Source organism: Nitrosopumilus sp. S6, from assembly GCF_054515815.1.
This window is the reverse complement of sequence record NZ_JBTNRI010000007.1, coordinates 1-57,671: the sequence shown is the minus strand read 5'-3', so window position 1 is coordinate 57,671 and position 57,671 is coordinate 1. Positions and strand designations below refer to the sequence as shown.

At 33.4% G+C, this 57,671-nt stretch carries 58 protein-coding genes, 1 tRNA gene and 1 pseudogene (1 of these 60 running past the window's edge); 19 read left to right on the top strand and 41 right to left on the bottom strand.

Annotation, left to right across the window (positions count from 1 at the left end):
• The 5 genes from ACX12B_RS06335 to ACX12B_RS06315 form a co-directional block, all read right to left on the bottom strand.
• Positions 1-387, bottom strand: the start of a protein-coding gene (locus ACX12B_RS06335; protein WP_459353197.1) for a S8 family serine peptidase. 3,423 nt of this gene lie to the left of the window's left edge; 387 of the gene's 3,810 nt are visible here — the first part of the coding sequence; it begins with the start codon at positions 385-387; its stop codon lies beyond the left edge, outside the window.
• Positions 388-418: 31 nt separating this feature from the next.
• Positions 419-1,387 (bottom strand): methyl-accepting chemotaxis protein, encoded by a 969-nt coding sequence (locus ACX12B_RS06330; RefSeq protein ID WP_459353196.1) that lies wholly within the window; start codon positions 1,385-1,387, stop codon positions 419-421.
• A gap of 107 nt (positions 1,388-1,494) precedes the next feature.
• The gene (locus tag ACX12B_RS06325) at positions 1,495-6,642 is read right to left on the bottom strand and encodes a hypothetical protein (RefSeq protein ID WP_459353195.1); all 5,148 of its coding nucleotides are present in this window, start codon (positions 6,640-6,642) and stop codon (positions 1,495-1,497) included.
• Positions 6,643-6,858: 216 nt separating this feature from the next.
• Positions 6,859-8,190, bottom strand: a complete 1,332-nt coding sequence (locus tag ACX12B_RS06320; protein WP_459353194.1) for a ThiF family adenylyltransferase — start codon at positions 8,188-8,190, stop codon at positions 6,859-6,861.
• Complete coding sequence (locus ACX12B_RS06315; RefSeq protein WP_459353193.1) at positions 8,190-9,404, bottom strand: threonine synthase; 1,215 nt, start codon at positions 9,402-9,404, stop codon at positions 8,190-8,192. Before ACX12B_RS06315 ends, ACX12B_RS06320 begins: the two co-directional genes overlap by 1 nt.
• Positions 9,405-9,620: 216 nt before the next feature.
• Here ACX12B_RS06315 and ACX12B_RS06310 point away from each other — a divergent pair, with 216 nt between their 5' ends.
• Positions 9,621-10,193 carry a hypothetical protein gene (locus ACX12B_RS06310; protein ID WP_459353192.1) on the top strand — a complete coding sequence of 191 codons (573 nt, stop codon included), beginning with the start codon at positions 9,621-9,623 and terminating at the stop codon, positions 10,191-10,193.
• 1 nt (position 10,194) lies between these two features.
• Here ACX12B_RS06310 and hisI read toward each other — a convergent pair whose 3' ends face one another.
• From hisI to ACX12B_RS06255, 11 genes are read right to left on the bottom strand one after another with little or no spacing between them, the layout of a single operon-like run.
• Positions 10,195-10,518 (bottom strand): phosphoribosyl-AMP cyclohydrolase, encoded by a 324-nt coding sequence (gene hisI / locus ACX12B_RS06305; RefSeq protein ID WP_459353191.1) that lies wholly within the window; start codon positions 10,516-10,518, stop codon positions 10,195-10,197.
• Between the two features lie 22 nt (positions 10,519-10,540).
• Positions 10,541-11,341, bottom strand: coding sequence for an imidazole glycerol phosphate synthase subunit HisF (hisF, locus tag ACX12B_RS06300; RefSeq protein ID WP_459353190.1), 801 nt, complete (start codon positions 11,339-11,341; stop codon positions 10,541-10,543).
• A complete protein-coding gene (gene hisA, locus ACX12B_RS06295) occupies positions 11,331-12,041 on the bottom strand; it encodes a 1-(5-phosphoribosyl)-5-[(5-phosphoribosylamino)methylideneamino]imidazole-4-carboxamide isomerase (protein ID WP_459353189.1) in 711 nt (236 codons plus the stop codon). The genes hisF and hisA overlap by 11 nt, the downstream gene beginning before the upstream one ends.
• The gene (gene hisH, locus ACX12B_RS06290) at positions 12,038-12,640 is read right to left on the bottom strand and encodes an imidazole glycerol phosphate synthase subunit HisH (RefSeq protein ID WP_459353188.1); all 603 of its coding nucleotides are present in this window, start codon (positions 12,638-12,640) and stop codon (positions 12,038-12,040) included. The genes hisA and hisH overlap by 4 nt, the downstream gene beginning before the upstream one ends.
• Positions 12,640-13,227, bottom strand: coding sequence for an imidazoleglycerol-phosphate dehydratase (locus ACX12B_RS06285; RefSeq protein WP_459353187.1), 588 nt, complete (start codon positions 13,225-13,227; stop codon positions 12,640-12,642). The genes hisH and ACX12B_RS06285 overlap by 1 nt, the downstream gene beginning before the upstream one ends.
• Positions 13,228-13,252: 25 nt before the next feature.
• Entirely contained in the window at positions 13,253-14,176 is a 924-nt protein-coding gene (locus ACX12B_RS06280) for an HAD-IA family hydrolase (RefSeq protein ID WP_459353186.1), read from the bottom strand.
• A gap of 4 nt (positions 14,177-14,180) precedes the next feature.
• The gene (gene hisC, locus ACX12B_RS06275; RefSeq protein ID WP_459353185.1) at positions 14,181-15,251 is read right to left on the bottom strand and encodes a histidinol-phosphate transaminase; all 1,071 of its coding nucleotides are present in this window, start codon (positions 15,249-15,251) and stop codon (positions 14,181-14,183) included.
• Positions 15,248-16,510 (bottom strand): histidinol dehydrogenase, encoded by a 1,263-nt coding sequence (gene hisD / locus ACX12B_RS06270; protein ID WP_459353184.1) that lies wholly within the window; start codon positions 16,508-16,510, stop codon positions 15,248-15,250. Before hisD ends, hisC begins: the two co-directional genes overlap by 4 nt.
• The gene (hisG, locus tag ACX12B_RS06265; RefSeq protein ID WP_459353183.1) at positions 16,510-17,487 is read right to left on the bottom strand and encodes an ATP phosphoribosyltransferase; all 978 of its coding nucleotides are present in this window, start codon (positions 17,485-17,487) and stop codon (positions 16,510-16,512) included. The genes hisD and hisG overlap by 1 nt, the downstream gene beginning before the upstream one ends.
• A gap of 36 nt (positions 17,488-17,523) precedes the next feature.
• Positions 17,524-18,780 (bottom strand): hydroxymethylglutaryl-CoA reductase, degradative, encoded by a 1,257-nt coding sequence (locus ACX12B_RS06260; RefSeq protein ID WP_459353182.1) that lies wholly within the window; start codon positions 18,778-18,780, stop codon positions 17,524-17,526.
• A gap of 1 nt (position 18,781) precedes the next feature.
• Complete coding sequence (locus tag ACX12B_RS06255) at positions 18,782-19,873, bottom strand: PQQ-dependent sugar dehydrogenase (RefSeq protein ID WP_459353181.1); 1,092 nt, start codon at positions 19,871-19,873, stop codon at positions 18,782-18,784.
• An 83-nt stretch (positions 19,874-19,956) separates the two neighbouring features.
• Here ACX12B_RS06255 and ACX12B_RS06250 point away from each other — a divergent pair.
• A tRNA-Met gene (locus tag ACX12B_RS06250) sits at positions 19,957-20,031 on the top strand.
• Here the strand turns inward: ACX12B_RS06250 and ACX12B_RS06245 are convergent.
• The gene (locus ACX12B_RS06245) at positions 20,029-21,384 is read right to left on the bottom strand and encodes a TiaS agmantine-binding domain-containing protein (RefSeq protein WP_459353180.1); all 1,356 of its coding nucleotides are present in this window, start codon (positions 21,382-21,384) and stop codon (positions 20,029-20,031) included. The genes ACX12B_RS06250 and ACX12B_RS06245 overlap by 3 nt on opposite strands.
• A gap of 58 nt (positions 21,385-21,442) precedes the next feature.
• On the opposite strand from ACX12B_RS06245, the gene dph2 reads away from it, so the two are divergent.
• Positions 21,443-22,438 (top strand): diphthamide biosynthesis enzyme Dph2, encoded by a 996-nt coding sequence (gene dph2 / locus ACX12B_RS06240; RefSeq protein ID WP_459353179.1) that lies wholly within the window; start codon positions 21,443-21,445, stop codon positions 22,436-22,438.
• Here dph2 and ACX12B_RS06235 read toward each other — a convergent pair.
• Together ACX12B_RS06235 and ACX12B_RS06230 are read right to left on the bottom strand one after the other, a co-directional pair.
• The gene (locus ACX12B_RS06235) at positions 22,433-23,032 is read right to left on the bottom strand and encodes a tetratricopeptide repeat protein (RefSeq protein WP_459353178.1); all 600 of its coding nucleotides are present in this window, start codon (positions 23,030-23,032) and stop codon (positions 22,433-22,435) included. The two genes, dph2 and ACX12B_RS06235, sit on opposite strands and share 6 nt — an antisense overlap.
• Before the next feature lie 6 nt (positions 23,033-23,038).
• The gene (locus tag ACX12B_RS06230) at positions 23,039-24,112 is read right to left on the bottom strand and encodes a zinc-binding dehydrogenase (protein ID WP_459353177.1); all 1,074 of its coding nucleotides are present in this window, start codon (positions 24,110-24,112) and stop codon (positions 23,039-23,041) included.
• Positions 24,113-24,199: 87 nt separating this feature from the next.
• On the opposite strand from ACX12B_RS06230, the gene ACX12B_RS06225 reads away from it, so the two are divergent.
• Positions 24,200-24,751 carry an exosome complex RNA-binding protein Csl4 gene (locus ACX12B_RS06225; protein ID WP_459353176.1) on the top strand — a complete coding sequence of 184 codons (552 nt, stop codon included), beginning with the start codon at positions 24,200-24,202 and terminating at the stop codon, positions 24,749-24,751.
• 3 nt (positions 24,752-24,754) lie between these two features.
• The gene (gene pheA / locus ACX12B_RS06220) at positions 24,755-25,570 is read left to right on the top strand and encodes a prephenate dehydratase (RefSeq protein ID WP_459353175.1); all 816 of its coding nucleotides are present in this window, start codon (positions 24,755-24,757) and stop codon (positions 25,568-25,570) included.
• Here the strand turns inward: pheA and ACX12B_RS06215 are convergent.
• Positions 25,567-26,064: a hypothetical protein gene (locus tag ACX12B_RS06215; protein WP_459353174.1), complete on the bottom strand. Its 498-nt coding sequence runs from the start codon at positions 26,062-26,064 to the stop codon at positions 25,567-25,569. The genes pheA and ACX12B_RS06215 overlap by 4 nt on opposite strands.
• 105 nt (positions 26,065-26,169) lie before the next feature.
• On the opposite strand from ACX12B_RS06215, the gene ACX12B_RS06210 reads away from it, so the two are divergent.
• On the top strand, positions 26,170-27,255 hold the full coding sequence (locus tag ACX12B_RS06210; RefSeq protein ID WP_459353173.1) for a tyrosine-type recombinase/integrase: 1,086 nt from the start codon (positions 26,170-26,172) through the stop codon (positions 27,253-27,255).
• Here the strand turns inward: ACX12B_RS06210 and ACX12B_RS06205 are convergent.
• The 11 genes from ACX12B_RS06205 to folP all read right to left on the bottom strand — a co-directional run bounded on the left by ACX12B_RS06205 (position 27,239) and on the right by folP (position 40,764).
• Complete coding sequence (locus tag ACX12B_RS06205; protein ID WP_459353172.1) at positions 27,239-27,910, bottom strand: nuclease-related domain-containing protein; 672 nt, start codon at positions 27,908-27,910, stop codon at positions 27,239-27,241. The genes ACX12B_RS06210 and ACX12B_RS06205 overlap by 17 nt on opposite strands.
• Entirely contained in the window at positions 27,897-29,027 is a 1,131-nt protein-coding gene (locus ACX12B_RS06200; RefSeq protein WP_459353171.1) for a CFI-box-CTERM domain-containing protein, read from the bottom strand. Before ACX12B_RS06200 ends, ACX12B_RS06205 begins: the two co-directional genes overlap by 14 nt.
• A gap of 104 nt (positions 29,028-29,131) precedes the next feature.
• Complete coding sequence (locus tag ACX12B_RS06195) at positions 29,132-31,771, bottom strand: hypothetical protein (RefSeq protein WP_459353170.1); 2,640 nt, start codon at positions 31,769-31,771, stop codon at positions 29,132-29,134.
• Positions 31,772-33,727 carry a plastocyanin/azurin family copper-binding protein gene (locus ACX12B_RS06190; RefSeq protein WP_459353169.1) on the bottom strand — a complete coding sequence of 652 codons (1,956 nt, stop codon included), beginning with the start codon at positions 33,725-33,727 and terminating at the stop codon, positions 31,772-31,774. It abuts the gene before it with no gap.
• Positions 33,728-34,026: 299 nt separating this feature from the next.
• Positions 34,027-34,644, bottom strand: coding sequence for a hypothetical protein (locus tag ACX12B_RS06185; RefSeq protein ID WP_459353168.1), 618 nt, complete (start codon positions 34,642-34,644; stop codon positions 34,027-34,029).
• A gap of 48 nt (positions 34,645-34,692) precedes the next feature.
• Positions 34,693-34,893, bottom strand: coding sequence for a ribbon-helix-helix domain-containing protein (locus tag ACX12B_RS06180; RefSeq protein ID WP_459353167.1), 201 nt, complete (start codon positions 34,891-34,893; stop codon positions 34,693-34,695).
• A gap of 28 nt (positions 34,894-34,921) precedes the next feature.
• Positions 34,922-35,485: a hypothetical protein gene (locus ACX12B_RS06175; RefSeq protein ID WP_459353166.1), complete on the bottom strand. Its 564-nt coding sequence runs from the start codon at positions 35,483-35,485 to the stop codon at positions 34,922-34,924.
• A complete protein-coding gene (locus ACX12B_RS06170; RefSeq protein WP_459353165.1) occupies positions 35,482-35,688 on the bottom strand; it encodes a hypothetical protein in 207 nt (68 codons plus the stop codon). Before ACX12B_RS06170 ends, ACX12B_RS06175 begins: the two co-directional genes overlap by 4 nt.
• 217 nt (positions 35,689-35,905) lie before the next feature.
• Entirely contained in the window at positions 35,906-38,353 is a 2,448-nt protein-coding gene (locus tag ACX12B_RS06165; RefSeq protein WP_459353164.1) for a hypothetical protein, read from the bottom strand.
• Positions 38,354-38,439: 86 nt separating this feature from the next.
• A complete protein-coding gene (gene guaB, locus ACX12B_RS06160; protein WP_459353163.1) occupies positions 38,440-39,870 on the bottom strand; it encodes an IMP dehydrogenase in 1,431 nt (476 codons plus the stop codon).
• 45 nt (positions 39,871-39,915) lie between these two features.
• Positions 39,916-40,764 carry a dihydropteroate synthase gene (gene folP / locus ACX12B_RS06155; RefSeq protein WP_459353162.1) on the bottom strand — a complete coding sequence of 283 codons (849 nt, stop codon included), beginning with the start codon at positions 40,762-40,764 and terminating at the stop codon, positions 39,916-39,918.
• 34 nt (positions 40,765-40,798) lie between these two features.
• Between folP and ACX12B_RS06150 the strand changes: the two genes are divergently transcribed.
• From ACX12B_RS06150 to ACX12B_RS06130, 5 genes are read left to right on the top strand one after another with little or no spacing between them, the layout of a single operon-like run.
• Positions 40,799-41,533, top strand: a complete 735-nt coding sequence (locus ACX12B_RS06150; protein WP_459353161.1) for a 6-hydroxymethylpterin diphosphokinase MptE-like protein — start codon at positions 40,799-40,801, stop codon at positions 41,531-41,533.
• Positions 41,534-41,568: 35 nt separating this feature from the next.
• Positions 41,569-42,141 carry a hypothetical protein gene (locus tag ACX12B_RS06145; RefSeq protein ID WP_459353160.1) on the top strand — a complete coding sequence of 191 codons (573 nt, stop codon included), beginning with the start codon at positions 41,569-41,571 and terminating at the stop codon, positions 42,139-42,141.
• Between the two features lie 4 nt (positions 42,142-42,145).
• Positions 42,146-43,669, top strand: coding sequence for a glutamine-hydrolyzing GMP synthase (gene guaA, locus ACX12B_RS06140; protein ID WP_459353159.1), 1,524 nt, complete (start codon positions 42,146-42,148; stop codon positions 43,667-43,669).
• A gap of 11 nt (positions 43,670-43,680) precedes the next feature.
• Positions 43,681-44,034, top strand: coding sequence for a hypothetical protein (locus tag ACX12B_RS06135; RefSeq protein ID WP_459353158.1), 354 nt, complete (start codon positions 43,681-43,683; stop codon positions 44,032-44,034).
• 15 nt (positions 44,035-44,049) lie between these two features.
• The gene (locus ACX12B_RS06130) at positions 44,050-44,310 is read left to right on the top strand and encodes a DUF2024 family protein (protein WP_048071400.1); all 261 of its coding nucleotides are present in this window, start codon (positions 44,050-44,052) and stop codon (positions 44,308-44,310) included.
• Here the strand turns inward: ACX12B_RS06130 and ACX12B_RS06125 are convergent, their stop codons facing one another.
• From ACX12B_RS06125 to ACX12B_RS06115, 3 genes are read right to left on the bottom strand one after another with little or no spacing between them, the layout of a single operon-like run.
• Positions 44,311-45,180, bottom strand: coding sequence for an ROK family protein (locus tag ACX12B_RS06125; protein ID WP_459353157.1), 870 nt, complete (start codon positions 45,178-45,180; stop codon positions 44,311-44,313).
• A gap of 37 nt (positions 45,181-45,217) precedes the next feature.
• Entirely contained in the window at positions 45,218-46,840 is a 1,623-nt protein-coding gene (gene thsB, locus ACX12B_RS06120) for a thermosome subunit beta (RefSeq protein ID WP_459353156.1), read from the bottom strand.
• Between the two features lie 44 nt (positions 46,841-46,884).
• Positions 46,885-48,600 carry an adenine deaminase gene (locus tag ACX12B_RS06115; protein WP_459353214.1) on the bottom strand — a complete coding sequence of 572 codons (1,716 nt, stop codon included), beginning with the start codon at positions 48,598-48,600 and terminating at the stop codon, positions 46,885-46,887.
• Between the two features lie 118 nt (positions 48,601-48,718).
• Between ACX12B_RS06115 and ACX12B_RS06110 the strand changes: the two genes are divergently transcribed.
• Together ACX12B_RS06110 and ACX12B_RS06105 are read left to right on the top strand one after the other, a co-directional pair.
• On the top strand, positions 48,719-49,000 hold the full coding sequence (locus ACX12B_RS06110) for a 50S ribosomal protein L44e (RefSeq protein WP_012215962.1): 282 nt from the start codon (positions 48,719-48,721) through the stop codon (positions 48,998-49,000).
• A complete protein-coding gene (locus ACX12B_RS06105; RefSeq protein WP_012215963.1) occupies positions 48,997-49,194 on the top strand; it encodes a 30S ribosomal protein S27e in 198 nt (65 codons plus the stop codon). The genes ACX12B_RS06110 and ACX12B_RS06105 overlap by 4 nt, the downstream gene beginning before the upstream one ends.
• Here ACX12B_RS06105 and ACX12B_RS06100 read toward each other — a convergent pair.
• The 5 genes from ACX12B_RS06100 to cobD are packed head-to-tail and all read right to left on the bottom strand — an operon-like array spanning position 49,177 to position 53,359.
• The gene (locus ACX12B_RS06100; protein ID WP_459353155.1) at positions 49,177-49,761 is read right to left on the bottom strand and encodes an NTP transferase domain-containing protein; all 585 of its coding nucleotides are present in this window, start codon (positions 49,759-49,761) and stop codon (positions 49,177-49,179) included. The genes ACX12B_RS06105 and ACX12B_RS06100 overlap by 18 nt on opposite strands.
• A complete protein-coding gene (gene cobS / locus ACX12B_RS06095; protein WP_459353154.1) occupies positions 49,758-50,483 on the bottom strand; it encodes an adenosylcobinamide-GDP ribazoletransferase in 726 nt (241 codons plus the stop codon). The genes ACX12B_RS06100 and cobS overlap by 4 nt, the downstream gene beginning before the upstream one ends.
• Positions 50,476-51,447 (bottom strand): cobalamin biosynthesis protein, encoded by a 972-nt coding sequence (locus tag ACX12B_RS06090; RefSeq protein WP_459353153.1) that lies wholly within the window; start codon positions 51,445-51,447, stop codon positions 50,476-50,478. The genes cobS and ACX12B_RS06090 overlap by 8 nt, the downstream gene beginning before the upstream one ends.
• The gene (locus ACX12B_RS06085) at positions 51,444-52,283 is read right to left on the bottom strand and encodes a cobyric acid synthase (RefSeq protein ID WP_459353152.1); all 840 of its coding nucleotides are present in this window, start codon (positions 52,281-52,283) and stop codon (positions 51,444-51,446) included. Before ACX12B_RS06085 ends, ACX12B_RS06090 begins: the two co-directional genes overlap by 4 nt.
• Complete coding sequence (gene cobD / locus ACX12B_RS06080; protein WP_459353151.1) at positions 52,280-53,359, bottom strand: threonine-phosphate decarboxylase CobD; 1,080 nt, start codon at positions 53,357-53,359, stop codon at positions 52,280-52,282. Before cobD ends, ACX12B_RS06085 begins: the two co-directional genes overlap by 4 nt.
• Positions 53,360-53,442: 83 nt before the next feature.
• Here cobD and asd point away from each other — a divergent pair, with 83 nt between their 5' ends.
• The 4 genes and pseudogenes from asd to cyoE all read left to right on the top strand — a co-directional run bounded on the left by asd (position 53,443) and on the right by cyoE (position 55,989).
• Positions 53,443-54,519: an aspartate-semialdehyde dehydrogenase gene (gene asd, locus ACX12B_RS06075; RefSeq protein ID WP_459353150.1), complete on the top strand. Its 1,077-nt coding sequence runs from the start codon at positions 53,443-53,445 to the stop codon at positions 54,517-54,519.
• Between the two features lie 100 nt (positions 54,520-54,619).
• A pseudogene (locus ACX12B_RS06070) lies at positions 54,620-54,682 on the top strand (Lrp/AsnC family transcriptional regulator); the annotation flags it as partial.
• Positions 54,683-54,808: 126 nt separating this feature from the next.
• The gene (locus ACX12B_RS06065; protein ID WP_459353149.1) at positions 54,809-55,057 is read left to right on the top strand and encodes an Lrp/AsnC ligand binding domain-containing protein; all 249 of its coding nucleotides are present in this window, start codon (positions 54,809-54,811) and stop codon (positions 55,055-55,057) included.
• Positions 55,058-55,059: 2 nt separating this feature from the next.
• Entirely contained in the window at positions 55,060-55,989 is a 930-nt protein-coding gene (cyoE, locus tag ACX12B_RS06060; protein ID WP_459353148.1) for a heme o synthase, read from the top strand.
• Here the strand turns inward: cyoE and ACX12B_RS06055 are convergent.
• Entirely contained in the window at positions 55,984-56,193 is a 210-nt protein-coding gene (locus ACX12B_RS06055) for a hypothetical protein (protein WP_459353147.1), read from the bottom strand. The two genes, cyoE and ACX12B_RS06055, sit on opposite strands and share 6 nt — an antisense overlap.
• A gap of 91 nt (positions 56,194-56,284) precedes the next feature.
• On the opposite strand from ACX12B_RS06055, the gene ACX12B_RS06050 reads away from it, so the two are divergent.
• Positions 56,285-56,443, top strand: a complete 159-nt coding sequence (locus ACX12B_RS06050) for a hypothetical protein (protein WP_459353146.1) — start codon at positions 56,285-56,287, stop codon at positions 56,441-56,443.
• A gap of 64 nt (positions 56,444-56,507) precedes the next feature.
• The gene (locus ACX12B_RS06045; RefSeq protein WP_459353145.1) at positions 56,508-57,011 is read left to right on the top strand and encodes a hypothetical protein; all 504 of its coding nucleotides are present in this window, start codon (positions 56,508-56,510) and stop codon (positions 57,009-57,011) included.
• Positions 57,012-57,024: 13 nt separating this feature from the next.
• Here ACX12B_RS06045 and ACX12B_RS06040 read toward each other — a convergent pair whose 3' ends face one another.
• A complete protein-coding gene (locus tag ACX12B_RS06040) occupies positions 57,025-57,171 on the bottom strand; it encodes a DUF5679 domain-containing protein (protein ID WP_459353213.1) in 147 nt (48 codons plus the stop codon).
• Positions 57,172-57,671 lie beyond the last annotated feature (500 nt).

Below are 57,671 nucleotides of genomic sequence, written 5' to 3'. Positions count from 1 at the left end.
ACCAATTCTTGATGCATCTAATATGAGATTATTTGATGAGTGGAATTCAAGTTTGGAATCTTCAATCACATGAATGCCTTGTGTTGATAACAATGAAGCAATTTTTTCAGATAAAAGTGAAACATAAAAAAATCCATGATCAGATTGTACTCCATAGATTGAATTATTTTTTATGTAATCAGAATTTTGAGTGTTTGTTCCAAAAATCAAATAACGTTTAAAATTGTTTTCAGTAAAAAATTTTGAATCAACATCTATGATTTGAGAATTAAATTCAATTTCAAGGATATTATCCTGTAAAGATACATCATCACCAGTAAATGCATATGAATTTGTCAAAAAACTTGATAAAAGAAGAATTGAAAAGAAAATAGCCGCTTTGGGCATCAAAGAGTTTTTGTTTTTTGTATTATTATAACTATCTTCTTCGAGCTAGAATAGCAATTTGTAAAGCAACAATAATTCCAATGGATGCAATAATTGGAAATAATAATGAGTTTAGTTGAGAAGATGCTTCACTAATAAATTCTACAGAAGTAGAAATGGTTCCCGTACTTTCATCGATTTTATTACTTGCAGTTTCTAATGTATTATCAAATCCTTCAATTTCAGATTTTAAAACATCTAACTCTTTAGACGTGTCATCTAAAATTGTGTTTAAACGAATTATTTGTTGGGATATTCCACCCAAGTCTTGGCTTAAAACATTAGTTGCAGCAGAACCGTGAGATGTTGTTCCTTGACTAAATGCTACAACATGAAATACATGAGTGCCTTCTTCAATTGGAGTATAATCAACATAGTATAATCCTTGATGGAGTGTTTTGAAAGAATTAGTTAAAGTTACAGAAATTCCTGAGGGAAGATGAACATGTGTAGTTCCAAGTAATTTTTTTGGGTCATTTCCTATAAGTAATCCATCACTTGTTGTTTGTACAAATACTCTAATTGGTTGATTAATTGCTGCAGTTTCGGGTGCAAAGACTAGTGTATTAACAATTCTTTCAACTGGAACGTCAAGTAAATCAGTGGTTTCTGAAAATTTTACATCTATTTTTTTAGATATTCCATTTTGTTCAGTACTAATTACTTCAACAGTATACGTACCATAAGGAAAGTTTGTTGAGGGTTGTGGCCACGTCAATAAAGAATAATTAAATGAACCATCTTTGTTTGTGGTAAGTTGATCAAACTTTGCAATAGTTTCATCAGGTGCAAATAGTCTTAAAATTAAATTTTCTTCAGGCAAACCAGTTCCATAAACTTGAAGATTATGAGATGGTGCATAGACTTTACTGTTAGTAAACAAATCAAGTTCTGCATAAGAATTTGGAATTTGAATTATAAGCAATATGGAAAAAATCAGAAACAAAATATTAAATTTCATTTTAACTAATTGCAGATCTACTCCTAGATATTACTTCTGGAAAAATTGTCTATAACTTACGTTAAGAAGGATTCAAAAAAAGAAAAAAAGGATAATGTGAACTAGTTTTAGCTTACGTTGACAGTTGTACTAACTGGTGGTGATAATGCCGTAGGATTATCAACAGACTCCCAAACAAATGCAGTAGCAGTGTATGTTCCTGCGTTAGTTGGAATCCATGATAAAGCTGGGCTGAATGATTGACCAGCAGATAGTGAACCTGTAATCCATGCTAGTGAGACTGTAACACCGTTACCATCCTGAATCTGTACCAAGTATGCGAATGATTGCTCTCTATCCTGACCATTTGCTAAGTCAGCGCTGATTTGTACCTGTTGGTCAACGGAAACAGAATCTAAGCTGTTACCGAATGCATCAACGGTTCTCAAGTTAGCAGCTGGTGCTCTCTCGAGAGGTGGTACTACAGTGCCAATTAGTGAAGTGGCAGTAATATCAAGTTCATCTGCAGTTGTGTATGGATCAGGTAGTGTGTTGTCCTCATATTCTGCGGTGACTGTATCACCTTCTGAAACTCTGAGTCTGTGACCAGATGATTCATCAAGGGTTGTGAAGAACACAGTTCCCTCAAAGATTCCGGTTGCCTCATTAGTCTCAGTTACAGTTAGGTCAACACCTCCGGCATCGGAGTCAGACCACACATCGACATCGAAGTTGTCGACTGCTTCTGGATCTAAGTTCATGTCTGGATCAATTACTCTTACAACACCTGTTCCGCTTGCTGGATAGCTTGCTTCAAGCCACTGAACTTCACCAATGTTCCATCTAATTAATGCTGAACCGACTACGGTTTCATCCTCTGAGAATTCAAAGGAGACTGTAAGTCCGTCATCATCATCAGTTGGAAGTAAACCATCGGTTGGACCATTACCAGTGGCAGTACCAGTGGTAATGTCATTGTTACCATCACCATCAGCATCATGGCTAAATCCTGTGAGGATTACTTCACCAGTAAAGATGCCTGTGTCAGTACCAGTTTCAACGAGTTTATAGTTGTCAATATCGAATCCTCTAGTGGAGACCTTAATTGGGTCTTCATCAGTGTTTCCAATTTCGTCAACTAAGTCACTGTCGAAGTTGTGATCTGGTGCGACAATTGTGATGTAAACTTTGTCAGTCCATGTGTAAACTTTTTGGTCAAGCTCTACAGTTGCTCCGAAGTTAGAAGTGTAGATTGTCAAGTTGACATCTTCATCTTCTTCACCTACATAATCAGATCCAGATGGACCCCAGTCGGTATACTCGAGGACAATTTCTTCTCCTCTTTCTAACTTGTCATTATCGAGTTCTTCAGGAATTTCGACAACAATCTGGAAGATACCAGTGCTGTCACCTGTTTCTCTCAATTCTGTTGGTTCTGGGTCGAATTTACCTCCTTGGCCATCAGCATTTCCCATGGAAACGGTTGCGGCATCAGAGTCCCATTCGATTAAGTCCAAGTCATAAGTCTCAGCAGCATCATTGTCCAGATCAAAGTCTGGTTCAATGAGTGTTAAGATCATGTCGGAACCAATAATGTAAACTGATTTGTCGGATTGCAATACACCGTTTCTTAGGTCAAAGGTAGCAGAGTCAGTGACAGTGTTGACATCACCAGATGCATCTTCTGGGTCAGTGTATTCTACTTGGAGAATATCTCCTTGTAGGATACAATAATCACCAGTAGATGCGGCGGTATCAAATCTATCATCTTCGTTGCTAGTAGCATCACCATTGATTGCAGTCCATGAATTTGTGGTACTTGGACAGCTGGTTGATGCTGGACCATCAGTGTATCTTATAGTAAAGTCAATTTCGAATATTCCTGCATCTGGGGCAATTTCGCCAATTGGACCTAATTCTCTAACAGATGTTAGAGAGGAACCATCAGTATCAATTGTACCAGTTTGTGCGGCTGGACCACCAGCATATGCTAGGATTACTGTGTTAGAACCTCTGATAACAGAGATCTTTACAGGTCCTAATGCTGCTGCTGCAGTATCTTGTGCAATTTCGTCCTCACCGGATGCGGATATGTCGAAGTCAGGATCATTTACTCTAATGTGGACAGTTAGATCTCCAGAGTCAATAAATTCACCAGCATCAAGTGCGTTGGTGTTGCTGGTAATTCCAGTTCCACCAATACCTGTTGCATGTATTGGGAATATTGCTCTACCGTTTGGTGATGTAGTGCTTGACTGTGTAGTAAAGTCACTTGGAACACCAAATGGTACTGGGTAAACAGTTCTGTCTAAGCTGATTGAACCAGTGTTAGCGCGAACGCCTGCACTGTCTCCGACTTCAATGGTTTCACCAGATGCATCTCTGAAGTCAACATAGTTGACTTCAATATCATTACCAGTTGTGGTTTTGAGAGTTGTGCTGCTGGAAGAACACCATTGTGATGGAATTTGGAAGTCACCAACAAATACACCAGTTGATGTTCCTGTTTCAACTAGAGTAAAGCCAGTGTCTCCTAATTGTTTGTCAACACCTGAACCAAAGGTACAAGAGTTGTTAGTCCATCTTTCGTCATCAAATGTGATATCAAGTAATCTACCTAATTGTTCGCCATTCTTTAGCAATACAGAGGTACCACTGTTTGCAACAGTTGCACTTCCTACTGCATCTTCGTTGGCATCACCATCAGTTGTGACTACGGTATAGATATCAATAAGATCAGAATCTGTGTTAAGATCTAAGTCTTCTAAAGTAACTGTAACTGTATCTGCAATTTTGTAACTATCACTGTCAAATGATACAACACCACTGTGACTTGGGGCTTCTTCTTGATCTGCAACTTGTGTTGAAACACCGTCTGCACCTAAGTCAAGATAATTGACTCTTGGAGCATCTTCATCGGTCAAATCTTCAATTACAACAAATGAAGGATCATCTGCGATTGGAGTTAGACTGGTATAGGTTGTTGAATCAAGTATATTGAGTTGGTTAAGCATTACATATTCAAGGGAACCCTCGAATGTGCTTGTGTTATCACCAGTTTCTTCTGCTTCAATTCTAATGAGTTGGTTTGCAACTCTTTCAGAGGTTTGTAAACCATCATCAGTAAAACCGAATGAGAAGATATCAATAATTGCTGCTTCCTTGGTTGTTGAAGCTACAGATACAGGAGACTGAATATCAATTGCGAAACCAATTTTATCAGTGTCATCCATATCATGTACTGCTGCCATCACATTGCTATAGGTGATAGTGCCAGAGGTTCCATTCATTAAAGTTAATGATTGGGCTGCAACACCATCTGCAATCATGAATGCATTTACTTCTTTTCCTTTTTGGAAGACGTGATCACTTGAAGAACCATCTACAATTGTTGCTGTAGAGTTTAGAAGATATACATCATAAGTAGCTGTTGTAGAAATACTTCTTAAATCAAGATTTAAGAGGTTAAATCCGAACAATCTAACAGTAGCACTTGATCTAGTATCTAGCAAAGTTGCTTTGAGCTCATCTGCATTAACACCGGTATCAATTACTATTGTTTCTAATGTTGTATCTGTCTCGTTAAACGTTAGAATTCCTCTCTTGCTGAATTTTTCTACAGCGATATCAATTGTACTGTTAGTAGAAGAAGACAAACCAGTAATGGTTGATTCTGCTCCTGTTTGAGTAGCGAATGTGATATCATCAGATGAACCAAATGCATTGATTGCTGCATCATCACTAGTTGAACCTTCAGCTAGTGTAAATGGATCACCTGTTCTTAAGGAAGGAATTAAGTCAACGTTTACGTTGTTAGCATCTAAATCTTCATCTGCTCTACTGTTCTTGTTGGCATCACTGTCGACGATTACTACTGGAATCTCTTCACCAGAGGTCCATTCATCATCTACTGGTTGAATGTCAACTGAACCAAAGCCAAAGCCTACAAGAATTGTTGTTGGGGTCTCATTATAATCAAGTGATGCAGAGGTTCCCCTCTTTGCAGTATTGATTACTTTGAGTACGGATTTATCAGACTCATCATAAGTACCGAATACACCGCTATTTGGTCCCTGTTCTGTGATTGTAATTGGGATTTTACCTTGCATGATCTCATCTGAACCAGTTGCTCCAAATGGAATACCGAATTTCGTTGGATCATCAGTATCAGTTTCGGAGTTAACTAGTTGAACATTACTATCACCATTATCTTGGATAGTAACGACGTTACCTGTGTTTTGAACGTCTGGATCAAATAGTAAAATACAATTATCTTCACACATTAAGCTTCCTAAAAGGTCAGTTACAGTACTATCAATATTATCAGTTACATTACCTACTGAGACGCCGTTTTCATTGAATATTTGGTAGTTAGTAGTGGCAGAGCCATTAGTAATTGTACCAAATGTCCAAGAGTCTTCGTCTGTTGGGTCAATGTTTAACCATAAATCAGTAATAGTAGCGTGTACTTGTGCACCTCGTGGGTATACAGTTCTATCTAATGATATGTTGGCATAGCCCTCGACAGTATCAAAAGTAAGTGTTGTTGATTGAACACCACCACCTTTGTTATATTGTACGACGACGTTACCAGTTGGGTTTAGCTCATAGAGTTGAATGAATGGCCATACATCGGCATCAGAGATACCAATTTGTCCAATCAGATCAGTGCTAGAAGTATCTATTGCAGTGTTAACATCTTTTGCTTCCCTTACAACATTGAGGTGACCTGTGGTGTTACCAGTTGTAGCTGCACATTGTACAGTTAGTGCGCCACCGGTTGAAGAACCGTTAGCACCAATACTACCTGATAATCCACCTAGTGGAACAGCGATACCGTCGGTATCAGCAACACTAACACCAACGAAGGTGTTTGTGGTACTTCCTGTTGCACATAGGGTACCAAAGTCTAATCCTATGCCTTTAGTGGTTGCAGTAGAATCTGCAATGGATGCTTGATCTCTATCAGCAAAGTAACCATACCAGTTACCGTCTACGGCTTGAGTCATTCTCAGAATCTTACCGTTTACTGTAACGTCTGGTTCACCTTTTGCCTCATCTGTATCATTAATGTCTGAATCAATCACAACAACCTCAATTACTTGGGGTCCTGACATGTAGTTATCAAATTGTGAGTTTTCTGCGGAAACAAATAGGTTGGCGTTGGCTGCATGTGCAGCAGGCATTACACCTGGAACTGCAAATGTCAATCCACCGGCAACCATAATTGTCATTAATGTAAGACTAGTTATTTTACGTCCTATTTCGTTATTCATGTTATTGTAATTTTTTCTTCAAAGTTAGTATTTAACCGTAATGGACGAATTGTCCACAATTAGTCAAAAAATTGAAATTTTTCTATAAATTTTTGATTATTGACATAATTTCTATAATATCTTATTATAAAAATTATACTTTATTCCTAAAATAGAGCTATGATCGCTATATTTTACAAAATTTTTGTATCATTTATGAATTTTTTATAGCCTATTTCATGCCTTGATCTCTTTTCCTAAGAGGCTTTTGTATAAGGAAATTGCATCAGTCTCATCTTTTGGTCCAATTACAACTGCAGAACCTTTTTTCATAAAACTTACAGACAAATCATTAGTTCGGATTGATAATCCCAAGTCTCCTTGATTCTCAACAGTAAATCCTTTTTCTTTTGCAGTATTAGTTACTAGTTCTACATCAAGATCAAATGTATCAGTCGGAGTAATGGAATAAGTTCTCTTTCCCCTATTTCTTCCACACAACTCTTCTAAAATTAATTCTTCTTTTTGTGTGACTTCAAGTTTGCCTGTTCCACAAATTGGACATTCTTCAGCTCTAAATGTTCTAGTACTATTGAAATCAAGATTTTCTAAATCAACATGTAAAATTCTTTCAGAGAGATTTGGTTTTTTTCCAAGAATTATTTTTACAGCTTCTGCAACTTCAATTGCACCAATGATAGAAAGTATAGGAGGATGAACACCTTCAATACTACATGTTGGCATTGTATCTTCATTTAATTCAGGAAACATGCAAAAGTAACATGCAGATTTTTTTGGTAATATAGTAAAAGCTTGTCCAGATGTTCCAACTGCAGCACCAGTAACAAATGGAATATTATGTTTTACACATGCTTTGTTCAATGCATATCTAGCATTAACACTATCTAGTGCATCAATTACAACATCACATCCTTCAACAACTTCTAATGCAGTGTAATCATTTATTGAAATAGCTAAAGCTTCAATTTTACATTCAGGATTTAGTTTTTGTAGTTTTTTTGCAGCAACTTCTACTTTGACTTGACCAACATCATCTTCATCAAACAGCATTTGTCTATGTAAGTTTGATAATTCAATTACATCTCTATCAATGATTCGTAAATTGCCAACACCCATTGTAGATAATCTGGAAATTATTGGGTGTCCTAGACCTCCAGTTCCAACAACACATACTTTGGCATTTTTTAATTTTAATTGTCCACCATATCCAATTTCTTCAAGCATGACTTGTCTTGAAAATTTGTCTAGTTCTTTTGGAGAAAGTTCTTCGGATCCTCCAGCAACAGCTGGTAAAATGTAAATCTCATCTCCATCTTTTAGAGGAGTTTCCATTCCAGATGAAAATTTTGCATTTTTACCATTAATGTAGATGTTAATCAAAGAACGTGGTGTTCCATCACTTTCCAATACACGTCTTTTAAAGTCATCACCCATTTGTTCAGATATTTTTGCAAATGAGTCTTGTAGTGACTCAGCAGAAAGATCTATCTTTTTTTCACCGCCACCTTGATTTAACACTGAGGGAATTGTAAATGTAATATTTGCCATTAGTTAACTACCGCCGAAACTTCTGAAATGTCTGCTTTTAGTACATTTGGTTTTTCTAATACTTCCATAATTGATTCAGTTGCTTTGAGACCATTTCCAGTAACATAACATACAACTTTATCATTTTTGTCAATCTTTCCTTGTTCAACCATTTTTTGTAACACAGAAACTGACACACCTCCAGCAGGTTCTGTAAAAATTCCTTCTGTTTTTGCCAAGAGCAATATTGCATCTAAAATTTCTTGGTTATTACATTCCTCTGCAAAGCCATTGTATTGTTGTAATCTTTTTAGTACATATCGTCCATCACCAGGATCTCCAATTGCCAAACTTTTTGCAACAGTGTCAGGATTTTCAACAGGGATTACTTCTTTGGAATTTTTCTTAAAAGCATCAACTATAGGTGCACACCCATGTGGTTGAGCTGCAATCATATGCATGTTAGATACATCATTAAGTAATGAAACACTTTGTAATTCTTCAAATCCTTTACAAATTGCATTAAGCATTGCTCCACTACCTACTGGAACTATTAGTTGATCAGGTACTTGCCAATTAAGTTGTTCAGCAACTTCAAATGAAAATGTTTTAGAACCTTCCACATAATGGGAACGCATGTTAATATTCACTATACCTATACCTTTACTATCACCAATCTGGGCAGCAATTCTATTTGCATCATCATATGTACCATCAACTGCAACATAGTTTGCACCATAAGACAATGCTTGTGTGATTTTTGCCATTTCGATATTACTTGGAGCAAAGACATGACATGGAAATCCACCTTTTGCAGCATGGGCTGCAGTAGCTGATGCAAGATTTCCAGTAGATGCACAACCAACAGCAGATAATCCAAATTCTTTTGCTTTTGAGATTGCAACACCTGCAGGTCTATCTTTGAATGAAAATGTGGGATTTACAGAATCATTTTTTATGTAAAGGTTGTTTAGTCCTAATTTTTTTCCAAGGTTTTCAGCTTTAGTTAGAGGAGTCATGCCTGTTCCAATACTTACAATATTGGATTTGTCTTCTATTGGTAAAAGTTCAAAATATCTCCAATACGTTTGTTCACGATTAGAGAAAGTTTCTTTATTGATTTGTGGAAAACGATATTTTACATCTAGAGGTCCAAAACAATCATCACAGATATACTTGAATGCAGTTTCATATTCTTTTTTACACTCTCTACATTGTAGCGATGTCCTAACCAAGATCAATTTTTCATCTTAAACTATACATAAAAAATCCTAATATTGGATTAAGTATTACTTAATTTTCATTAATAAAAAATACAGTGAAAAATTATCAAAAAGATATAAAAAATATACATCTAAAAGCAAATGAAATGTATTTTTTATTAAAAATCAAATTTTGATTGATTTTTAATAAAGGGTAAGGTTTTTAGTGATTTTTTCATAATCGGATTTATGAATACTAAAATTATAATTTCCATTATTGTGATAGTCATTGGAATTATTGCAATAACAACAATAACTTTTGAACAATCAGAAACCATAGAAGTTGAAGATACATTAAACAAAGAATTACGACCAGTTGAGGAAATTACTCCAGAGATTCAAGAAAAAATGGATGAAATTGAAAAAATAAATCTAGAAAATGAATATACTCCAAAAGAAAGAGAATGGATTACATCAGGGCCATTTCAAATTGACAGAAGTGAATATGTTTTAGGTGAAAAGATTTTTTTGAGAATTGGTGGATTAGGTTTTGAAGAGAAGGGCCAAGCTGTATTTCTAAAACCAAAAAATAATACACACTACGAAGTTTATTGGTCTATACCATTTGATGGTGCAGAAAAAGCAGCATTTAATTATTATTTACAACCACAACTTTCAAAAACAAAAGGATATTGTAATGCCGATGAATTTATTGGGGATTGGAGAGTTGTATTTAGAGGTACAGAATATCCTAATCTAGAATTTAAAATAACCGAAAGCATACTTCCTGGAGATGAAGAGAATTATCAACCAATATGTTAAATTAAAGTGAATGATGAAAACAAACTCTTTCACCAGTATGGCATGCAGGTCCTGATGGTTCAACCAAGTAAATTATTGCATCAGAATCACAATCAACCAAAATTTCTTTAATCTCCTGAGTATTACCAGATTCTTCTCCTTTCATCCATAGTTTATTTCTTGAACGACTGTAAAACCAAGATTTTCTAGTTTTCTTTGTAAGTTCCAAGGATTCTTTATTAGAATATGCAAGAGTAAGGACTTCTTTGGTATTTGCATCCTGAACAATTACAGGCACAAGGCCCGCACTTTTTTCAAAATCAATATCATCAATTGTTTTATCCATGACTAATCATTACAGAATTTCCTTATAATCGTACAGAGATATTTTTTTCTCTAAGAATTTCTTTAACTTGGTTGACTGATTGATTCTCATAGTGAAAAATTGAGGCTGCCAAAGCAGCATCGACATTAGATTTTTCAAAGATTTCATACATATCTTCAGGTTTTCCACAACCACCCGAAGCAATAACAGGCACAGATACAGTATCAACTATTTTTTTAGTAAGCAGAATGTCATATCCATCCTTAGTTCCATCTTTATCTATACTAGTCAAAAGGACTTCTCCAGCTCCAAGTTCTGTTGCTTTTTTTGCCCATTGAATTGCATCAAGTCCAGTACCTTGTTTTCCACCATAAATGAAAACTTCAAACCAAAACTTTTTGCCATTTTCTTCAAACATTGTTTTAGTATAATCCTCAGTATAGTTTCGTTTTGCATCTATAGCTATTACAACACATTGTTTTCCAAATACGGTCATAAGTTCGGTTAGTAATGCGGGATTATTTACAGCACCAGTATTTACTCCAACTTTGTCTGCACCACTAAGCAAAATATTTCTTGCATCATCCATACTATTGACTCCACCACCTACTGTAAATGGAATATCAATTACTTTAGCAACATTAGATACTAGTTCTTTGATTGTTTTTCTTTTCTCTTGAGACGCAGTAATATCAAGAAAAACTAATTCATCTGCACCATCTTTGCTATATTTAGCAGCAAGTTCTACAGGATCACCTGCATCCTTGATCGATTCAAAATTAAGTCCTTTTACAACTCTACCGTTATCTACATCAAGACATGGGATTATTCGTTTAGTTAACAAGTTGTTTTGCCTCCTCAATTGAGATTTTATTTTCATACAATGCCTTTCCTAAAATTACTGCAAATGCATTTTTTGTTTTTACATCAGATACATCATCAATATTTGAAATTCCACCACTTGCAATAATATTTGCATTTTGTATACTACATGCTTTTTCCAAATATTCTAAATCAGGTCCTTCCATAGTTCCATCTTTACTTACATTAGTAAGTAAAAATTCAGTAAATCCCATACTTACAAATTCATTAATTGCATCAAGCAAAGGTGTTTTTGTACTTTCTTGCCAACCATGTGTAACAATAAATCCATCTACATGATCAACTGAAATTACAATCTTTGAAAATCCATATTTTTTGGCAATACGTTGTAACAATTCTTTGTCTTTGAATGCCAAAGTACCAATTACAACTCTATTTGAAAAAGAAATTGCTCTATCAATGATTTCTTCATTTCGTAAACCACCTGCTACTTCTACAGGAATAGATAATTCTTTAGTGATTTGTTCGATCAAATCTAGATTACTACCAGTTCCAATTGTTGCATCTAAATCAACAATGTGTAACATATCAGCACCTGCTTCTTGCCATTTTTTTGCAACGGAAACAGGATCATTGCTGTATACAGTTTTCTGTTTAGGATCCCCTTTGTATAGTCGAACTACTTCTCCTTCCATCAAGTCAATTGCAGGAATTATTTTCATTTAGAGCACTCTCGCAAAAAATTCTTTAACATTAATGCACCAACATCACCCGATTTTTCTGGATGAAATTGAGTTCCAAAATAATTATCCTTTTGAACTATAGCTGGAACTTTAACATCATAATTAGATTCAGCAACTATAACATCTTGTGTTGTAGGATTTGCCCTATACGAGTGTACGAAGTATACCCATGAACCATTTTCTATGCCTTCAAGGATTTTATTTTCTTGCTTTATCTCAAGTGCATTCCATCCCATATGTGGCACCTTTAGTGTATTAGGTAAAATAATGACATCACCATCAATAATTCCAAGACCTTTTTCTTTTCCTTCCTGACTTTTATCAAAGAACATCTCCATACCTAAACATATTCCAAATACAGGAGTGTTATTCACAATTTCAAGAAAGTTTATCGAATCACGGTTAATACTTTGTATTGCAGGATCAAAATTACCCACTCCAGGTAGAAATATTCCATCATAGCCTTTCAATTTGTCAACTTGAGTCTGTACTTCCACTACTGCATTTTGTTTTTCTAATGCATTTTTGAGGCTGAAAATATTTCCAGCTCCATAATCAAATATTGCAATTTTTGTCATTACATTGCGCCTTTTGTGCTAGGAATTCCTTTTTGTTTTGAATCTTTTGAACATGCAATTCTAAATGCTACTGCTAGAGATTTCATTGCAGCCTCTGCTTTGTGGTGATCATTGTCACCATACTTTACAGTAAGGTGGATACAGCTGTTCAGATTTTGTAGTAAAGATTGGAAAAAGTGTTCAAGATCTTCTTTTGACACATCTTCAATCTTTGTTCTCTTTATAGACAAAGTTAATTTGTAAAATGGTCTTTTTATCAAATCTACGGATGCCTCAGCTAAAGATTCATCCATTGGAACAGATGCATAGCTAAATCTAGTAACACCTATTCTATTTCCTAATGCTTCATCCAATGCATTTCCAATTGTAATTGCAGTATCTTCAATTAAATGATGTACAATATTGTCTTTGGATTTTGCTTTTACCGTTAAATCTAACATTGCGTGTTTTCCAAATGCGGTAATCAAGTGATCAACAAAATTTACACCAGTAGACACACTAGTCTTTCCAGTACCATCAATATTGGCTACAACTGAAACACTAGTTTCTTTTGTTTCACGTTTAATTTTGCTTGAACGTTTTTTCATCTTATCACCTGAGAATACTAATATTTTATAAAACTAAATTTAATACCTTCGGAATATCATTTATTGATTCTAAAATCATTTTTACTCCATAATCTGCAAATAATTTACGCCTAGCTTCTGGATTTGTACTTGTGCCTACAATTGCACAAAAGGTAGTAGGATTTCCTGCTTGTGTTGCTTCTTTTGCCATCAGATAATCCTCCACAGAGTCACCTACATACAAACAATTTTTTGATTCCATAGATTGTATGGCGCGAATTAATGTAGTTGGATTTGGTTTTGCTAATTCTCTAGGTTCATCTTCTAAAAATGCAGAACTTTTTGTATCAAAATAATTGAGCATATCTTTTAGCGAATAACGAATTGACTCAATCCCTCTACCTGTAATAATTGCAAGTTTTGTGCCAAATTCTTTTTGCAATGTTTGTAATAGTGAGATAGATAAAATTACTTTATCATTTGAAATCATTCCTTCTTCAGAAAACTTTGATTGTTTTTTAAATAATTTTTCATATATCTCTGGTCCAAAGAAAAGTTGATCAAATATAGAATAAACAGGATTATTGTGTCTATCACCTAATGAACCTAGTTTAGATAAAAATTGAGATATATCACAAAGAGATTCAAGATAAGATTGAACAGAACGTATTCCAGTTTTATTTGCATTTGAAATTACATCATAGATAAACTCTGATGGTTCTTTGTTTAGTTTAGTAGCTGCATACAATGATAATACTACAGCATATGTCAAATCAACTTCATCATTAAATCCTCCTGATGCTTTGAATCCATCAATTATCTTGTGATCAATAGGTATAGAATCAATACCTGCAAATTCTTTTAGTACATACTTACATGTTAAATCAATTGTTTTGTCATAAGATTGTGTAATGTCTACAAGTACACCATCACAGTCAAATATTATAGAATCAAATTTTTGATTATTCAATTTTTTATCCTAATAGATCACGTATTGCTAAAAGGAATTTAGAGTTCATTTCTTTGGTTCCAACAGTAACACGTAGACACCCAGGATGAGAGCCAATCTTACCAAGTTTGCGTATAGAGATTCCTTGTTCAATTAGTGCAGAGAATACGCGTTTGTCTGCACCTTTAGCATCAAATAGTACAAAATTAGCCTTGGAATCAAAGACTGTAAAAGCGTCATATTTATTCAAATTTTCAATGATTTTCTTTCGTTCAGACTTGATAATTTCAGATGCTTCTTTCATCTGGTCTACCTTATCTAAAGAAGCAATTCCAGCCTCAATTGCAAGAGTGTTGAGAGGATAAGGATATTGCAATACCTGATTGAATACATCAACTACTTTCTTGTTTGCAATAAAGTATCCCAAACGTAAACCTGCAAGTCCAAACGCTTTAGAAAATGTTTTAACAACAATTAGATTTTCATATTTTTTTGTTAATGTAACAGTTGATGAATCACCAAATTCACCATAAGCCTCATCAATAATTACCAAACCATCAAATTTTTTAATCAAAGATTCTAGTTGTATTTTTGAAAATTGAAATCCAGTGGGGTTATTTGGAGAATCCAAGTATAGAATTTGACATTTTTTTAAGTTTGTATTGAATTTCTCAATGTCTAATTTCATATCAGATGAAAAAGGAATTTTAGTACAAGGTATTGCATACAACTTACATCGTTCTTCAAAGAATCCAAATGTAGGATCTGATGTTAAAATTCTAGTTTTCTTTGATGCAAAATTTGCTAAAAATAAATCTAAAATTTGATCAGAGCCATTACCAACACCAATCATATTCTCAGGAACTTTTAGGTATTTAGATAGTTTTGAAACTAGTTTTTCAACTCCACCTAAAGGATATTCCCTAACATCAGAATTTGATTTAGCATAGGAGATGACATCTTGTTGGAATTTTTTATTTATTACAAAGTTCTCATTAGAATCCAATTTCAAAACATCGTCAAACTTTTCAGGTTTTTTATAGCCACCTAGTTTTGCATATTCATCTAATTTTTTTGCATACCAAGAATTTTTCATTTCAATCTACCTCGTACTGCTTCATAATGATTTGGTAATCCTTCTGCTAAAGTTAAATTCTTCATAGATTTTGATATTTTCTGTAAATCTTTTCTGTTTGTTTCCACTTTAGTTAGAAGCTTGACAAAGTCTAATACTGATAAAGAGCCCCTAGTCTTTCCAAATCCATTTGTAGGCAAGATATGATTTGAGCCTAACAAGTAATCACTAGCTGAAGATGGACTATATTTTCCAGATAAAATCAAGCCTGGATTCTTGATTTTATTCCATTTTTTTGCATTTTTACTAAGAATCTCCAAGTGTTCAGGAGCCAAATTATTAGCAATATCAATGATATCAGATACCTTGCAAACACCAATGAATCCATTTGATTCAAGACTAGACTTTACAATTTTTGTTCGTTGAATATCTTTGAGTTTAGAGTTTACACTAGATTGAATCTTCTTTGCAATAGAAGTTGATGGAGTTAATGCATAACAGAATGTATCAAGAGAGTGTTCTGCTTGAGAAATAAGATCTAATGCAGCAATTTCAGTATCAGATTCTGAATCAATTACAACTCCTAATTCAGTGGGTCCTGCCATCATATCTATTGATACAATATTGCTAACAAGATATTTTGCCAAAGTTACAAAAGCACCACCAGGTCCGACAATCTTGTCTACCTTTTTGATAGAACGAGTACCATATGTTAACGCTGCAATTGATTGTACACCGCCAGTTTTGTAAATTTCAGTTGCGCCACAAATATCAGCAGTTACGATTGTTAATGGATCTATATTTCCTGATGAATTAGGTGGAGAAACCACTACAATTCGTTTTACACCTGCAATTTTAGCAGGAGTTACAGACATTATAGCAGAACTAGGATATCTTGCTGCACCACCAGGAACATAACATCCAACACTGTCTATTGGAACAAAAGATTTTGCAATTTTTGTTCCGTTTGATTTGATAGTAATATCTTTGAATTGACGTCTTACTGCTGATTCGGCTTTTGATAATCTTGATTTTGCAAGTTTAATTGCAGAGATTTCATCTTTTGAAACTTTAGAGTATGCACTAGCAATATCACGTTGTGAAACCCTTAGTGATGAAATTTTTGCACCAAATTTTTTTTCATATTTTTTGACTGCAACATCACCATTTTTCTTTACATCCCTAAGAATAGGTTCTACAATTTTCTGGTTTTTTGAAGGGTTTTTTGTGCCTAATTTCTTTAGAAATTGCTCTGTATTATTTATCGAAATGATTTTCATCAATTTTCTTCGTCACGTTTAATCTCCTCAAGCTCCAGAATTTGTCGTGGTTCATGCACTACTAATCCCTGTGCAATCTTTCGTAGTTTTGGAATTATTTTGTGGAAATCTGATTTTTTGATTATAGTATTGACTCCGTACCAACCATCTTCACTTAGTGGACTAATTGTAGGTTTTTTCAATGAAGGTATCTGTTTTAGTAGTTTTGGCAAATTTTTATCTTCTACATTTAGGTAAATGTGTAGATATTTTTTGCCATGTACTGCTCCTCGCATCAAAGTAACAATGTCAAAAATCTTTTCTCGTTTTGCTTTGTCTTTGAGAGATTTTTTGTTTACTATCAAGTGTGCAGTTGAAGTAAGAACCTCATCTACAATCTTGAGTTTGTTTTGTTTAAGTGTAGTTCCAGTCTCAGTTACATCCATAATTGCATCTACATCTTCTGGGGGTTTTGCTTCTGTGGCACCAAATGATAGATGAATCTGAACTGACTTGTTAGTTCCAATACGTAACCAAGGAGTAACAATTTGTGGATCTTTATTTCCAAAATATTTCTTGTAGGACTTGCAGTTCTTTATAAAACGAGAGGCGGTTGTAAGATATTCCGAAGAAATTCTTAGAGTCTTTTTCTTTTTAGCATAATCTGCAATCATTGCATCAAGATTTTTGTATCGATAATTATCTGGAAATGCAATGACGAGTCTAATTTTTCCATATTCTAAATCTAATATGGGTTCAACATCAGATTTTGTTTCACCTACCCAATCCTTACCAGTAATTCCTACATCATACAATCCCTCATTAACAAGAGTTGGAATCTCTTGAGGTCTAAGCATTTTTACTATAATTTTCGGATCATCAAGATATACCCTATAGGTTCTACTCTTACGATTTACCTTAGTCCAGGATCTCTCTAAGAGTTTGAATGTAGCATCCTCTAAACTTCCCTTGGGTATTGCAAATCTGACTTCGGACATGGTATCTCCTTTCAATCTGTCTATATAATAACGTCATTAATTTTGTTCAAGTAGTTCTTTTGCTCTATTTACTGAAATGTTATTCTCTTGAATCATCTGAGAAACTATCTTATCAATTTGCTCAGTAGATGCACCTGCTGCTGATGCCAGATTTCTTGCATGCAGCCTCATGTGTCCTTTTTGAATTCCATCAGTTGCAAGTGCTCTCATAGCACTAAAGTTTTGAGCCAAACCTGTTGCAGTAATAATACATGCCATCTCTTTTGCAGAGTCTACTGCTAAAATTTTAGTACAAATCTTAGCAACTGGATGAACATTGATTATCCCACCTACAATTCCAACAGATAGTGGAATCTCTAAAGTTCCAACAAGATTTCCATCTGAATCTTTACTCCATTCAGATAATGATCTGTATTGTCCAGAACGTGATGCAAAAGCATTTGCTGCAGCTTCAATTGCACGACTGTCTTGTCCTGTAGCATTAGCTACAGCAATAATTCCATTCATAATTCCCTTGTTGTGTGTAACTGCTCTATACACATCATGTTTTGCAAATTGATAGGCATGGATCATGTTATCTACAACTTCTTCACCTCCAACTAATTCTTTATCAAAAATTGCAGTTGCTTTCACCATACGTCTTGTAGAATAATTAGATAATATTCTAAGAAGTGTTTTGCCTCCAGTTAATTTTTCAATTAATGGAGCTATACCTTCACACATTGTATTTGTAACATTTGCACCCATTGCGTCACCTACATCAATTAATAATTCAACTATCAACATTGGTTCAAAGTCTGTATCAAGTTTTTTGCAGGTAATCTCTTTTGCACCTTTTCCCATTTTAGAAAGAGTATTACTTTTTGAATTTGCAAGATCTAAAATTTCTTGAGTGTTTTCATTAATTTTAGAAATTGCATCATCAATATCTGTACCTAAAACTTGAATTTGTCCAATACTGTAGGATTCATCAGCTACTACTGTGAATCCACCTTTTGGTCGTGCAAGTTTTGCTGCTTTTGATGCTGCTGCAATCACTGAGGGTTCTTCAATTACCATAGGAACAAGATAATCTTTATTGTTAATTTTGAAGTTGGTTGCAACACCTAATGGAAGTGAAAATATTCCAAATGCATTTTCTACCATTTTGTCTGCTTTATCAAACGTAATTCCACCATCAGGTAGTTCTAATGATTTTATGTCATCTTCTGAAAGATTTGCAAAATTTTTGATAACATCTAACCTTTCTGTTCTTGATTTCTCAAAAAATTTTGAAATTGATGAATCAGGCATTTTATTTTAATATCCTCAACAATTTATCATCATTAGCAGCCGGAAAACCTTTTCCATCAGTGTTAGAGGTTATGACATATAGAAATCCATCAGGTCCCTGAACCACATCACGAACACGTCCAATTCCACTAAGGATAGATTTTTGAGAACTTAATCCCTCATCAAAATCTACTTGATACACATTTGATGCCCTCATTGAGGCCATAATGAATGGAAAATCAAAATCAAATTTGTTACCAGTGTAGAATAAAATTCCTCCAGGTTCTATACTTGGATCATAACAGAGAACAGCATTTTCAAAATTTTTATTTCCAGAGCATTCTTGTTCTGGCCAACCATAATTCTTACCAGATAAAATGATATTAATTTCGTCATTTTTTTCAGGTCCAAATTCTGCTACATACAGGTTTCCATTATCATCCCAAGTCATACCTTGTGGATTTCTATGTCCTAAAGAGTAAACAGGAGAATTTGTAAATGGATTATTTTCAGGAATGGAACCATCATCATTTATTCTTAAAATTTTGCCAGATAATGAATCAAGATCTTGTGGCAAATGAGATGAATCAGATGTAGTACCAGTACCTACATACAATTTTCCATCAGGTCCAAATTTAATGAATCCCCCATTTGTAAAAGATGACCCAGGAATTTTATCAAAAATGGTGTCTGCATCTTGTAATTTGTTTTCAGATTCAGTAATTCGCATTATTTTATTCCATAAAGTGTCATCTTCTTCATAAGTCAAAAATACATAGATGTAATGATTCTCTGAAAAGTTGGGATGTAATGCAATTCCTAACAATCCACCATCAAAAACATCAGCAGAACGTAAAGTAGCAAGTGGAGATTCTAATTGAACATCATTTTCTACAACTATAATAGAACCATCTTTTTCTGTTACAAAAATTCGATTATCAGATACTGCAATTGAGCGAGGTTTATCAAGATTATCTGCTAAAATTTCTACTGAAGTACTTTTAGAATTAAAATTAGGTTCAGGTAATGGGATAGGATCTGATGGAAGTGTTAAAGTGTATACAGAAAAAGCAACTGCAATAACAATAACTGCAATTGAGATTTTTTTATCCATGAAAAACCAAGTTATTGAAATCATATTAATTACTTTCAAGAATTCAATAAAGCGTATATACGGCTCGTGTTAATTTCTGAATCAGCGGGGTGGGGAAGCCAGGTCATCCCGGCGGGCTCATAACCCGCAGTTCAGTAGTTCAAATCTACTCCCCGCTACTTATTTTGATAAACACAAAACCAAGATAATGAATTTTTGAAATCATTTGATTTATTGATAACACCATGTCTTTGTTGAGGACGTGTAAGATGTCTATGAGCAGAAATTTTTGGTAAATACAATTGTTTGTTAATTTTTCTAGAAGTTATTTCAGTCATTTTTTTTGATGATTTTTTTCCACAACGAACACATTGGAATCCTTGTTCTTTACCCTTAGATTTCATTTTTTTATTGCATTTTTTACAAATTGGGTTTGATGTTTTGATTTGTTTTTCAAGAGAAATCACTTTAATAAATTCAAGATTAATTATACGAGGGAAATTTTTGGAAGCTTTCCTAACTCCTCCACCCACGGATATTTTATCACCCTTGATTAGATTTGAAGCCACAGCAGACATTCCAGTTGGTTTGTAAACTGCACACCAAAATTCATTATTGTTTGAAAGAATCTTGAAAAAAACATGACCTCCCTTTACAATTTTGGGGGAGTTTGACACCACACCAATTAATTTCCCAGAAGCATATGGTTTTAGTGTTTCAAAAGTAAGTTCATTTTTTAAATGATCACCTGTTCCTTGATTAGATTTGAAGATCATATAACCATCCAATTTTTCGTCACTTTTTAGAAGTCTAGTAGCAGAAACCAATGCATCAACATTTTCACCACGAACTCCAAAAAATACAGGATCTGGACCATGCGGAGTGATTAAAACTCGTCCTTTTTTTGTATCAAAACTATTGAAAGTGTCAGGATATGTTTTTTCTTGCATTTCCTTAACACTTTTTATTGAAATTTTTCTTTCTTTTCCAAATTTTTGTTTTTTACGATAACTCAATAATTCTAGTGTATGATCTTGAAAATCATATCCTATTGCACCAATTGCGCCAACAAGTCCTTGGCCATTTCCTTTGTAGAAATATTCAAGATGATTTTTTTTGACAAATTGTTTTGCATTTTTCCTATTAATTAATTGCCATAAAGCTAAATTACTAAATTCTATGAATTCAGAAGGGATAGATTCACTTTCAAAAAAAACTAATCCTGGATTAGCACCATTTTTTGTATCAGAGTATTTTGAAACAAGATTTTTAATTTGATTTTTTATTTTTGATGGATTACTAGTCTTGATTCTAATAGAAACTGCTCCATTTCCACGTGTTTTCCAAGGAATGTTTGGATTAAATCGAATCAATCTTGGAAAATCAAGAAATTCTGTTTCTTGTCTTTTGAGTAAATCAACCACTTTGTATGCCAAAAAAGTAGTACACATTCCTTTTGGAGAATCAGTATCATCAAATCCAATATTTAGGACAGTTTTTTTCACCATATTGTCTTTAATTAATTCATACATTTTTAGTTGTTGTAAGATGCAGTTGGTTTAAATTAATAAAATAATATTTCAAGCTAAATTGATAGTTATAGATGAAAAGAGAATTTTTCAAGAAATAGAAGAAAAAAATCCTGCATCAGTCTCATTGAATGGACCAGATGGTATTTTACCACAAGTGCAAGATGCTGCAAAAAATATAACAAAAAAATTTGGCATTCCTGCATATGTTTTAGCTGATACTACATGGGGAACTTGTGATCTTAACTCAAATGGCTCTAAAGTTCTTGGTGCAGATATTCAATTCAATATTGGACATACAATAAACACTGAAACATACGAAAAAAACTTGATTCTAATTGATGCATATGATGATGTAGAATTTGACAGGGTGGCAAAAAAATGTGTAGAAATATTGAAAGGGAAAATAATTTCACTAGTAACAGATAGTCAACATTTACATCAAGTAGACAAAGTTGAAAAAATTTTAACAGAGAACGGAATTACAGTCAAAATTGGAAAAGGTAAAGGACAATTAAATGACGGACAAGTTTTTGGTTGTGAGTTTTATCCTGCAACAGATCTGAAAAAAGAAGTTGATGCATATGTTTTCCTAGGACAAAGTAATTTTCATGCATCTGGAATTGCATTATCCACTAACTTACCAACATATGTTTTAGATCCTTACTTTAATGAAGTAAGAGAAGTTACAGAATTTGCACAGAAATTAAAAAAGAAGGCAACTTTAGCAATATACAAAGCAGCTGAAGCGAAAACTTTCGGAGTCATTGTAGGATTGAAAGAAGGCCAGTTATCAAAGGTTTTTGCATTAAAAATCAAAAAAGAATTAGAAGCAGAAGGAAAAGAAGTTCAGTTATTTGCATTAACAGATATTACAAATGATAGATTAAGAAATCTAAAAGGAATTGATGCCTTTATTCAAGTTGCATGCCCTAGAATTTCTACAGACAATCAGTTTGACAAGCCTGTTTTATCATCACCTCAGGCTAATGCATTGTTAAAAATTCTCAGAAATGAAAGTATTGAAGGATATTTAGAAATTCCACATTGGTTATGACACTAATTTTTGAAATTTAGGATTATCAAATAACTTTTCAAAAGATTTTGATTTTTTTGCTTTAATTTTGTATTGTTTTCCTTGTGAAATTGATTTTTCAAGTAATAATAACGAATCATCTATTTTTGAAAGCATTGCTAAACTACAAGATTTATCAAATAAGACATCACCATTTTCAGGATAATCATTCAAAATAACATCACAACAAGAAATAGAATCATCATATTTGTTCATAGAAAACAGTATTCTTTCTTTGTGATATAGTGCAATATTGTATTTTGGGTTAGATTCTAAAATTTTGTCACATAAGGATAATCCTTCAAAGAGATTTCCTTGTTTTCTAAAGGAAGAGATTTTGTTTACTAATACAGAAAGATCGTCAGGATGTTTTTCAAGTGCAAGATCATAGCATTTCATAGCATTGTCATAATCTTTGAGTTTACTTAGTGCATAGCCTTTATTGTTTAAAGAACTCAAATGATAGGGATTCTCATCTAGAATTTTATCATAGTATAAAATTGCTTCATCATACTTTCCTTTTAAGAATAATCTATTTCCTTCATCTAAGATAGAATTTATTTTTGGATCATTCATTAACATTCAACTGGGTTTCATTATGATTTTTCCAAAAAGTCCTTTACCCTTTAACATCTTTGTATGAGCTTCAACAGCTTTCTCAAGTGGAAAAGTTGAATCAATTATAGATTTTATTTTTCCTTGAGACATCCAATAGAATCCTTGTTCAAGTTCAGCCCTTGTTCCTTGAGTTGAACCTAGAATGTTAAGTCCTTTAAAGAAAATGTGTCGAAGATCAGTTTTAGCCATATAGCCAGTAGTTGCACCAGTTGTAATTACAGTACCACCATAATTCAAAAGGGTTAGTTCCTTGTTCCAGTGAGAGCCTCCAATGTGTTCAAATATCACATCTACTCCAGGAACATCTCCATAGGGTTTTGGGATTTTTTTTGCAATTGCTCTCACTTCTTTATGCCAGTCATCTTTTCTATGATCTATTGCATAATCTGCCCCAAGGTCAAGTAATTGATCTAGTTTATCAGGACTAGCAGTTGCAATTACAGTACAACCAAAAAGTTTTGCAATCTGAATTCCATAATTTCCAACACCAGAACCACCACCCATAATCAAAACCAATTGACCAGGTTGAATTTTTGCTCTACCAACTAACATATGCCAAGAAGTTAACATAGTCATGGATGCAGCTGCTGCTTCTTCGTATGATACACCTTCAGGAATTTTTACAACATTTACTTCTGGAAGATGTGTGTATTCACAATATCCACCCCAAAGAGGACCTGTTTCAAATCCCCAAATAGTTCGTTTTTTACAATCATATTCTCGTCCAGAAGTACATCTCTTACAAACTCTACAAGACATGTTTCCATGAGAAACCACTCTATCACCAACTTTGAAATTTTTTACATCTTCACCTATTGCGGTTACTTCACCTGCTGCATCAGTTCCAGAAATATGAGGTAAAGGAATTGCAAGAGGTTTTCCTCGCATTCCCCAAATATCATCATAATTTAGAGCTGCTGCCTTTACTTTGAAAACTACTTCATTTGATTTTGGTTCAGGAATTGGGATATCTTTAATTTTTAAGATTTTTGAAAAATCATCATCGATAGCATATTCATCATAAACAAGAGCTTTCATGATTTTTTTCATATTTGTCGAAATATATGATTTATCAGGATCATTTAAGCCACAAACAATTATAATCATAAAAACAAGAATTTGAGCATGTCAGAAAATGCAACATTTCCAGGCGAGAAAATAGCATCTATTGAAGAATATGAGGCAGGACACAATGCTTTTGATGACGGAGACATGGTAAGAGCAGCAACCATTGGACAAAAGAACATCGATAAAACTACTAGAACTGCAAATATCAAACATCCAAAGGTTCTATCAATACCAAAGGTAGGCGATATTGTTATTGGAACAATTGCAGCAGTAATGTCATCTATGATTGCAGTCTCAATTGATTACATTAATGGAAATCCAACCACATCTAAAGTAGAATGTGTATGTTCAACAAGAAACATTAGAAAAAGAAATGTTGCACTAGTAAACGATATAGCAAAATTAAAAATTTTAAATCATCTAAATGGTACAATTCATGCAACTATTGATGAACCAAATTTGGGAATACTATTTACAAAATGTCGCAAGTGTGGTGGAAAAGTAGTACCTATGAGAGATGCAATAAAATGCACAGAATGTTCATGGATTGATGAAAGAAAACTGTCTACAGACTTTGGCAAAGGCGATTTCGTTAAACTGAGAGAATAAAAAATGATTAGTGTGTCGTTCCAAGGTGAACGGGGTGCATATAGTGAAGCTGCAGCAAGATCATTATTTGTTGAAGATATTGAAACAGTTCCATTTGCAACGTTTGCAGAAGTTTTAGAAAATACATCCAAGGACAAAACAGAATATTCAATTTTGCCTGTAGAAAATTCATTAGAAGGAAGTGTTGGGGAAAGCTATGATTTGTTGTACTCTACACCGCTAAATGCAACAGGTGAAATTTATCACAGAATTGAACACTGTCTAATTGGAATTGGTGAGAAAAATGAAGTTGATACTGTTTATTCACATCCACAAGCTTTGGGTCAATGTAGAAAATTTATTGAAGAACATAAAATGAAAACAATTCCTACATACGATACTGCAGGTAGTGTAAAAATAATCAAAGAATTAAACAAGAAGAATTGTGCATGTATTGCAAGTAAAACGGCATCAACAATATACGACGTCCCAATTATTTCAGAAAATATTGCAAATAACTTGAATAACTACACACGATTTTTGATATTATCAAAGAAAGAATCTAAAATTTCAAGAAATGATAAAACTTCAATAATATTTTCAATAAAACATGAACCTGGATCATTATTCAGAATAATTGAAAATTTTCATAGAAACAATGTTAATCTAACAAAGATAGAATCAAGACCAACTAGAACAAACACTTGGGAGTATAATTTCTATGTAGATTTTGAAGGACATCAAAAAGATTCTAAAATTTCAGAAATGTTAGAAAAAATCAAACAAGACACTTTATTTTTGAAAGTATTGGGTTCGTATCCTTCAACAAAATTAAGCTAAAAGCCTTTAGGCTTTCTTAATGTAAAGCCCATGCTAAATCCAATGATCACCATTCCAGAGATAATAACCATAAGATCAAAAGTAAACCAAATCGGATCAGAGGTTCTAATCAAAGTACCTGTAATTTCTAATTCAGTATTACCAGTGTTTTGAATTCGAATTATGGTATTTCCATCTAACAAGTGTATCCATTCCATCGCCAAGGGCTCTTCAAGTCTGTCTTTAAAGGAACTTTTTGGAATTTGTAATCCTTCATTGATTCCCTGCCCAAGTCCAGGGGACTCAAGTTCTAAATCAAAAGAATCACCTCTTATTTCCATATACTGTTTGGTACCATCAGGTGCAGGAATTGTATAAACTGTTGAATCTCCAATATCAACAATGTAATTTTCATGAATTGTGATTAATCCAATATGTGTGATTAATGAATATCCACCGATTCCAATAATTATGCTACCAACTACTAATCCAATTATAGTTCGTTTTGATAACATGATTCAATCAATCCCAATACTGTTTAAAAAATTATCTACATTACAAACGACTCTATAGTGACATTAACTCGGTCTTTAAGTAACTCAAAGAAGAAAAAATCTAAAGTGCAAGCCATACTTCAAAGCAAAATTGACGCCTATCTTGAGCGTAAATTCAGGGTTTCAAGAAGCCATGCCACACGTGAATCCTACCGATTCATCATTCACAGATTTGTGGATTTTATCCAGACAGAAAGAAAAGAAGACTTTGGACAGTTCCAAGAGTCGTTAAAAAATAACGATACGGATCCTATTGCAATCTTAGATGAGTTTTTCTCATTTCTTGCAGGAGGAAAAAAGCCACTTGCAAGTAATTCAATTAGACTATACCTTACAGTTTCAAAAGATTTTCTAAATTTTCTTGGATGTAAAATCTACATTGAAGACATTAAACAACGATTCAGGTTACCTAAAGCACGACATGTGTATGAAGAAGGATTAACCAAAGAGACTATCAATAGATTAATTCGATTCTCTAATCCAAAATTGGCAACATCTATTCTTATGCTTTGCTCCAGTGGTATGAGAATATCAGAACTATTACAACTTCGACTACAAGATATTGACCTTACAAAGAAGCCCACAACTGTCATGGTTAGAGCAGAAACCACAAAGACACGAGAAACACGAATTACATGCATTAGTTCAGAGGCCACTAATGCGTTAGAAGACTATATCAAAAGATATAAGATTACAAACCATCTATTTCTCAAAGATAGTCATGAGTCAGAAGAAGATTATATCAAAAATGTCACAGTAACAAGACAATCATTTGAGCGAATGTTACGTCATGTACGAAATAACATTCCAGAACTAAACAAGAAAAATGAAAATGGTAGAAATGCAATTCACTTTCACGCATTACGAGCTTGGTTCAAAACCCAAGTAACTGATGCACATCAATCAGACTTTGCAGAAGCATTAATGGGTCACAAGTCATTGAAATTAGTGTATTACCGCCAAAATGAAAAGGCAAGGGCTCAGATTTACCAAGATGTTGAACATACCCTAACTATTGCTGAAACTGAGAAATTAGACCAAAATTACGCACAAATTCAGAAGGAAAATCATGAATTGAGAGAAATTGTAGATAATCTATCTAGACAGTTGCAGAATTTAGAAAAGAGAATAGACACTACTTTAATTGATTAAGTGTTTCATAGATTGAATTTATTTTTTCGCTAGTCATTTTGGTATTTGGTTGACCATTAAACACTCCTAGTAAATCATCAAGACGAACCACTCTTACGGTAGGTCTAACTAACTTTAATTCTAAATCATCATTGGTAAATACTACAACTGCAATGATGTAACCAACATCAATATTCTTTGATTCAAACCAATTCTTTAGTACAACTGCATTTCGTTTTGCTTGTTTACTGGGATTTCCTATACTTGCATCATAAACAGTGCCTCGTCTTCCTACCTTATCTCTATACCAATCATCATCATAACATTTGATGATTCCATTGTAGTTTTTTGTTTCTATTACAAATACTCCAGTAGAACCAATTACCACATGATCAATATTTTGTCTATCACCTGGAAGAACTATATCATTTACAACCTTAAAAGAAGAATCAAGGTTTTCTAAAACACGAATAACAGACTCTTCACCTTCAGCACCAATATTCCATGTAGTTTGTTTACTCCAAAAGTAGGCTCCAAGAATAAACAAAACTATGGATAAAAAGAAAAACAAAAAATGAATTGCAAGACCAAAAAAGGAAACTACTGCAACTACAAATAATATAATTGAAGTGTTTCGATAGGAATTTCCTCTTCTACGAGTTTCAAGTTTGTCCATGGCTTTTACTAAACCTCATTAAAGCAAGTACAGGAATACCAACATACATCATCACATTCAACATTATCAAACTAATTCCATATCCCAAAACTTCTGCCTCTGAATCCATATCCACATAATTTAGAATTGATAGACTGGCAATCATAGGAGTAATTGCAACTTTAACCATCTCTCGAAATGCAGGATTTTCTCTTTCATAGTCTGCAATTACAGGACTAAAGGAATAGTAGAAATCATTGAAATTTTTCATAAATTTTGTGCCTGACTCTGTGTTGAATAGTTGATTATCTCGTAGCTCTCTTAATTGTTGCACTTGTGGGGCTAGTTCTGTTCCATATGTTGCAGTAGCAATTAGACAACCTCCACCTCTAGAACTTGATTCTAGTGATTTGTAGTTTGGATCTGCAATACAAATTCCATCTTTTTCTATTGTTCCAACTCCACAAGCAATTTCAGACTCATCAGTTTGTTCAACAGCTACAAGAGTTGCAAACCCACAAACACCATTCATTGTGTGATACATATTTTCTAATTGTTTTGCGTTAACATAGTTACCAAAATTACTACAGTTATCATTCCAGTTTTGAGATTCCACTCTAATTTTTTGAAATTCATTCCAAAGTGAATTACATTCGGACTCATATTGTAATGTATTTTTGTAATTATCTACAATAATTTTCCCAGTTTCTTGATTTTTTTCATTTAATCCTTGTTCTAAAAGATTTGAAATTAATGGATAATCATCAAGTGATGCATATTGACCAAATTTGAAATCATTACAAGAATTAGATTCAACATCAGTTTCTAAATTCAGATACAGCCTAAACTCCTCTTCATGATATGGACATAATCTTTCTAAAATTAGAAATGCTGAACCATAATCATTGTTTGCCAAAGCACCTCCATAAGCAAAATTATCTTGTTCAGAAGCAAAACTAAGACATTCTTTTACTTTTGAAAGATAATCACCTGCTGGGCCATTATTGAACTCATGACCCATTCCTTCCATTAATTGTGCATATCTTGCTTCTTTCCACATTTCTTCAGCAGTTTGTGCAAATACTGGAATTGGAATTAACAAAACAAACACCAGTGCAATAATTATTACAGATTTCATTTATGACACTCACAACTACAACTACTTGGTACACATCTGTGATTAAGACAGTCCTTGCAACCTTTACTTCTTCCACTTTTTACTCTTAACCACTCTTTATCCATTTAGTTCACTTTGATGATTCCAGATTTTGCTAAAAATTCAATTCCTTTTAGAAAGTCACCTTCACCAATCAATCCATCAGCCCACCACTTTGCATTATTTTTAATCCAATCAGGAACACCATCACTTGCAGTAACTGAAGTTTCTGAAGATACAGGAATAGAAATGACTTTTTCTTTAACTAAATGCTGAATTCCCTGAACAAAAGAATCATCATCAATTTGTCCATCTGCCCACCACTTTGCATTATTTTTAATCCAATCAGGAACTTTTGGTGACGTTACTGATGCAGACAGCAATTGTGAATTTTTCTCAGACACTTTACTAGATTGATGTGCTTCTGTTGCTAATTTGAGAGAACCACTAAGAGAGTAAATATCTCCATTTTTGTATGCATTCTTTGAATCTTGAAGTGTTTTTGATGCTGTTTCAAGATTTTGACCACTTAGATCATCTAGGTTTGAATTTGTTTCTTTCCAAAGAAATGCCAATCGTGCATCACTAATCATGTTTCTTTCAAAATTAGTAAATGATAACGATGCATTTCCACATGGATCTATGAAAATCAAATTAAACAATAATCCACAACCAGCATTAGGAAAAGAATATGTCATTGGACTAGAATACCAGTTAAAATATTCATTTACAGTAATATCTCCAAAATCATTTGTGCTCATAAAAGGATGCATCAATCCCAAAGCATGTCCTGTTTCATGGATTAGTAAATCAGTAAATCCAATTTCTTCACCCCAGACCTTCTTTTGACTAGTTACTCCTAATGCACAACATGATTCGTTAGAATTGGGAAATGAAGGTGCAATACCTAAAACACCAAAATCATCCAAGTAAATATCAAATTTATCACTACTATCAATCTCAATTAACACAGGAACAATTTGTGTATCCTCAGTGCTAGTTGATTTTTTAGACTCTGCCCAAGAAATCAAATAAGGTTGAATTTTACTTACGTCTAGAATCTGAAGAGATTTTTCATCCCCGTAGATATTTTCAATGGTATGATGTGAAGTAGACTCTAATACTTTTTTGAATTCATAAGACAGCCCCCTAGTATCTTTTCTTTCTAACTCAAAATTTATTTCCCAGTCAGAAAATGGATATAAGAATTCAAGTTCTTTCTTTACTTTTTCTTCATCAACGAAATAGGGTAGGGTTTGAGGAGTAACTGTATTTTGACCTCCAGGTTTTGTGTATATCAACACATTGACGACATACTGCTCTGCATTTTTTATTGGATACAGTAAATGTGGAGAAACAACATACTGTAATGCCTCAGAAGTGTGAAAAGTAATCAAATCTGCAACACATTGACTAGAATCACAATCGTGTGCAGATTCTATCCAAGGTGGAAAAGCATACTCAAATGTTTGAATGTCTAAATCTAACCAAGGTACTGCATACAAATCAAAAAACAACATATTGTAATTTCCACCATATCCCATCAATCCCATAGAAGAAAATTCTTTACCGGATGCATCATCTCTACTTGTAACAGAATAATTTCTCAGAAAATCAGCATCATCCAAATCCATTGCAATAAATACCAAATTTACAGAATCAGGGTCAGACAGTTCAGTATTGCTGCCAATGAACTTTTCATAGATGAATTCTTCAGTTGCAAGAGCATCAATTAACCTATAATCAATATTGTAACTTGCGACATTTCCATATCTATCAAATGTTACCCATTCAGGATGATTTGCAGCTACCCAAGCTGCTTGCCAGAAAGGAATGTCAACTAAATCTGAACCAACTATTGGTCTTTGAAAAGAAGAGTTTTTCAGAAATGTTGATAGTTCTTCAACTTCTTTGTCTGAAACTGAAACAAAATTGTAATTGTATACGTGTCGAACTCCTGTTTTCTCTTGTGATGAGACATAGATTGGATCTCGATATTTTGGTAAATTATTTGAGATGGTAGATTTTGCAGTAGAGAGCCATTCATCTCCAATTAAAATTAAATTTACATTCGTGTGTCTTTCTACTACAATATCAGAATCAGAAGGAATTTGGAAAATAGGAGTGGGAGTTGGTTGTAATTTGATTATTGTGGGAGTGGGAGTAGAATCTAGTTTGAATGAATTGATACTTTCTTCAAATAATTCAAAATTTGTCTCGTTTCCAATAGTTTTTGCAACAACAAACCAATAATCATCTTCATCAGGAATCAAAAGCATTCTAAATGTGGTTGGAATATCATCCATTACTGCAGAATATTTTATTGAGATTGATTTTTCCTGATTTACAGTAATTATTTTAGAATCTAATAGTTTGAAACTCCAGCATGGGCCATGTCTGTTTATTTTACAAGTAGTTTCAAGATTTTCTTCTATTTTATCTACTAAGGTTTGATCCACATCTTTTATTTCAATAAACTCTCTATCATAAAGATCTGCTAACTCATATTTGTCTGAAAGAACAACAGAAATTCCAGAAGTTCCCATATAATCAGATTTAAAAAATACTTTATTTGGTGTAGAATCCCAAGTATCAACTATTTCCCATTCTGAAGGATATTCTATTGAGAATCCATGTTCATTGTATAATGAAAGTTGTTCTGCACCAAATGTTGAAACAGGAATGAACAGAACAAATGCTAATGCAATAATTAGTACAGATTTCATCTACCAACACCACACCAAAAAGCAAGATGTAGGTTTTGATTCCTTGATTAGTTTTGAAATTTCATTCAAATTACTACCCATTTCATTCCAAGATGAAATATTTGGATCTTTTTCATTTAACGTATACCAAACTTTGGCATTTTCATAATGCTCTTTACCATACTGTGTATCTCCATTATGCAAATATTCTTCAATTTTAATCAAATTTGATTGGGTTTGTTTTAAAATATTCCAAGCCTTGTTGATTTTTTCTTGCGATTCATCAGAATTAGATTGTGTTTGCTCTAGGGATTTTTGTGCAATTACAAGACCATCTCTAATAGAATTTAATTTTTCATAGGAATTTCTTTGTAATTCAGGTAGTTCCTGTTTGATTTTATCTATTCTTTCATTCCTTTGACGTTCTTGTTCTTTTTTCAGAATTTCCTGTGCTAGTCTATCAGATTCTCTTTGTTCCCGTTCTTTTTGTTCTCGTTCAAATTGTGCTTGTTGTAATTTTCTAACATTTTCTTCATGAATTTTTGCCGATTCTTGTTCTCGTTGTTTTTGATCATCATGTTTAGATGTGTACTCTTGGAAAACAATCGTAGGCCCAGAAGTAGTTGAGCCAAACCATTTGTTAGAACCTGCATATTTCAAAGCAAAATTATAGATTCCTGAACCACTTGCAACTGAAAATTCAAAATCTCCTTGTCCATTTGTACGAGTGGTTCCTAGTTCTCTATCATTCATGTAAATTGTAACTGGTTGATATTTGATGAACTCCCATCTTCCATCCCATTGAGTATTTCCTAGAACAGTTCCTCTAAGAAGTACATCATCATTACTTGAAACAGTCATGCTTTGAGTTTTCCATTGTGTAAAAGTAGAATATTTTTGTGTAGGAGTAGGTTTTGGTATGGATTGGGAAGGTTTTTGTGAACTTTTTAATTTTGATAATTCATCAGGATTTTCTAGCAGGTATGTCATCTCCACCATTGAAAGAGTGTTAGCATCAATTCCAAACTCTTTTACAAATGCTGAGCGTAATTTTGATTCAACAAAAGTATAGTCAGACGTGCTAATTTCACCTGAATCTAGAATTGATGCAATCTTTAGTGCATCACTACTTCCCGGAATCACTGAATCTAAAACCATCCCAATTAATTTAGATTCGGTAGAGCTTCCCGTTATTGTAATTACATTATTTCTACAATCATTGTAACAGGATTTGCTACTTTGATAATAGGAATTTCCATTGTATATGGCATAAACCTCAACTGTGGTCGATTCCATCAAATTAAAAAAGCTGTTTGCAGCTGAAACGGTTCCCAATCCACCTATCAAATCAAGAAACAAGGCTGAAAATCTTCTATCACCTGAATCTAAATCACGAACTTGCCAAGTGACTTTAAAATTTCCATTGGAATCAGTAATTACAGTTCCAATAGAGTCATGAACTAAATCTACAGGATCAAAATCTTTTAGATAAATCGTAGCATCTCTAACTCCATATCCATTTGAAGTTAATTTTCCTGAAATTGTTACAGTTCCACCTTCTCTTACTGTATAAGGGTAAATGTTGAGTGTTAGTTGAGTATTATTTTTTGGAGCTTCTTGAGCATAGGCTGTTCCAGTTAACCATGGATGCAACATACAAAAAAATGGATATTTTCCATCATGAGTAAAAGTTAGTGTCCAACTATTTCCAGGTTTTATTATTCCAGAATCAAAAGTTCCATTCGGTCCATCACTAGTAGTACCTCCAACAATAGTATGAGATGTGGAATCTTGATTAATCCATTTTACTTTATCACCTTGATTGATGTTAAAATTATGTACATCAAAACAATTTGAACAATTGGGATTAGAAGCTCCTTGATTGATATTAATTGAATATGATTCAGCAAAAGCATAATCTGCACTAAAGAAAACTCCAAATCCTAAAAATATTATAATAAAGTATGAACCTCTCAAGTAATTTTTTTCAGATACAATTTACTTTTAAATCTGATCTTCATTTTTAGTAGCAAGTCTTATCTTTCCTAGTTTAATACCTGAATCCTAATAGAGCAATCATCTCTAGATATCTCCATTGCATGATTAGTACAAAATCTCATTATCTGCTTGCAAAATGGCTTTTTCATTCCTTCCTCAAAGTGATAAAACATCACATTAGCAAAGGCCTCAGTATTGCATCCTAGCATGTTACATATCATGAAGAGTAAACTATACTTTTTGAGGCTAAAAGAGAGGGGTTATTGTGAAAATTGGATTTAGAATCTTCCACTAACCATCAAAGAACACAAAATGAACTGCATAATACCACCCACAATATTTCGAATTTCAGTCCATGTAAAATCAGACATTTTGTTATGATGAATTAATTCATCTCTATAATCAAAAATTTCTAAAACATTTGTCCAATTCTTATGAAGAGGGGTGGTATATTTTACATGCTCAACTTCTAAAGAATAATCTGGAGCATAATCTACACTTTCAGAAAATATTGCTTTAAGAAAATCTTCACCAATGAATTTACTCATTAATTCATTTACTTGTTTTATGTCAGCAAAGTTATACATTGATGCTAACTGATGACTTATTGGAACATCGATTCTAACATCTTTAAAAAATTCTGATGCTGTTGTTTTATCCTTGTCAGCAAGCCTACCAATTTCATTTAACATATAAAATTCAAAAATTGAAATTGTCCTAATAATAATAAAATTGCATAAGCTTTTTCGAATTGGATCACCTTTTCTTCTTTTCTTTATTTCGGATAGCATAGGATCAATTTCAATTCTCTTAAAGTATCTAATTCTCCTAAATGGTGTGTCAGTTATTCTGGCCTTTGCTTTACGTTGACTATAGCTGGAACGTTTAGGTTTCATAATCTATAAAAAGAATATCATACTTTATGATAAAATCTTTAGGTTATGTTAAACATCAATCCATGTTTTTCCATCATCATAGCTAACTGCAGTCACTTTAACCTCTGGAACAGGCTCAGATTTCTGTAATTCCTTTGAAATTGCATTTTTGATAAAGTCACTTCTACATTGATTACCTGTGTTACATTTTTCATCAATTCTTTGAATAAATTCAGGAGTTAATCGAATAGTGATAGTACGTGTATTCACGATTGTGTTACATATTGTGTTACGTTAGTTAAACACCGAGTCTGGAACAAAAATCTGTAACATCAAATGCATTATTCTCAGCATCCTCAGAAGAATATCTTATCACACAATCAGCATAACTGTCCAAAGTTCGAGAATCTATAGGTCCAATAGTTAGTGATATTGTTAGATGAATCTGATTGAGGCTAAAATAGGGATATGATTGAGATTGCTCCTTAAATTTTGAGCCTATTTTGACTAGTTTTCTTTGAACATCATTGCGTGCAGGTCTTCCACGATATATCAAAGAAGATGATGTTGGTGTGGGTTCATCAAAGAATTCATCAATTCCTGATTCTGAAATGATACCCCATTCTAATGCCTTTGTCATATGATTTGACACAATTCGCAGATCATCAAAACTAAATTTTCTATTTACAAAACTTCCATGGTCATGTTTTATGTGCCACCACCAGCTTGCAGGACTTTTGTGAATCTTACAATGTTTTTTAATTTTTTTTTGTACTACACATACAGGACAATACCAACGAACTCTAGTAAAACATTGAGAAGCATAAGATCGGTCTTTATCTAACTCATCAGCATAACTCAAGTATCAATCACCTCAGATTGATTCACTTCAGGTACTATCTTAGAACTCAAAAGTGATAGTCTATTGTTTTTCAGAGTGAATTCAAAGGATAATTCATTATTTGAAACTAGTTTTTTTGGAATTAATACTAGAAAATGTTGCTCTTTTAATTGTAGTTGTGTAGAAAGTTCTTTTGAGAGTAGAAATGATGGAAGATGAGTCATTGTGCAACAACAACATCTTTTTGATCTTAATTAATTGGATAGATCAAATCTGTTGACAATATTTTTTGGGAGTAAAAAAAGTATTACTAATACAAAGCATAGATAACATTTCTCACGAACAAATTAGAAATGTAAATAAATTTGACAAAGTATTGTTGTAAAGCATAGCTAACACTTGGTATCAAGTGTTACGTATGGAACAAATTATTTAATTTCCCTACTGAAGTCTATGAGCAATATCTAATCTCATTGTAATTTCAGAAAGATAAACTTCAACAAGATTGCCTTTGTCATTAGAGTATTCATATTTGTAAAATGCATCTTTAAATTTTGATTGAGAGATAAATTTCTCACCTTCTTTTTGTGTCCATTCAGCATCACCTAGGGATTTTTTGGCATACCACAACGCAGTCCAGGCTTTATCAACTTCTTTTTGTGCATCTGAATTGCCATAATACAAGCCTGAAAGGGAATTTTCAGCCTCAGATATGCCTGATTTTAGAGATACAATCTTAGAATTCACTAAACTTTGAGATTTTAGTGACTTTTGTTTCCAGTCAATTGGTTTTGTGTCAGGACATCCATCTCCATCTCTATATCCATTGAAAGTTTCTTTTTGGTAATCACATTTGTCTCTAGAATTTGGTATTCCGTCTTTATCAGAATCTAAGTTAGTTGTTGCTTTTGGAATTGTAGTTGGTTTTGTGTCAGGACATCCATCAGTATCTTTGTAAAAGTTGAATGTTTCCTTTTCATAATCACATAAATCACGTGAGTTAGGTATTCCATCTCCATCAGAATCTAAAGTAGTTTTTGGAGTAGGAGCAGGTGTTGGTTTTGAAATAGTTGTAGATGAACTTTTTCCAAGATAATCATTTACTGTAAATTTTGATTCATATGAAACTCGTGTATTTGGATTTTTGAATCCATCAGAATTGTAAAGATAAGCTACAGCTGCTAAGTTAAAATCAGAGGGTTGGCTTGAACGGAAAAATGAAGTTGGGCACGTTGGAACCCATCTTCCATTAGAATATTCAGCACTGCACATCAAATCTCCTTTCATGTTAAATGTGTGACCTAGTCCCATAGCATGAATGAATTCATGAGCTGCAGTAGCACCAACATCAGGACTATTAGAGCAGACTTGTGTTTGAACAGGTTTTGTTGTACCTCTCCAAATTTTTGCCCAGCCCGAATACTCATACAAACATTTTGAGTCTTTGTCAGGAGTTACAAGATTCATTACAATATCAGGCTTATTTTTAAAAAATAATTTTCCTGGTTGTATTACTTCAAAAGAGATATCCCATGTCCCTCCATGTTTTCTTTCCAAAAGAGTTTCCCAAGTCCTAATTCCCTCTTGGATTGGAATGATATGCTTTCTTACTTCATCATAGGAATCAGGGGATGGAACGATAGCAACTTTGGGATTTCTGTTAAGGTCAAGTGAGTAATACAATTTCATATATTCACTACCTGACAATGAAGGATCGGTTATTGTTCCAGATGGAGGTTGAGGTGGAGGGGCAGATGAAATTATTGTCCTTAGTGGAACAGTATACTGACAACTTGCACCAAAGGCTAGTGTTGGACCTTTATCACATGTGGTTAATCGATATAAGACATCATTTCCTTCAAAAACAGCGTAAATATCAGCAACTGAATCTTCATCAACATTTGTTACAAACCAAGTAGCTGAGAATTTTCCAAAACTATCAACATATGCAGTTGCAAGCAAGTCATCAGGATTTAATGGATCTTCATCTTTGATGTAAACTACGGCACCATATGGACTTCCTTGGTTAAGATCCAAGTTTCCTGAAAATGTAATTACATCACCCACTGTTGCGCTACTAGGAAATGGATTCAAGGTTATAGAACCCCCATATTTTAGAACACTCATCTCTTGGTTATAGCTTCTAGCTCTCTTGTAGGATGAATCACCATCAAATACTGCATAAACATCAAAGTCAGTTTCTACTACTCCAGCAGAAACTTTCCATGGAATTGAAAACTTTCCACTAGAATCTGTTCTCCCGTATCCTAATCTTTGATCTGGAGATAATGGATCATCTTCCATAATTTTTACAAGAGTATTTCTCAAAGGTTCTCCATTAGAAGTTAATTTTCCAGTAAAAGTTACTGATTGTCCTGCGTAAATTGAGGAGGGAATTCTATCTAGTGTTATTGATGTTGGATAGTAAGTCGATGTTGAGCCTGAATAGCTTGAAGAACTAGAACTTGAGGAGCTGGAATAGGATGATGAAACATCAACACTGTATTGAACACTTTTTGCTTTTGAAATATTTGAGCTTCCTTCATAAACTGCATAAAAATCCCAAGAACCACTACTACGTACTTGTGCTTTCCAAGTTGCAGAATATCTACCATTTTCATCTGTTTGAACGGTTCCAAGAATTGTATCAGTTCCAAATCGTACATTATCTTTGATGTAAATTGTTGCCTCAGTAACTACATGTCCTGAAGTAGTTGAGAGTTGTCCTGAAAATGTTATTGTGTCTCCAGATTTTACTTTTGAAGAAATTGGATCAAGAGTTAAAACTCCCGTATATGATTGTGCAAAAGAATCAGGAATGAAACTTGTAAGTGTGATAATACTGATGAAGAGAAAAACAACCGCTAAAACATGTTTAAATCTTAGCATGTGATATTCATATCATATACATTTACATAAATTAGATAGGTAAATTTTACAAAAAATTGAATAATTGAATTTTAAAGTTTAAGTATCTACATTAAAGAAACATCATGAGGCTGACTTTCTGCAAATCCAGCTCTTGACATTTTAATAAATTCTGCATTTTCTTGCATTTGCGGGATTGTATGAGCTCCACAATAACTCAAGCCTGAACGAACACCACCTGCAAGTTGTTTTAGAATATCAGTAACTGTTCCCTTGTATGGAACCATAGCCTCAACTCCTTCTGCAACATAGTCATTCAGGTCATCATCAAGGGAAATTGAGCCTGTTTCTTTTGATTTTCTTCCAATAGAAGCTGCAAGTGAAGCCATTCCACGATAAACTTTGAATCGTTTTCCATTTTTAGTTAAAACTGTACCAGGAGATTCATCAGTTCCACCAAGCATACTTCCAACCATAACAGAGGAAGCACCAGCAGCTAATGCTTTTGTTGCATCACCAGATGTTCTAGTTCCACCATCAGAGATTATTGGAATCCCATGATCATTTCCAATTTTTGCACAGTCCATTACTGCAGTTAATTGTGGAACGCCTGAACCAGTAATCACTCTAGTAATACAAATTGAGCCAGAACCTACGCCAACTTTTACTGCATCAACACCAGCTTTAATCAAATCGTCAGCACCTTGAGCAGTTGCAATGTTTCCTGCAATTAATTCACAATCAGGAAATGCTTTTTTGATATTTTTAACAGTACTAATTGCATTTTCACTATGACCATGTGCAATATCAACAACTAGGACATCTGCACCTGCATCTAACAGAGATTCACTTCTCTCTAAGAAATCACCTTTAACACCAACTGCTGCTCCAACCAAAGGTCTTCCTTTCTTATCTTTTGATGCATTTGGGAAATCAGTATTATTTGTAATGTCTTTACTTGTAATCAGTCCTTTGATAATACCAGAATCATCAACTATGGGGAGTTTTTCAATTCTATGTTTATGCAAAATGTCTTTTGCTTCATCCAAAGAAACACCAGGTTTTGCAGTAACAACATCTTTTGTCATTACATCAGAAACTGTTCCATTTGAACCAGCAAAAAGTAAATCTCTTTCAGTAACAATTCCAACTAATTTTGAATTTGAATCAACAACTAACAAGCCAGAAATTTCTTTGTCATCAGCATAATCTAATGCATCTTGGATAGATTTTTCTGAGGAAATAGAATATGGATTTTCTATCATGACGCTGCCTGAACGCTTTACCTTAAGCACTTCATTTGCCTGCTCTTGAATAGTCAAAAATCTATGAATAATTCCTATTCCACCTACACGAGCCATGGCTACAGCCATGGAGGATTCTGTTACAGTATCCATATTTGCACTCACAAAAGGAATGTTAATTGTAATATTTCGAGATAGTTTTGTGCTCAGATCGGTCTGACTTCTACTTGTAATATCTGAATATTTGGGTACAAGAAGAACGTCATCAAAAGTTAATCCTTCTTTGAATTCCAATGAAACCTTGTTAAGAAAGTTGAATATTGATTATAAGCCTTTGTGTTATTTTTTCAGATTTGATGCAATTGTTACTACATCTTTTGTAGCCTTTACGTTATGAGTACGTATAATGTCTGCACCATTAATGACGGATATTGCTTCAGCAGCAATAGAGCCAAACAAGCGATCAGATGAATCTTTATTCAAAACTTCTCCAAGAAAAGATTTGTTTGAAGCTGAGATCAAAATTGGATATTTTCCCTTTATAGAATTCAAGTTTTGAATTATAGTTAGATCTCTTTTTACCCAATCAGATTTAATTTTCGTAAAAAATGGACCTTTGCCTGTTTTTCTAAAAAATCCAATAGAAGGATCTAAGACAATTTTTTCTGAAGATATATGAGACTTTTTTGCAATTTTCAAACTTTCTTTGAGTAATTTTTTTGTTATCGACACAGTATTGCCAGTTACAGTTTTTGAGTCAAAAGCACATAAAATTACTGATGGGGAAAAATCTGAAATCACATCTTTCATTTTTTCATCATATTTTAAACCAGAAATATCATTAATAATTTCAACACCACTCTCTAAAGCATCTCTAGCAGGTTTTGCCCTACATGTATCAACAGATATCGGAATATTTGATACATTTTGGATAATTTTTACTGCCTCTAGAATTCTTTTTGATTCAGTTTCTTCAGATATCATGGTAGATAGATATGGTGCAGTAGACATTCCACCCACATCAATAAAATCAGCACCATCATTTTCCATCTCTTTGACAGAGTTTTTTATCTGAGTTTTAGTAATGTGGATAGATTTTTTGTAAAATGATTCAGGACTAGTATTCAAAATACCCATTATTCGAACTGGATTTTTGCCTCCAACACCTACATTTGCAATTCTAGTCACATGGTTTATCAAAAACTAATGCAATTTGAGTCATATGATGATTTCAGGTTGGAAAACAAAGTATTCAGAGATTTTAAAGGAATTCAATTATGATGAAAAAAAAGACAAGGAATCAGCCATAATATTAGATAGAATTTTAAAAAAATCAAAAACGGATGGAAAAATTCGTAATCTAATTAAAGGAAAAACAGTATTTGTCATTGGTTCTGGCCCATCATTATCAGGTGCAATTCCAAAATTAAAAAAATTAAAAAAAGAAATCAAAATTGCTGCAGACAGTTCACTAAAGCCGTTATTAGAAAATGGAATTATTCCAGATATCGTTGTAACAGATTTAGATGGGGATGAAAATTCATTAAAAAAAATTGCAAAAAAATCAATCTTTGTAGTTCATGCACATGGAGACAATGTTGAGAAATTAGATTTGGTAAAAAAATTCAAAAACTGTATTGGAACTACACAAACAAAACCATTTAAAAAAATACAGAATTTTGGAGGATTTACAGATGGAGATAGATGTGTTTTTCTAGCAAATTATTTTGAAGCAAAAAAGATTATTCTATTTGGAATGGACTTTGGAAACAGAATAGGAAGATTTTCAAACACAAAAAAATCTGAAAGAAAAACAAAATTGATGAAATTAAAAAAAGGAAAATCATTATTAGAATGGCTAGCTTGCAATACAAAATCAGAATTATTTACTACTTCAATGAAGATCAAGGGATTTGAAAAGATACCATACAAAAGCCTGGATATTATAATTATCTAGAATGCATTTAATACCCATTCCTCATTTATCAAATTATGAAATTCTCAGAGGAACAAATGAAGGGAATTGTTACTTTGAAGGAAAGTTTGATAGAACAAGTTGACAAACATCATGAAGCCATAGAGACTCTAGAAAAAAATATTACAATTTTAGATCTGTTCTTAAAAGAATCAAGTTTTACCAAAGCATCACAATTAACATCCACAGAAAAAGTAGAGCCACAAAAAATCAAAGAATCAGTCAAAGAGATACAAAACTCAATTCCAATTACACAGGGAAAAGATGGCAAAGTAATTGCTAATGCGTTTGTTACGCCTGAACAAGTCTCAATTGTATTACATGACAATGTAGAGATTAATGCTGACACTCCTCCATTCAAATCATTTTTCCTAGATAGAATAATTGGAGAGATGAAGAAAAAAGATTCAGCAGATGTAGAGAATGGAAAAATCCAAAGAGAATCAATAATTGATTATATAATTAACAAAAATGGTTCAGACATTAGGGAGATTATTATTAAAAATTACAGGCAAAAAGAAAGAGTAAACGAACTAATCAATACAGCAGGATGGTCATTATCAAGAATGCTAGAGAATATCAACAAGTGATCACATGGATAAGATTGTAGTTTTAGATTTTGGTTCGCAGTATAGTCATTTGATTTGTAGAAGAATCAGAGAATTTTCAGTATATGCAGAACTAGTTCCTTTTGATATTAGTTATGAGGAATTACAAAAACATAATCCAAAAGGAATAATTTTTTCTGGAGGACCATCTAGTGTTTATAGTTCAGATGCACCAGTTCCAGAAAGTAAAATTTTTGATATGAATCTACCATTACTTGGAATCTGTTATGGTCATCAATTAATTGTAAACAAGTATGGAGGTAAAGTAAAAAGAGCAAACAAAGAATATGGTTCATCACTACTTACAATTGACAATGATAAAGATTTACTAAATGGGGTTGGTGAATCAGTAAGAGCATGGATGAGTCATGGTGATGAGGCAGAAGAGATTCCTCCTGGTTTTCAAGTTATAGGTCATACAGAAAGTGCAAAAGCAGCAGCAATTGCATCTGATGAAAAATCAGTTTATGGAATTCAATTTCATCCAGAAGTTGTTCACACAGAACAAGGAACAGAAATTCTCAAAAATTTTGTTTTGAAAGTGTGTGGGGCAAAACAAGACTGGACTATGGAGGGTTTTATTGATTCTGCAGTTGAAAAAATCTCAAAGATTGAAGGAAACGTACTTTGCGGAGTCAGTGGAGGAATAGATTCTACTGTTGCAGCACTATTAATTCACAAAGCCATAGGAGACAGGCTCAAATGTGTCTTTGTCAATAACGGATTACTAAGACTAAATGAAGAAAAAGAGATTGAGGCGATGTTCAAAGATAATTTCAATATGAATTTTACATCAATAAATGCAGTAAATAGTTTTCTTGACAAGCTCAAAGGAGTGGAGGATCCTGAGAAGAAGAGAATGATTGTTGGTGAAGAGTTTGTTACTGTGTTTACACAGTTCGCTGAAAAAAATGGTCCATTCAAATGGTTGGCACAAGGAACTCTTTATCCAGATGTAATTGAAAGTGGGATTTCAAAAGGACCAGCTGATGTAATAAAATCACATCATAATGTAGGGGGATTACCTGATTGGCTTAATTTAGAAATTTTAGAACCACTAAGAGAATTATACAAAGACGAAGTAAGAATGATTGCAAAAATTCTCAAAGTTCCAGAAAAACTTTTCATGAGACATCCATTCCCAGGGCCAGGATTAGCTGTAAGAATCATAGGAGAAGTTACACCAACAAAACTCCAAATTGCTAAAGTTGCAAGTAAAATTGTAGAAGATGAGTTAATAGAAGCTGGTATGTATAGCAAAGTTTGGCAAGCTTATGCTGCAGTAGGAGACGATAGAGCAGTAGGTGTTGTGGGAGATGAAAGAAAATATGGAAACATTGTAATGATCAGAGTTGTTGATTCAATTGACGCAATGACTGCAGACTGGACAAGATTACCACATGGATTATTAGAAAAGATGAGTAATAGAATAACAAATGAAATTGAAGATGTTACTTGGGTGACATATACTATTTCAAGCAAACCGCCTGCAACAATTGAGCCTCAATAGGTGAAAAAAATTTGGAATACGACAAAATTTGTGATGAAATTTTAGAATGTGATAAAAAAATCAGATATGTAGGAGTGTACGACTATGGAGAACTGCACGATAAAATGCGTTCAGGTACAGAAAGTTTTTTGTCAAGAGAAGAAACGGAATTATCTTTATCTCAAGCAGTTTATCGTTGGTCTACACGTAAAAAAACATCAGATAAGATTGGAAAACCAATATTTGCACTTGCAAAATATGAAAAAATTTACAGGGTAACAATTCCAATAGGCGGTGCAGGATTAATTTTGATTAGCACTGAATTAGATGCAAATGTAAATAATATAGTAGACAAGATTTTAGAAATCAAAAATAAATACTCGTAACAATTTGTGATGAATATGGATTTTCACGTTTTTGACACATATGTCAAAGCAAAAGATGGTCACACAATGCATTTTGATGTGGTGACAGATAACAATAATGTAGAAAAGGCAATTTCTTATGCTAAAGAATGGTTATCTACAATTGGAGAAGAAAATTCCAAAGTAACAACTGAAGAATGTAAATTTTGTCACACACAATCTGTTCCAGAAGACATTGAAATTGAAATAATGACTAATGGTTATTTTATTTCAAAGATGGAAGGATGTCCTGAATAATTAATTTAACAAAGCGGCACCATAAACACCTGCAGAATCTCCTAACTCATTTTTCAAAATAGGAGTATCAACCAAATCTGAAAAAACTTTTTCGTAAACTGATTTTTTTCCTTCAGTGTACAAGAAATCAATATTTGACAATCCACCTCCAAGAACAATTACATCAGGATCCAAGATATCAATCACATTTGCAAGACCAAATCCAAAATTTTCTAAGAATTCATCTTTCCATGTTTTTCCAATATCACTATCAAGATTTGAAAGAATTTCAGGCATAGATTTTGACTCTCCTGAGAGTAATTTCCATTTTTGCTCTAATGCAGGACCACTGATGTATGTCTCTACGCATCCAGTTTTGCCACAATAACAAGAATTCCCATTTTGATGTAATGTATGGTGTCCCCACTCTCCAGCAATATTGGTTCGTCCTGAATGCAGCTTTCCATCAACAATAATTCCTCCACCAACACCAGTTCCCATTATTACACCAAAAACAAAGTCAAAATTTTTTGCAGCACCCATTTTAGATTCTGCCATAGCAAAACAATTTGCATCATTTTCCATAGAGATTTCTTTGTGTAGTCTTTCTTCAAGATCTTCTTTTAGTGGTTTTCCAATTAGACATTGAGTGTTACTGTTTTTTATCAATCCGGTTTTTTTAGAAATTGCACCAGGAGTACATACTCCCAAAGAAAAATCTGAAACATTACTTGAAATTTCTGAAACTAAATTTGAAATGGCATCAACTATTTTAGAATAATTTTCTTTTGGGGTAGAAATTCTTTTTCGCTCTAAGACATTTAATGAATCATCTAACAGAATTGCTTCAATTTTTGTTCCACCTAAATCAATACCTAATTTGTACAACAATAACGTATGAAAATTAGAATGCTTAAGTTTTAATCAATTATCCCATAGGAGGCATACCGCCGCCACCTGGACCACCAGATACTGCAATTACATCATCGATTCTAAGAATCATACATGCAGCTTCTGTTGCAGATTTGATAATCTGTTCTTTAACAGCAACTGGTTCTACAACATCAATAGCAAGCATATCTGCAATCTTTGTGTTTTTAGCATCAATACCAGTCCACTTTCGACCTTGGTTTTGTTTTGCTCTCAAGTTTGCCATTGTGTCAATTGGATCCATTCCTGCATTTTCAGCAATTGTTAATGGAATTACCTCTAATGCTTCAGCATATTTTTTAATTGCAAGTTGTTCTCGTCCATCGAAATTATCAGCCCAATCTTTGAGCAGTGATGCAGCATATGATTCAGGAGCACCTCCGCCTGCAACAATTTCAGGCTTTTCAATCACATCTTTTACTACCATAAGTGAATCATGAATAGAACGGTCAACTTCATCGATTACTCTTTGAGAGCCACCACGAATCAACATGGTAACTGATTGTGGATGTTTACATCCTTCAACAAATACCCATTTATCAGATTCAACTTTCTTTTGGTGAACCAAACTAGCAGAACCTAGATCTTTTTCAGAAAGATCATCAATATTACTAATTACACGACCACCAGTTGCTTTTGCTAGTTTAATCATATCACTTTCTTTTACACGGCGTACTGCCATGATTCCATTTTTAGCAAGATAGTGTTGTGCAATGTCATCAATTCCTTTTTGACAAATTAGCACATTTGCTCCAACATCATGTAATTTGTCAACCATTGTTTTGAGCATTCTGTTCTCTTCTTCTAAGAACATCTGCATTTGAGTTGGATCTGAAATTCTAATCTCTGAACTCATTTCAGTTTTTTCAATTTCAAGTGCTGAATTAAGTAAAGCGATATGAGCATCATCTATTTTTGTAGGCATTCCACTGTGAACAATTTCTTTATCTAAAACAATTCCTTTAACAATTTGAGTATCTTGAATGGAACCACCTGATTTCTTTTCGACTTTGATGTTTTCAAGGTCTACAGAATATTCCTCACCTTTCTTTGTAACTATGCTAAGAATTGCATCAACAACAATTTTTGATAATGTGTCACTGTCTTCTGAAATTAATTTTGATTGCATACTTGTTGTAGCAATTTTAATGAGTGATTCTCTATCATCAGGTTTAATTTTCTTTGATAATTCAGAATAGATTTCAAGGGTTTTTTCTGCAGCAGCCTGATAACCATCAATAATTACAGAAGAGTGAACGTCTTTTTTGAGAAGTTCTTCTGCTTTAGCTAAAAGTGTACCTCCAAAAACTACAGAAGAAGTTGTACCATCTCCAACTTCATTATCAACTGTTTTGGAAATTTCAACCATCATTTTTGCTGCTGGATGTTGTACATCAATCTCTTTGAGAATTGTTGCACCATCATTTGTAATAGTAACATCACCTAAGGAATCAACTAACATTTTATCTAGACCACGAGGTCCAAGGCTACTTTTTACTAATTCTGCAACTAATTTTGCTGCTGCAATATTGTTTTGTTGAGCGTCTCTACCTTTTTGTTGTAATGCACTCTCTTTGAGTACTAAAACAGGTCCATTTGGTCCTTGTTGAATTGATGCCATTTAGATTCAGCTTCAATCCCCTGAATCCCCCTTTTTAACATTACTTAGTTGATCGGTGGGATGTAACTTCGTTTTTTCACATCAACTATACCACCTGAAAGAATTCTAACAGATGGCAAGGCCAAGAATGGTAAGAATAAAGGAATCAGATGAGGTCGAGAAAATTTACAACCAGAATCAACAATAGAGTTATTGATTTTTTCAAAATTAGATGAAACTTTTTCAAAGGAATCTGTTGAAACAATTCCTGCAAATTGCAATGGTAATGAAGCAAGAATCTTACCAGATTTCACTACAACCAAACCGCCTTGATTTTTGATTAGATGGTTAGAAGCTATAGCCATATCAGAATCATCAGATCCAATAACGATCATGTCATTTTCATGAAAACTCCAAGTTGATGCAAACGCACCAATATCAGCACCAAAATTTTCAAGAAAACCTATAGAGTGTTTTTTCGTTCCATGAGTTCTATCAAAAGCTGCAACTTTCCAAATATCAGAATCTATAGATGCAGAAACAAGATTATTTTTTGATTGAAGTTGAGCTGAACCTATCTTTGTGATAATTTCAGTTTGCATAAAAATAGTGTTTGCTGTAACATCTTTCTTTTTGGATTTTATTTCAAAGTCATTTTTTGAGAATTTTTTTAATTTTACAGTATTTTTTGCCCAAGGAGAAATTGATTTTTTCTTGATGGGAAAGACAATTTTTCCATCAGATACTGCAAGTTTTCCTCCAACAAAGACAGTTTTTGGTTTGAAGAATTTCAAATCATCAAAAATCAAGATATCAGCTAATTTACCAGGAGCAATTCCACCAAGATCTTTTCCCATGTTATAGTAATCAAAATTATTTTTTGATGCCATAGTCACTGCATCAATTGGTTCTAAACCAAGTTTGATTGATTCACGAATACAATGATCAATATGACCAAATTTGGAAATATCTTGTGGATCAAGGCCATCAGAGCAAAACATCAATCGGTCAAGATAGGTTCCATGTGACAAAACTCTGGGAATTATCTCTTTCAAGTCACGTCTAATAGAACCCTCTCTAATCATTATCCACATGCCAAGACGTAATCTCTCCAATACTTGATCAAAATTAATTGGTTCATGACATGAAAGAACTCCAGAAGAAACATACGCATTGAGTTTCTTGTCACTTGCACCAGCAGTATGGCCATTGATAATACAATCGCACTCTAACATTGCTGAAAGAGATTTCATTGTTTTTGGTTCGCGAAGAGTGACTTTTGTCCAAGAGAATACTTCACCTAATCCAAGAACATGAGGATGTTTTACTGCTGATTTTTCTTGAGCCAGAGTTAGAGTATTACTATTGCTAAACTTTGCATCAACAGGTAATCCACCAGGTACAACTTGAAAGATTCTCACAGGAAGATCTTCACCTAATTTTAGAAATTCCTGAAATCCTTTGTATCCCCCTACACTAACAACATCAATAGGATCAGAGAAAAGAGAAGTTACGCCACAAAGTAGTGCTTGTTTTGCAAATTCTGAAGGAAGAACAAATTGATCAATATGAAGATGTGGATCTGCAAAACCGGGACTGACATACTTGTTTTTGACATCAATGATTTTGGTTTTAGAACCTATTGCATATGTAGCATCTGGACCAACATATGCAATTCTATCACCAGTTATTGCAATCTGTGATTTTGGAATAATTTCTCTTGTGTAAACAGATAGTAAATTACAATTTTTTAAAATCAGATCTGCTTTCTTATCACCCATAGCCACTGAATTTAGTACAGAGATCGAATTTGCTAGGCTCGAAGTCACAATTTTGGATTAGATTTTGCGCCTATTATAGATTCAATGCTTAAATTACGGTTGAGAAGGTTTTGTTGATATGAACATACCAAAGGTGATCCGAAAGTATTGTGCAAAATGTAAGACACATACTGAACAAAAGGTCTCCATTTACAAGGCTGGAAAGAGACGTGGTTCTGCAAGAGGCGAACGTAGACACGCTGAACGTAAACATGGGTATGGTGGACAAAAGTTCCCAAAATTAGCAAAACCAGCCAAAGTTACAAAGAAAGTTACTCCAATTATGACATGTACTGTGTGTAAAAAGAAATACAACAAACTAGGTGTTAGAATTAAGAAATTTGAGTTGGTGGCAGCATGAAGAAAGATCACGTTGAAATTCCAAAACCATCAAGTAAATTTCAAAAAGTTAACTGTAATGAATGCGGAGAACTACAGATTGTTTATTCACATGCATCAACACAAGTTGCTTGTAACTCATGTGGAAACGCAATAGCAGAAGCAACAGGTTCTAAAGCAAAAATTAATGGCAAAGTCTCAGGCAGTGCTGAGTAAATCATAGTCTTGTTTAGTATTTAGATTAAGTGCAATTCTTTTATCATCAAGTATTACATAATTTTCTTCTAAATTTTCAAGTGAATTGATTTTTTGAGAGTCAACTAATGAAATTCCTGTAAAATGACATTTTTGATTATTATGTATTATAGAATATTCTGAACGAGTTCCAATAGAATTCAATAACGTGTCAGTAACAAGTATACTTGTCCAAGTTTTTTCAGAGTCATGTTGATTAACAATTGTTTTAATAATTTCTACATCCAATAATGGAATATCACCAGAGGTAACAAAAACTAAATCATTAAATTTCTGTAACACCGAATTTAGATCTTCAACATAACCTAATCCAGAAGTATCAAAAGTTTCAACATTATTTTCTTCAAGCAATTTTTTTGTTTTAGGGGAATTTGGACTGGTTATGGCAATAATTTTAGAAAAACAATTTGAATTTTTTAATGAATCAATTACATGTAAAATAATTGGTTTTTTGTATTGTAAGAGTAATTTTTCATTATCTAAATTCATACGAGTGCCTTTACCACCGGCCATAACAATGCCAATCATATAGATACAAACACCATCAAAGAAGCTAATCTTGTAAGTTCATTTGTAGCACCAATTACATCTCCAGTAATTCCACCAAAACTACGAGTAGACATACCAAGTAGAAACAAAGTCAAGGCAACAGTAACACCAAGCATTATCAATCCAGTAGTCTCACCAATTATGGCTACAGGAATTAGCATAATAATGAAAGCTGCTGCCAATTTTCTCTTGTCCTTCATTAGATGTACAAAAGGTGAATTTGAGCCTGATGCAGCCGAATTTCCTAAACTTGCCAAAAGCACCATCGAGAATTTGGCTAAAATTTCACTAATTAAAATTGCCTTAAACAAATCAAAGCCGCTAGTAAGGGATATTGTAATGATTAATCCAATAAGATACAAAACAAGCCCTACAATTCCAGCTGAGCCAGTGGAAAGATCTTTCATTGCTTTAATTTTTTTTTCTTTTGTTCCCTTTACCATAAGTCCATCTGCAAAATCAGCCAATCCATCAGCATGATGTATACCAGTAACAATTGCAATTGATGCAACAACTAACAGACTAACAAGTAACGGATCTAAAAAGAAAGATAAACCAAATCCAAATGAACCAACCAAAAGTCCAATTGCAATTCCAACAATTGGAAAGACATACATGTATTTTGCAATATTTTCCAAAGTTGCACTTGATGATGGGAATATTGTCAAGAAAGAAAAGACAGAACCTATTTCTTTAAGCATGAATCCACCATCCAAGTAATGTTAGAACAGTAATGATTGGAATAGTTACAATTCCAAAAAATAGAATTGAAGTTAATTTCATAATAGATAAGGCAGAGTGAACATGTTCTTTTGTAAGAATCGTTTCTCCATTTCCTAATTTGTAGTGATTTACTTTTTCAAATTTTGTACCAAGTGCTCCTGCTAATGCAGCCATAGGATATCCTGCATTGGGACTTTCAGTTTTTTTACCATCACGAACCATAATCTTGTAAGATTCTTTCCAATTATTTTGTAAAATAGCAGCTGAAATGATCATTATCAATCCAGTAAGTCTTGAAGGAATGTAATTTAATACAGTATCACAACTAGCAGCAAACCATCCTAAATTTTTGAATAAATCAGTTTTGTATCCTATCATAGAATCAGCAGTATTGATTATTCTATACACAAATGCTCCAGGCAATCCAAAAATTGCATAATAAAACAAAGGTCCCGTTATTCCATCCACAGTATTTTCACTCACACTTTCAAGCACGCCTGAGATTACATGATTTTTGTCTAAATCAGAGGTATTTCGTTTAACAATCATAGAGAGATTTGCTCTTGCAGAATCCAAATTATCCATCTCAAGTGATTCTACTACGGCCATAGCATAACGCTCCATGCCCTTTATTGCAATTGTAGTTTTTAGTAGTAAAGCGCCAATCACAACTGAAACTACCAATGTAATCAAATCAGTTGAAAGTAATGAAATTCCAAAGTCCAAGATCAATAGCAATGTAACAATAATTCCAACGGGGATTGTAACTACAAATATTCCACCAACTCTTTCAAGTTTTTGATTTTGGTTTTGTCCAAGTGGAGTTAATTTTGCAATCAAGCCTCCAATCCAAGCTGTTGGATGGTATCGATTTTTTGGATCCCCAAATACAAGATCAAGAATCAAAGCAAATCCCACAATTATCAAAGATTCAAAGATCATTTTATCATCCTCTCAATTGTCTTTATGTCTAAGTTATTTTTTACAATTTTTGCCAGTTTATCCAATTCTTTATCAATTTTTGAAATATTATTTTTTGTCCATGCTATTTGTTTTGCTTTAACATTAAGTGAATCTTCTTCAGGAAGATTGATTTTTGTCATGGGGATAGTTCCAAGAACAGGAATTTTGGTAAGTTGTTTCATCTTTCTAAAGCCAGGTTTTAGCACATCAATATCCCCTCGGAATTTATTTAATACGAATCCCTTTACTAATTTTTTATATTTATTTTCAATTAAAGCCATAGTTCCTATCAAACTTGCAAAGGATCCACCTTTGTCAATATCTGAAACCAAGAGTACAGATGCATTTGCTTTTTGAGCAATTTGCATATTTGCAATATCATATTTTTGTAAATTAATTTCAGCTGGGGAACCTGCACCTTCTAAAATTACTAGATCATAATTTTTTTTGAGTTTTAACAATGAAGTAGTAGCTGCTTTGAGTCCCATGGATTTTACAAATTTTGTATAGTAATCTTTTGCATGCATTTTCTTGTAATATTTCCCATTAAGGTAAACTGCACTATAGTAATTTCCCAGAGGTTTGAGCATGATTGGATTCAAAGCCGGCTCAATTGGACATTTAGCAGCAATAGCTTGTATTGCTTGAGCACGAGAAATCTCAAAATCAGGCGTGGAATAACCAAAATTAGACATGTTTTGTGATTTGAATGGAGCCACAAGGTATCCTTTTTTCTCAAAAATTCTACACAATGCTGCAACCAACGTTGATTTTCCGGCACCAGAAGAAGTACCTTGAATCATCAAAGATTTCATGCTATAGCCTCCATTGCATTTACAAGTTTTAGATTATCTCTATGAGACTTTACTGCAATTCGAATATAATGATTGTTTAATCCACGGAAATTTTTACAATCACGAATCAAAATTTTATGTTTTAATAATTTTTTTTGTATTATTGTTGAATCGTGTTTTGTTTTAATCAAAATAAAATTTGTTGAAGAGTCATGACATTCAAAACCAGGAATTTGCCCAATTTTCTTTTTTAGGAAATTTGATTCTTTTTTGATAATTGATTTTGATTTTGTAAGATGGGATTTATTTTTAATTGCTATAATTCCTGCTTGTTGAGCTAGTGCATTAACACTCCAAGGAATTTTTATATTTTTCAAAATCTCAATAATCTTTTTTGAGCCTACACCATATCCGATTCTAATTCCTGCCAACCCATATGATTTTGTTAGAGATCTTAAAACAAATAGATTGTCATATTTTTTTACTAAATTTATTACAGACTGGTTTGATTCTGGTACTAATTCAATAAAGCACTCATCAACAAAAATAAAACTAGATTTATTTTTTGCTGCAGAAATTATTTTCATTATTTGTTTTTTGGACAAAATCGTTCCAGTGGGATTATTAGGATTACATACAAAAACACATCCATTAGTTGGAATTTTGGAGATGAATGAATCAATATTTTCAGAAAGATTCATTGTTTTGAAAAAAGTAAATTTACAATTAGCTAATTTTGATGCAGATTCATATTCACTAAAAGTTGGAGTTGGGATTAAAACACGTTTTTGTGACAAAAAGGCAGTACAGAAATTATATAGAATTTCAATTGCGCCATTTCCAACGACAATGTGAGAATCAGATAAGCCAGTATACTTTTTGAGGCTAGAGACTAAATTGAGTGAATCAGTATCAGGATAATGCTCCATTTCATCTAGTCTTTTCTTCATAGCAGATTTTACTGAGGAGGGCATTCCTGCAGGACTAGTGTTGGAGCTAAAATCTAAGACATCTACCTGTCTATTTCCCCCAGAAAATTTACCTCCATGAGATACGGGGTTGTGGTTTGCAATGCTTGTTTTTGTCCTTATTTTCACATTACAAAGTAGGAATGGGCGATATAGTATCTTTTGGTAATTTGAACAACGATTATTAATTGAAACCGATCAAAAGATAATTCATGGAGAAGAAAAGAGTTGCAATTATAGGTGTAACAGGTTCTGTAGGACAAGAATTCGTACAGTCTTTAAACAATCACCCATGGTTTGAGGTAACTCAGATTGCAGCTTCAGAACGCTCTGCAGGTAAAAAATATCTTGATGCCATTAGAAATGAAGGCGGAATTATCATGTGGGATGTAGGCGGGGAGATCCCAGAATATATCAAAGAAATGACTGTTAAAAGAATCGATGAGCTTGACACATCACAATTAGATCTAGTATTTTCAGCAGTTGAATCCCAAGCTGCAAGAGACATTGAAACTAAGATGGCAGCTGAATTACCAGTTGTTTCAACTAGTTCTGCATATAGATACGAAGAAGATGTTCCAATTCTTATTCCAGGAGTAAATGATGAACAAGCTGAATTACTTGATATCCAAAAGAAGAACCGTAACTGGAAGGGATTTGTAGCACCATTACCAAACTGTACAACTACAGGTTTAGCAATTACACTAAAACCATTACTTGAAAAATATGGTGCAAAAAAAGTTATGATGACTTCAATGCAAGCAATTTCAGGAGGCGGAAAGTCGGGTGTTTCAGCAATGGGAATTACAGATAATATCTTGCCTTACATTCCAAAAGAAGAAGGCAAAGTTAGGCTAGAAACAAGAAAAATTCTTGGAAAACTTGTAGATGGTAAAATTGTAGATGCAGACATTAAAGTTAGTTGTACATGTACTAGAGTTCCAGTAATTGATGGGCATACAGAATCAGTCTTTGTAGAAACTACTGAAGATATTGATCCTGTAAAAGCCAAAGAACTCTACAATGGTTACAACAAAGACATCTCAGTTCAAGGATTACCTTCAGCTCCAAAAGATTACTATGCATTCCATGATGATCCAACAAGACCTCAACCAAGAATGGAAAGAGAAGTGGGTGGTGGAATGACTACAACAATTGGCAGAGTTGAAAAAGAAGAATTGTTTGATAAGGGACTCAAATACATGTTATTTTCACATAACAAGAAAATGGGTTCAGCAAAAGGTGCAGTGCTCTTAGCTGAAATGTTATACAAAAAAGGTAAGATCTAGATTTTTTTTGCAATTTTTTCAATAATAACTTTATAAGAACCAGAAATCTAGAACGACTCAGGTGTTTTAGACGGCAAAAGTAGACGATCTAGATCTTCAGATTTTATCAGAATTATCAAATGATGCATCAATTTCAGTTCCACGTTTATCAAAAAAAATCAATGTAAATTCATCAGTAGTATATTCAAGAATTAAGAGATTAGTAAAAAGAAAGTTAATTGAACGATTTACGATTGTTGTAAATGATGCAGAGTTAGGATACAATGTTAAGGCTTTAACAGGAATCAACATGGATACAAAAAAGCGCGATCATATTATTTCAGAATTATTCAAAATTGATGGAGTAAGAGATGTAGCAGAAGTTACAGGTAGATTTGATATTCTTGTTACAATGTATTCAAAATCATTAGATCAGATGCACAAAATGGTCTCAGAGAAAATTGGAAGAATTGAAGGTATACAGTCTTCAGAGTCATTTATTGAGATGAAATCACGTGCCAAAGCAATGCCATATATGCCATCAAAGGATAGTGACTAGTATTGCAAAAACAAAAGACAGAATCCAGAGTTGCAGTATACTACGAGTTAACAAAACCAAAGATATGGTATTTGTTGGTATTCACTGCATTTGGGGCAGCATTAACAGCATCTAATATCTATGGAATTGAAATTGCGCCATCTACATGGGCACTTATGTTATTTTCAGTAGCTGCAGGTTCTGCTGCAGCCAATACTTTGACAAATTATCATGATAGAGATATCGATGCCATAATGGAGAGAACAAAAGGAAGACCACTCCCATCAAAAAGAATCTATCCAGCAGTTAAAGCACGTAATTTTGGATTGGTTTTAGCTGGAATTTCATTAGTTCTAGCATTTGGAATTTCATTTACAACTACATTAGAACAAGGAGCATGGGCAACTGCATTCATAGCATTTGGATTACTAAACAATGTTCTAGTATACTCTTATGCATTAAAACGAAATTCAAGGACTAACATAATTTTAGGAGGGTTATGTGGTGGTTCCCCACCAATGATTGGATGGGTTGCAGTTACAATGTCAGATTTATGGACTATGGGACTTGCAATGGCAGGATTAGTGTTTATCTGGATTCCAATGCACATTTGGGCACTAACATTACATTTCAAAGATGATTACAATAAAGTAAATGTTCCAATGTTAACTGCAGTTCAATCAGAGAAAACATCTGCAAGAGCAATTGCAGGTTCAACAGTAGTTATGGTATTATTTTCAATTGCACCATTTTTCATAACAACTCAAAGTGGAGAAGAAATGGTGGGCGGAGTTTATCTATGGACTGCAATTGCATCAGGAGCTTTGATGGTTGCATTATCAATATGGGTAATAGCAAAGCCTATGGAAAAAGCATCATGGACTTTGTTTAAATTTTCCAGTCCGTATTTGGCAGTATTGTTTATTGCATTAATGGTAGATTCTGCATTATAGCATACTACTTTTTTCATCTAAACTGTTTAGTTCTTTTGTAATTGTAGTATGTTTTTCAACTAATTCTTCAAGATCTTTTTTCAAATCAGATGAATCCCATTGTGATGAAATCAAAGATGATAGTTTTGCAACAATACTCCATTGAACATTGTTTTGTTCATCAATTAATTCTAAGAATCGTTTTCCTTTTTCATCATCATTCATAATTTTAGTGTGAGAAATCAGTGATAAAAATCTGTAGGAGGTAATAGTATAATTTCAAAGTTTTATTAAGAAATCATTAACATTTTATCATATGCAATGCAGTATTTCTGAATGTAGATCAAAAGCAATTCAAACAGTAAAAATCAGTTTTAGAGAAACAAGAAATCTCTGTAAAGAGCACTTGGAATTATTCAAAAACAAGGATAAGGATCATGTTCCAAATTTTACCAAAGCCTCAAAATTCAAATGAATCAAGTACTTTCAGATTTTGAAATTATTGAAAGATTTAACATCTACTATTTTCAAACTATCATATGGCTGTTAAGAAAAAAACTGTAACAAAAAAGAAACCAGTGAAAAAAACAACATCCAAATCAAAAACTACAAAATCTAAGACAACTAAGGCCAAAACAACAGCAAAAGCTTCCACAAAAAAGCCAGAATTTGAAAAGGCTTGGAGAGAATACAATTCTGCATTAAATGGATGGAAAGAGTCCTTAGCACAGTGGCAAAAGGCCACAAATGAAACTTTGATGACATATCATGATGCATGTCAGAAAGCAGTAGAATCAGATGCAGAATTATTGAAAAAAGTTAGTTCAAGTTGGGAAAATACTTGGGAAGAAATCGGTCCGGAATACATCAAACAACAAACAAAGATGATTGAGAATATTTTCAAAGAAACCAATATTGAATCAATTAAGAAATTCAATGAACAATGGGAAAAATTCCTAAAGACATCAGGAGATGATTCAATTATGGCATATCAAGAAGCAATAAAGAAATTCAACCAAGCCTGGCAATCAGGACAAATGTAGTTTTTTAAAACAATTATTTTTTCATTTTTCCAATACGAAAAACTTTACAGCTACAAGTTGAACATGTACCTTTTATTGCAGGTCGTCCATTTTTCATTATTGTTTCCTCAGGATTTTTGATTTTTCTTTTAGTTTTACATTTAACACAGTAAGCCTCCACAGAGAAAGAATCAGGAGTTTCATTAGTGTGAGGTTTTAGTTTTTTCTCAATATCATCTAATTTTTTGTTTTGTTTTTGTAATGTTTGGATAATTTCGTGTTCAATATCTGCAGCTTCTAATTTTTCAATTTCTTTTTCTAATTCATTAACTTTTGAAATCTGTTCTTGAGTAGGTTCATCAGATGAAGGATGTAATTTTGAAATTAATTCATCTTCTAATTCATCAATTTGGTCTTTTAGATCATCAAATTCAGAATGTTGTTCGAGAAGGACATCTTCTTCAGGTTCAGTTTGAATTTTAGGGATGGGTCTGTTGGATAATTTAGTTTCTAATTCATCAATTTGTTTTTGAAGTTCATCTAATTGTTCGAATTGTTCAGGAGTAGCTTCTTCCTCTTCAGGTTCAGGAATCAATTCTGTTGCATGTTCTATTTCTTCAAAAACATCTTCTGTTGATTCTTTTGGTAATGAACCTCTAGGACTTGGAAGAGCTGGTTCAG

Coding starts and splice junctions, on each gene's coding strand:
- ACX12B_RS06330 (WP_459353196.1), bottom strand. CDS start 1,387: ATGAAATTTAATATTTTGTTTCTGATTTTTTCCATATTGCTTATAATT.
- ACX12B_RS06325 (WP_459353195.1), bottom strand. CDS start 6,642: ATGAATAACGAAATAGGACGTAAAATAACTAGTCTTACATTAATGACA.
- ACX12B_RS06320 (WP_459353194.1), bottom strand. CDS start 8,190: ATGGCAAATATTACATTTACAATTCCCTCAGTGTTAAATCAAGGTGGC.
- ACX12B_RS06310 (WP_459353192.1), top strand. CDS start 9,621: ATGAATACTAAAATTATAATTTCCATTATTGTGATAGTCATTGGAATT.
- hisI (WP_459353191.1), bottom strand. CDS start 10,518: ATGGATAAAACAATTGATGATATTGATTTTGAAAAAAGTGCGGGCCTT.
- hisA (WP_459353189.1), bottom strand. CDS start 12,041: ATGAAAATAATTCCTGCAATTGACTTGATGGAAGGAGAAGTAGTTCGA.
- hisH (WP_459353188.1), bottom strand. CDS start 12,640: ATGACAAAAATTGCAATATTTGATTATGGAGCTGGAAATATTTTCAGC.
- ACX12B_RS06285 (WP_459353187.1), bottom strand. CDS start 13,227: ATGAAAAAACGTTCAAGCAAAATTAAACGTGAAACAAAAGAAACTAGT.
- hisC (WP_459353185.1), bottom strand. CDS start 15,251: ATGAAAAATTCTTGGTATGCAAAAAAATTAGATGAATATGCAAAACTA.
- hisD (WP_459353184.1), bottom strand. CDS start 16,510: ATGAAAATCATTTCGATAAATAATACAGAGCAATTTCTAAAGAAATTA.
- hisG (WP_459353183.1), bottom strand. CDS start 17,487: ATGTCCGAAGTCAGATTTGCAATACCCAAGGGAAGTTTAGAGGATGCT.
- ACX12B_RS06260 (WP_459353182.1), bottom strand. CDS start 18,780: ATGCCTGATTCATCAATTTCAAAATTTTTTGAGAAATCAAGAACAGAA.
- ACX12B_RS06255 (WP_459353181.1), bottom strand. CDS start 19,873: ATGGATAAAAAAATCTCAATTGCAGTTATTGTTATTGCAGTTGCTTTT.
- ACX12B_RS06245 (WP_459353180.1), bottom strand. CDS start 21,384: ATGTATGAATTAATTAAAGACAATATGGTGAAAAAAACTGTCCTAAAT.
- ACX12B_RS06235 (WP_459353178.1), bottom strand. CDS start 23,032: ATGAATGATCCAAAAATAAATTCTATCTTAGATGAAGGAAATAGATTA.
- ACX12B_RS06230 (WP_459353177.1), bottom strand. CDS start 24,112: ATGAAAGCTCTTGTTTATGATGAATATGCTATCGATGATGATTTTTCA.
- ACX12B_RS06225 (WP_459353176.1), top strand. CDS start 24,200: ATGTCAGAAAATGCAACATTTCCAGGCGAGAAAATAGCATCTATTGAA.
- pheA (WP_459353175.1), top strand. CDS start 24,755: ATGATTAGTGTGTCGTTCCAAGGTGAACGGGGTGCATATAGTGAAGCT.
- ACX12B_RS06215 (WP_459353174.1), bottom strand. CDS start 26,064: ATGTTATCAAAACGAACTATAATTGGATTAGTAGTTGGTAGCATAATT.
- ACX12B_RS06205 (WP_459353172.1), bottom strand. CDS start 27,910: ATGGACAAACTTGAAACTCGTAGAAGAGGAAATTCCTATCGAAACACT.
- ACX12B_RS06200 (WP_459353171.1), bottom strand. CDS start 29,027: ATGAAATCTGTAATAATTATTGCACTGGTGTTTGTTTTGTTAATTCCA.
- ACX12B_RS06195 (WP_459353170.1), bottom strand. CDS start 31,771: ATGAAATCTGTACTAATTATTGCATTAGCATTTGTTCTGTTCATTCCT.
- ACX12B_RS06185 (WP_459353168.1), bottom strand. CDS start 34,644: ATGAAACCTAAACGTTCCAGCTATAGTCAACGTAAAGCAAAGGCCAGA.
- ACX12B_RS06170 (WP_459353165.1), bottom strand. CDS start 35,688: ATGACTCATCTTCCATCATTTCTACTCTCAAAAGAACTTTCTACACAA.
- ACX12B_RS06165 (WP_459353164.1), bottom strand. CDS start 38,353: ATGCTAAGATTTAAACATGTTTTAGCGGTTGTTTTTCTCTTCATCAGT.
- ACX12B_RS06150 (WP_459353161.1), top strand. CDS start 40,799: ATGATGATTTCAGGTTGGAAAACAAAGTATTCAGAGATTTTAAAGGAA.
- ACX12B_RS06145 (WP_459353160.1), top strand. CDS start 41,569: ATGAAATTCTCAGAGGAACAAATGAAGGGAATTGTTACTTTGAAGGAA.
- guaA (WP_459353159.1), top strand. CDS start 42,146: ATGGATAAGATTGTAGTTTTAGATTTTGGTTCGCAGTATAGTCATTTG.
- ACX12B_RS06130 (WP_048071400.1), top strand. CDS start 44,050: ATGGATTTTCACGTTTTTGACACATATGTCAAAGCAAAAGATGGTCAC.
- thsB (WP_459353156.1), bottom strand. CDS start 46,840: ATGGCATCAATTCAACAAGGACCAAATGGACCTGTTTTAGTACTCAAA.
- ACX12B_RS06115 (WP_459353214.1), bottom strand. CDS start 48,600: ATGGGTGATAAGAAAGCAGATCTGATTTTAAAAAATTGTAATTTACTA.
- ACX12B_RS06110 (WP_012215962.1), top strand. CDS start 48,719: ATGAACATACCAAAGGTGATCCGAAAGTATTGTGCAAAATGTAAGACA.
- ACX12B_RS06105 (WP_012215963.1), top strand. CDS start 48,997: ATGAAGAAAGATCACGTTGAAATTCCAAAACCATCAAGTAAATTTCAA.
- ACX12B_RS06100 (WP_459353155.1), bottom strand. CDS start 49,761: ATGATTGGCATTGTTATGGCCGGTGGTAAAGGCACTCGTATGAATTTA.
- cobS (WP_459353154.1), bottom strand. CDS start 50,483: ATGCTTAAAGAAATAGGTTCTGTCTTTTCTTTCTTGACAATATTCCCA.
- ACX12B_RS06090 (WP_459353153.1), bottom strand. CDS start 51,447: ATGATCTTTGAATCTTTGATAATTGTGGGATTTGCTTTGATTCTTGAT.
- ACX12B_RS06085 (WP_459353152.1), bottom strand. CDS start 52,283: ATGAAATCTTTGATGATTCAAGGTACTTCTTCTGGTGCCGGAAAATCA.
- asd (WP_459353150.1), top strand. CDS start 53,443: ATGGAGAAGAAAAGAGTTGCAATTATAGGTGTAACAGGTTCTGTAGGA.
- ACX12B_RS06065 (WP_459353149.1), top strand. CDS start 54,809: ATGGATACAAAAAAGCGCGATCATATTATTTCAGAATTATTCAAAATT.
- ACX12B_RS06055 (WP_459353147.1), bottom strand. CDS start 56,193: ATGAATGATGATGAAAAAGGAAAACGATTCTTAGAATTAATTGATGAA.
- ACX12B_RS06050 (WP_459353146.1), top strand. CDS start 56,285: ATGCAATGCAGTATTTCTGAATGTAGATCAAAAGCAATTCAAACAGTA.
- ACX12B_RS06045 (WP_459353145.1), top strand. CDS start 56,508: ATGGCTGTTAAGAAAAAAACTGTAACAAAAAAGAAACCAGTGAAAAAA.